The organism is Mitsuokella sp. oral taxon 131 str. W9106 (genome assembly GCF_000469545.1).
Classification (GTDB): Bacteria; Bacillota; Negativicutes; order Selenomonadales; family Selenomonadaceae; genus AWVT01.
Window position 1 is genome coordinate 236,243 of record NZ_KI273058.1, and the last position, 56,212, is coordinate 292,454.

Here is a 56,212-nt window from a genome sequence, read left to right on the forward strand (position 1 = left end):
GCTCGCAGGCGTGGCGATCCCCGCACGTCGCAAGGCAGGCTACGCGCTGCCGGCCGATCTGTCCGATTTGACCGAAGAAGGAAAGGCGGAGACAGAAGCGTTTTTGCGCAAGGACCTGCAGGACGCCGCCCCGCAGGCACGGAATGTGCAGGTCGATTTCGGCATGACGAAGAACCAAGTCCCGTACGTGCGCGTCTCGTTTGATATCGGCAGCGAAGGCGACGGCGGGACGGACAGCGAGAGCGTCAGCTATTTCATCCAGCACAACAAGGCGGTGCTTTCGTTTGATTACGTGTACCCGAAGGCGAAGGCGGAGCTCGTCCGCGCACTCGTGCAGAAGTCCGTGGACAGCATCGTGCTGGAGTGACTCGTACACGAAGGCTGTATTGGGCTATTGAGGCATTGAGGAGGAACCGGGATTGCGGCTGTATATCGCCGAGAAGCCGAGCATGGGACGTGAAATCGCGAAGTGCCTGAAAGGACCGGTCGTGCGACACGACGGCTATCTCGTGACGGGTGAGGGCACGGTGACGTGGCTCTTCGGCCATGTGCTCCGGCAGGCGGAGCCGGAGGAGTACGACGCGCGCTGGAAGTACTGGCGTACAGAAGACCTGCCGATCATCCCCCGGAAATGGCAGCTCGTCGTCGACGCAAAGGCGGCGAAGCAGTTCGCCATCGTGAAGGAGCTTATCGAGCAGGCGGACGAGATCGTCCACGCCGGCGACCCGGACCGCGAAGGGCAACTGCTCGTCGACGAGGTGCTCGACTACCTCGGCACGAAGAAGCCCGTGCGCCGCATCCTCCTCAATGCGCTCGATGCGCGCAGCATCAAGAAGGCGAATGCGAGCCTGCGTGACAACAGCGAGTTCTTCCATCTTAGGCAGTCGGCACTCGCGCGTGCGCGCGCGGACTGGCTCATCGGCATGAATCTCTCGCGCGCCTACACGCTCGCGGCGCGGCGGGCAGGACACGATAAGATCGTCCTTCCCATCGGACGCGTCAAGACGCCGACGCTCGCGCTCGTCGTGCGCCGCGAGCGCGAGATCGAAGGCTTTAAGCCCGTGCACTATTACACGATAAAGGGCACGTTCGCCCATGCGGGCGGTTCGTTCTTCGCACAGTGGAAGCCGAAGGATACGATGGCGGGGCTTGACAGCGAGAACCGTCTCGTTGACAAATCGCTTGCAGAAAAATGGCTCCAGGCATTCGAGGCGTTGCCGCATGAGGCGAAGATCACGGCGTATCAAAAGACGAAGCGAGAGGAGCCGGCACCGCTTCCGTTCTCGCTCTCATCGCTGCAGGTGCTCGCGGGCAAGCGGTTCGGCTACGCGCCGCAGCTCGTGCTCGATACGGCGCAGAAACTCTACGAGCACAAGCTCACGACGTACCCGCGTTCGGACTGCGAGTACCTGCCCGTGAATCAGCACGGCGATGCGAAGAAGATCCTCACGAATCTCGCGGCGTCAGGCGATGCGGAGCTCGCCGCATGGGTTCCTGCGGCGAATCCGGCGGCGAAGAGCCGCGCGTGGAATGACAAGAAGGTCTCAGCACACCATGCGATCATCCCGACGACGGTGCGCGCCGACGTCTGCAAGCTGACGGCGGAGGAGCGAAATCTCTACCGGCTCATCGCGCGCGGTTACCTCGCGCAGTTCTACCCCGTACACATCTACGACCAGACGAAGGTGGCGGTCACCTACAAGGACGAGCTCTTTGCTGCGAGCGGCCGCACGGAGCGCGATCCCGGCTGGAAGGCCATGTACAAGCCTGCGCGCAGGAAGGCGGAGCACGCAGAAGACGGTGAGGAGACGGAGGACGCGGGCATGCTGCCCGCGATGAAGAAGCTGGATATGGTCGGATGGACAGATGGCGCACTCGCCGCGCGCGAGACGAAGCCTCCCGTCCGATTCACGCCGGCGACACTTCTCGCCGGCATGAAGGAGATCCACAAGTACGTCAAGAGCCCTGAGGCGAAAAAGCAGCTCAAGGACGTCTACGGCATCGGCACGGAGGCGACGCGCGCAGGCATCATCGACGATCTCATCCGCCGCAAGTTCCTCGCGCTAAAGGGCAAGAAGAAACAGCTCGTCCCGACATCGGCGGCGTACCTTCTCGTCGACGCACTGCCCGACGAGATGACGTATCCGGACGCGACGGCGATTTGGGAGGACAAGCTTCACTCGATGGCCGACGGCGACGGCACGCTTGCGGATTTCCTCGCGGGACAGATCGCGTTCACGCGGGCGCTCTGCGCGAAGGCGGGCGCGGCGCGCATGTTGGTCACGGGAAAGAACGTCTGCCCGCGCTGCGAGCAGGGCGTCCTTCTGCAGCGCAAGGGAAAGAACGGCGTCTTTTGGGGCTGCTCGAACTATCCGAAGTGCCGCATGACGACGGGGGACCGGAACGGCGAACCCGATATGGAGGCAGCGCGCGCCCGCCTCGCGCAGGCGAGTGGAGGCACGATCTCAGCGCGTGCGCTCGCGCAGCGGATGGAAGCTGCGCCAGCGGGAGGACCTCGTCATACGCCGGGGACGCGACGCCCGTACGGCAGTGAAGAAGAGCCGGTCTGCTATCCGGCACAAGGGGCGCCGTCGGCTGCGGATGAGGCGGAATTCGCCTCGCTGTTCGGCGCGGCGGATTACGAGCGTGAGCTTGCCGCTGCGGCGGAGAGCTACGCGGACTTTGCACCGATGCGAAAGAGAGGGCAGGACGATGCGCCAAAGGCTTCGGCAAGCCCGCTCGAAAAGCTCGCGGCAGAGGAGGCGGCAGGCATCGCGCCTGACGAACCGCCTTCGGGCACGATCCCGTGCCCTGCCTGTGCAGACGGCCGCCTGCGGCGCGTCTTGGGGCGCAACGGCGCATTTTGGGGCTGCACGAATTATCCGCGCTGCACGGCGACGTTTGATGACGTGGATGGAACACCGCGCCTGAATTAGGCGCCTTGCAGCCGGCGATTCCTTGATATTCGCGGATTTCTGTAGATTTCTTTAGGGGGAACTATCGCGTGGACATATTGCCCATCGTATTTCAGCTCATCTTGGTCGCGTTCCTCATCTTCATGAATGGGTTTTTTGTCGCGGCGGAATTTTGCTGCGTGAAGATGCGTTCGTCGCGTCTTGAGACGCTGATCCATGAAGGGAGCAAGCGGGCGGCGTACGCCAAGAGCCTGACCGACCATCTCGACGAGGCGCTGTCGGTGACGCAGCTCGGCATCACGCTCGCTTCGCTCGGACTAGGCTGGGTCGGCGAGCCGTTCGTCGCGACGCTCATCCATCCGGGAGTCGAGGCGCTCGCGCTCGGCGAGGCAGCCACGCACACGATCGCGCTTGCCATCGCGTTCACGCTCATCACTTCAATGCACATCGTGCTCGGCGAGCTTACGCCGAAGTCGATGGCGATTCAGGACGTCGAGCGGATCATGCTCGCCGTCGCGCCGCCGATGCTCGTGTTCCAAAAGGTCATGTACCCATTCGTTTGGCTGCTCAACCACATCGCGAACTGGACGGCGCGCCAAATGGGCTTTGAGTCGCGCGGCGAGGGCGAGGATGCGCACACCGAAGAAGAAATACGGCTCTTGATGGAGGAGAGCCATAAGCAGGGTCTCATCGACGATACGGAGGTCGACTTCGTCGACAATGTCTTTGACTTCACGGAGCTGAATGTTCGCGAGATCATGACGCCGCGCACCGATATGATCTGCCTCTACCTTGAGGACAGTTCCGAGGAATGCCTGCAGACGATCCTAAGCGAGCAGATGACGCGCTATCCGATCTGCCGCGAGGACAAGGACCACATCATCGGATTCCTGCACGTCAAAGACATGATCCAGGCACTCGCCAAGGGCGACCGCCTGCGTCTTAGACGCCTCGCACGCAAGGCGCTCGTCGTGCCGGAGAGCATGGACGTCAGCGTGCTGTTAAAGACGATGCAGAAGAGCCGTTCGCAGATGGCTATCGTCGTGGACGAGTACGGCGGCACGTCCGGCATGGTGACGATCGAGGACATCGTCGAGGAGATCGTCGGCGATATCCAGGATGAGTTCGACGAGGAGCGCAATGCGGCAGAGTATCGCGGCGATCGCGTCTACTCCGTCGACGCGAAGATGCTGCTCGAAGAGCTCGAGGACACGCTTGAGATCTGCATCGAGGACGAGGACGTCGACAGTGTCGGCGGCTGGCTTTACGACCGCATCGGGCTTACGCCGCGCGTCGGGCAGATGGCGGCGTACGCGGGCAACCTCTTCTACGTCGAGGAGGTCGATGGCGTGCGCATCAAGCGCGTGCTCATTCATCTCGCACGCCCCCTGCAGGAGGAGCACGACGATATCGTTTGACCGGGGGGTTGGACTGCGTTTCAAGACTTGTACTAGGTTTTTGCGTGAGAAAACGCTATAATAAAGGGCAGGAACGGGTGCGGGAAAGCGCCTTACAAGAGAGCAAGGGAAAAGGGGACGGTATCATGACATTCGACAAGAAACAGTTTGAAGAGATCATCGATGCGTTTACGGTCACGAAGGAAGGGCTGCGCGAGGTTGCGGCAGACTTCCGCTATGACTTGCGGCAGGGACTGAAAGACCCGGCGCAGTCGTCCCTTCGCATGCTCAAGTCCTATATTGGGCTTCCGACGGGTGATGAGCAGGGCGAATACCTTGCACTCGACCTCGGCGGCACGAATGTCCGCGTCCTGCGCATCCGCTTGGACGGCGAAGGCCGGTTTAAGGTACTCAAAAAGGTAGCGAAGCCCCTGCGCAAGGAAGGCGCGTACGACTACATCGGAAAGGGATCGACGGCAACGCAGATGTTTGATTTCCTCGCCTCGCTCGTCGATGATGCGATCGACGGGGAACGTCAGGAAACATTCCTGCTCGGCCATACGTTCTCCTTCCCATCCGAGCAGAGCAATCTTTACAATGCAAGGCTGATTGTTTGGACGAAGGAGTTTGCGACGGCGGGCGTCGAGGGCGAGGTCGTCAACGATCTTTTGAAGGCGGCGCTCCATCGCCGCGGCATCGAAAATGTCGAGCCGACGGCTGTCATCAACGATACGGTCGCAGTGCTGCTCGCTGCCGCCTACGAGTACGGGGACACGTATATCGGCTCGATTTATGCGACGGGGCACAATACGTGCTATTTGGAACCCTATGCGGGGAAGGTGGAAAAGCCGATGATCCTGAACCTCGAGTCGGGTGGATTCATGAAGCTCGTGCCGAACCGTTTCGATGCCGCGCTGGATGCGGCGTCGGAAAAGCCAGGCGAACAGCGCTTGGAGAAAATGGCGTCGGGACGCTACATGGGCGAGCTTTTCGGCATGGCGCTCGCAGAGCTTTTGGGCGAGTCGAAGAACTATGGCTTTACGAGCATTGACATGAGCGCGATTCTCGTCGACGATACGGAACCCCTTGAAACGGCAAAAAAGATTGTCGCGAGCAAGACGGGCCATGTGCTCGGAGCGGACGACCTCGCGCTTGCAAAGCGGCTCGCCCGCGCGATTCTCGTGCGTTCGGCGCGCCTTGTGACGGCGAGCTATGTCGGCATCATCTGGCAGCTCGCTGGCGATGGCGGGATCCAAAAGCAGCATATCGCAATCGACGGGAGCGTCTACGCGAAAATGCCCGGCGCGAAGGAGTGCATCACCGCGACGCTTTCGGAGCTCCTCGGCGAGGATGCGGAGAAGATTGACACGACCCTTGCGCACGATGGCAGCGGCCTTGGCGCGGCGATTGCTGCCGCCATATCGACGAAGTGACATGGCGATGCAGCAGAATCTCAGCATGGGGCTTTCGCAGCATCTCGTCATGACGGCGCAGATGCAGCAAGCCGTGCAGATTCTTCAGCTTTCCTCGACGGAGCTCAGCGCGCTCGTTGAAAGGGAATTTTTGGAAAATCCTGCACTTGAACTGGATTATGCGGATGTGGGCGAGGCGCAGCAGCAGGAAATGCCGGATAATGCGCGCGCCTTTGCGGACTACCTCGGCGACGATGACTTGTCGCCGAGGTTTTCGCGGTTGGAGGAGAGGCGCCCGGATGTCGCGGATGAAGCGGGAAGATCGCTGGAGGAGGAGCTGCTGGAGCAGGCCCGCTTCGCCTTTGCGGACGAGTGTGACCGCGCGATCGCCGTATTCCTTGTCGGCTCGACGGACGAAAACGGCTATTTGACCGTTTCGGTCGAGGAAGCGGCGCGCGTTTCGCAGACTGACACGGCACACGTCCGGCGCGTGCTCCGCGTCTATCAGACCTTTGAGCCTGCGGGCGTCGGTGCGCGTGATCTCGCCGAGTGCCTGCGCATACAGGCGAAGGCGCAGGGGATTTACGAAGGGCTCGTCGCACATCTCATCGATGCGCACCTCGCGGCGCTTGCAGACGCGAAGATCCGCGAGATCGCCGCGGCAGAAGGATGTTCGCCGCAGGAGGTGCAGCAGGCAGCCGACATCGTGCGGCGCCTTGACCCGAAGCCTGGGCGCGCCTACGGCGGGCGCACGGCAGAGCGCATCGTGCCCGATATCGTCGTGCGCCGTACGAATGGCGGCGCAGGCTACGTGGTCGAGCTTACGGACGCGCGCGTGCCGCACCTTTGCATTGCGCAGGCGTACCGTGAGACGGATGGATTCGACGAGGCGACGCGCAGCTACATCCAAAAGCGGCTCAGTGCGGCTTCGTGGCTCATCACGAGCATTGAGCAGAGGCGCACGACGATTCGGCGTGTCGTCGAGGCGATCCTGCGCGCGCAGCAGGACTATCTCGCGCATGGCGAGGCGGCGCTCCGCCCGATGACGATGAAGCAGATTGCGGAGGCGACGGAGCTTCACGAATCGACGGTGAGCCGTGCCGTTGCGAACAAGTACATCGAGCTGCCACACGGCACGATGCCGCTGCGCCGCCTCTTTTCGGCAAATCTTTCGGCCTCTGCAAAAGAGGGAAAAGCGACGGATGCGGAGAACATGGGAAAAGGGCATACGGCGGCAGCGGCAAAGGCTGCCATACGCCAGGCAATCGAGACGGAGGATGCGCACCATCCGCTTTCCGACCAAAAGATCTGCACGCTCCTCACGGGGCAGGGATTTGCCGTCTCGAGGCGCACGGTCATGAAGTACCGCGAACAACTCGGTTATCCTTCGTCGACGCGACGCAGAAGGTACTGAGCCTTAGGGAAGCGCGGATTCGTTCAGCGTCTTGCCGTATCTCTTTTGCCCGCACTTCGGCGGAAAAGCTCTCACAGAGTGCCACGCTGTATTCGGAGCTCCGCATCGTTTGGACGAACGATCTATGCCAATCGGGAGTCTTTCAGTTGATCCGCGATTCCTTAGATGATTTTAGGAGGTACGTATGGAAGGACATCGAACCATGGAACCGCATACCCAACTGACGCGCGCAATCCGTACGGATCGCGCGATCATCATGGGTGATCCCGCCCGCGTCGATAAGGTCGCTGCATGCATGGAGAACGTGCGGGAGTGGGCGTTCAATCGCGAGTATAAGTCCGTTCTCGGCACGTACCGCGGCAAGCGCATTCTTGCGATGTCGACGGGCATCGGCGCGCCGTCGGCAGGCATCGCCGTGGAGGAGATGCACAATGTCGGCATTCGTTACGTCATCCGCGTCGGATCGGCAGGCGCGATGCAGCACGACATCGCATTCGGCGAGCTCGTGATCGCGGAGGGCGTAGTACGCGACGATGGTCTCTCGCGCAGGTACGTGCCGGAGACATACCCTGCCGTCCCCGCGTATTCGCTCATGCATCTCGCACATCGCTATGCGCCGAAGGCGCATTACGGCATCGTGCGCTCGCATGATGGCTTTTACACCGATGACAATGCAAAGGTCGAGGCGTATTGGCACAGTAAGGGAATCTTGGCAGACGATATGGAATCGGGCATTCTCATGGTCATCGGCAGACAGCGCAGGATGGAGACGCTTTCGATCCTCAATAATGTCGTCCTCTATCAGGGCGACCTCGCGGCGGGCGTCAACGATCTCGTGAACGAGGAGGGAGCCGTGCAGCAAGGCGAGCGCGATTCAATCGTGGCAGCACTTTCGATTTTAAGCGATGCAGGATTGGAGTGAAATACATGAATGGACATGGTTGGCTATACAGCCAGCTCTTTACGAATTGGAAACCCTTTGAAATGGCGTATGTGACGGTGCTCGTCCTCCTGCAGGTCGGCGTCTACGCGCTTGCGCCGGACAGCGCCGTCGGCATGGTATCCGGCATCGCGGGCGTCCTCTGCCTCGTCTACGGCATGAAGGGGCGACGCATCTCCTTTCTTTTCGGTCTCGTTCAATGCCTTGCCATGACATATATCGCGTGGATCAGCCATGCCTTTGGGTCGTTTGCGATGGATATCGTCTACGTCATCTCGCAGCCGATCGGTTTTTTCATGTGGGGCAGGCAGGCTGCGACGCACTCCTTCCAGCCCGGCACGCGCAACAAGATTTTTGCGGGCGCATTCATCGCATGGGGGATTGGTTGGTTCGTGCTTGCACGTGTCGGCGGGCAGCTCCCGTACTTCGATTCGATCAACTTCGTCATCAGCTTTATCGCGCAGATTCTTTACGTCTTGAAGTACAATGAAAACTGGTCGCTTTGGATATTTGTCAACATCGCAAATCTCGTCTACTGGTCGATTCTTTCCATCCAAACGGTGACGGGCGACAATACGATCGGCTCGCTTGGCGCGAACCTTTCACAGGTCGCACTGCAGGGCGCGCTGCTCTTCAACGCGGTCTATGCGCAGAAGGTATGGTCGAGTGGGGAAGCTGACAATGAGGGCGGCGCGCAATAAGGATTCCATTCCCAAAAGGAGGAATAGCCGTGAGAGGGATACGCGGTGCGATTACCGTACAAGAGGATACGCGTGAAGCGATATGGAACGCGGCACGCGCGATGATGGAGGCGGTTTTGGAGCGCAACGCGCTCGCCCCCGCAGCCATTGGCGCCGTGATCTTTTCGATGACGGAGGATCTTAGCGCGGCGTTTCCGACGGCAGGCGTGCGCCAGATTGAGGGATTTGATCTCGTGCCTCTCTTCGACGCACGGCAGTGTGCAGTCGAAGGAAGCCTCGAAAAGTGCATCCGCGTGCTCGTGCTTGCCGATACGGACAAGGCACAGGCGGAAATCCGCCACGTCTACATGGGGAAGGCGAAGGAACTCCGCCCGGATATCGCGCCCCCTAAAATAATTCCAAACTAGATGGGATCTTTCTTTTTACGCGCAAATGCCCGTACAGCTGGACATTTTGGCGTATTTTTTATAAAATAAACTGGATGTTGCACGGTTCTTCAAAAAGGAGAGATGTATTTTGAGCGCACTCGATACGAAATGCGTAAATGCCATTCGGGTCCTTTCGGCGGACGCCATCCAAAAGGCAAACTCCGGCCATCCCGGACTGCCGCTCGGCTCCGCCGCTATGGCGTACGAGCTTTGGGCGAATCACATGCACCACAATCCGAAAAATCCGAACTGGGTGAATCGCGATCGATTCATCCTTTCGGCGGGACATGGTTCCGCGATGCTCTACTCGCTGCTCCATCTCTTCGGCTACGGACTGACGATCGAGGATATGAAGCAGTTCCGCCAGGAGGACTCGCTGACACCGGGGCATCCCGAATACCGCCACACGGCAGGCGTTGAAGCGACGACGGGACCACTTGGCGCCGGACTTGGCATGGCGGTCGGCATGGCGATGGCGGAGGCGCATCTTGCGGCGCGCTTCAACCGCCCCGGATACGATATCGTCAATCACCACACGTTCGCGCTTTGCGGCGACGGCTGCCTCATGGAAGGCATTTCCTCCGAGGCGTTCTCGCTTGCCGGGACGCTAGGGCTCTCCAAGCTCATCGTGCTCTACGATTCGAACCAGATTTCAATCGAGGGCGATACGGATGTCGCGTTCACGGAAAACGTACAGGCGCGCATGCGCGCATTCGGTTTCCAGACGCTCTTGGTCGAGGATGGAAACGATCTCGCGGCAATCGGCAAGGCAATCGAGGAGGCAAAAGCGGACAAGGCGCATCCTTCCTTCATCACCGTCAGGACGCAGATCGGCTATGGCTGTCCCGCGAAGCAGGGAAAGGCGAGTGCGCACGGCGAGCCGCTCGGCGCAGAGAATGTCAAGGCACTCAAGGAAAATCTCGGATGGGAACACCCGGATATGTCGTTCTGCGTTCCGCAGGACGTCTACGATGCCTACAAGGCACTCGCGGAAAAGGGGGCGAGGGCAGAGGCGGAGTGGGAGAAGCTTTTCGCCGCCTACAGCGCGAAGTTCCCGAAGGAGCGTGCGCTTTGGGATGCGTGCCACACGCCTGTCGATGCGAAGAAGCTGCTTGCGGATGAATCCTACTGGGCGCACGACGATAAGGCGGCCGCGACGCGCGCGCTTTCCGGCACGCTCATCAATCGTCTCAAGGATCTCGTGCCGCAGCTCATCGGCGGCAGCGCCGACCTCGCACCTTCGACCAAGACGCTCATGAAGGACGAAGGCAACTTCAGCAAGCAGGACTACGCAGGGCGCAACCTTCATTTCGGCGTCCGCGAGCTCGCGATGGCGGCGATGGCGAACGGCCTTGCGCTCTACGGAGGTCTTCGCCCGTACATTGCGACGTTCTTCGTTTTCAGCGATTACACAAAGCCGATGCTTCGCCTCGCGGCGCTCATGGGACTGCCCGTGACGTACGTCTTTACGCACGACAGCATCGGCGTCGGCGAGGACGGCCCGACGCACGAGCCGATCGAGCAGCTCGCGATGTTGCGCGCAACGCCGAACATCAACGTGTTCCGCCCCGCGGACGCGACGGAGACGGCGGCAGGCTGGTACCTTGCCGTGACGAGCGGGAAGACGCCGACGGCGCTCGTGCTCACGCGGCAGAATCTCCCGCAGCTCGCCGGCTCGTCGAAGGATGCACTGAAGGGTGCCTACGTCGTCTCCGAGGCGAAGGATGCGATGCGGATGCAGGGCATCCTCATCGCGAGCGGCTCGGAAGTCTCGCTTGCGGTCGCGGCGCAGGAACTGCTCGCAAAGGACGGCGTCGACGTGCGCGTCGTCTCGATGCCGTGCATGGAACTCTTCGAAGCGCAGGATCCCGACTATAAGGAGCGCATCCTGCCGGGATCCGTGCGCGCCCGCGTCGCGGTCGAAGCGCTTTCGGGCTTTGGCTGGGGCGAATACGTCGGGCTTGACGGCGCGGCTGTCTGCATGAAGAGCTTCGGCGCGTCCGCACCGGCGGCAACGCTCTTCAAGAAGTTCGGCTTCACGGCGGAGCATGTCGCCGAGGTGATGAAGACGGTTTTGCGGCAATTGCGGTAAGCGGACGGAAGATTGTCATGAAAACTCGCGTGTTTTGGGCAAAAAACACGCGAGTTTTTCGTTTGATTGCATCTTTTGCATGGAAAGAGGAAAGAGGATACGCGCGGAGACGTGTACACAAAAAACTCGATGGAATAAGTGTTGACAGGCGTTTTTGCGAATGCTATATTATATAGGTGACTGACCCAAAGGCAAGGGAATCACGGCTCTAATGAAGTTCGTCAGATTGGCGTAGATTTTTCGCCGAAATGCGGGGGAAAAGATGCGGCAAGAAGGCGTGGCTGAATGGATCCGTGCTTTCCGAGATTTTCGTGATACAGGAGAGTGAAAGCAATGACACTGGATGCACTGAAAACGGCGGATCGCGTGATTGGCGTGAAGCAGGTCGGCAAGGCAGTGAAGCGCGGTGAGGCCACGCAGGTGTTCCTCGCAAGCGACGCCGATGCGCGCGTCGTGGAGCCTCTGCGGACGCTCTGCAGCGAGGCCGGCGTTCCCGTCGATGAGACGGCGGCGCTGAAAGAGCTTGGCGCCGCGTGCGGCATCGAAGTCGGTGCAGCGGCAGCGGCGCTCACAAAACCCATTCGTTAGAAAGGCGAGGCCTTGCCTCGGTTTTCATCCATACTAAATTCTCAATAGGAAGGAAGGAGGTGCATGTATGCCAACTATCAACCAGCTAGTTCGTAAGAGCAGAAAGAGCATGCAGGAGAAGTCCAAAGCACCAGCACTCAAGAATTGCCCGCAGAAGCGCGGCGTTTGCACACGTGTCTACACGTCGACGCCGAAGAAGCCGAACTCGGCGCTGCGCAAGGTCGCTCGCGTTCGTTTGACGAACAGCATAGAAGTTACCGCGTACATCCCGGGCATCGGCCATAATCTACAGGAGCACAGCGTCGTCCTCATCAGAGGCGGCCGTGTCAAGGACCTGCCAGGTGTTCGTTATCACATCATCCGCGGCTCGCTCGATACTGCCGGCGTGCAGGATCGTGGCCAGGGCCGGTCGAAGTATGGTGCGAAGCGCGCGAAGAAGAAGTGATCTTTTTCGTAAATCGAACAGGGAGGTAACACAATGCCAAGAAAAGGTTCCGTACCGAAGCGTGACGTACTGCCGGATCCGGTGTACCACAGCAAGACGGTTACGAAATTCATCAATAAGGTGATGCTCTCCGGCAAGAAGAGCGTTGCTGAGCGCGTCGTCTACGATGCATTCGAGACGATCCGCGCTAAGACGGGCAAGGATCCACTCGAGGTGTTCGAGACGGCTCTGAAGAATGTCATGCCGGTTCTTGAGGTCCGCGCACGCCGCGTCGGCGGTGCGAACTATCAAGTCCCGGTCGAGGTCCGCCCCGACCGCCGCATGACGCTCGGCATTCGCTGGCTCGTCAGCTACGCACGTCTTCGCGGGGAGAAGACGATGGATGAGCGCCTTTCGGGCGAGCTCATGGACGCTGCGAACAATACGGGCGCAGCAATCAAGAAGAAGGAAGATACGCACAAGATGGCCGAGGCCAACAAGGCATTCGCGCATTATCGTTGGTAATCTCCTCTAAGGCTATAAGGAGCGATAAAAGAAGTGGCAAGAGAGTATTCCCTTGAAAAGACGCGCAATATCGGCATCATGGCGCACATCGATGCCGGTAAGACGACGACCACGGAGCGTATCCTCTTCTACACAGGTGTCAACCACAAGATCGGCGAGGTGCATGACGGCGCCGCGACGATGGACTGGATGGTCCAGGAGCAGGAGCGCGGCATCACGATCACGTCGGCCGCGACGACCTGCCATTGGAAGGATCATCGCATCAACATCATTGATACGCCGGGTCACGTGGATTTCACGGTAGAAGTTGAGCGCTCCCTGCGCGTGCTCGACGGATCGGTTGCGGTCCTGACGGCGCGCGGCGGCGTTGAGCCGCAGACCGAGACGGTTTGGCGCCAGGCGGAAAAGTACAATGTTCCGCGCATGGCTTACGTCAATAAGATGGACATTACGGGCGCAGATTTCTACAATGTCATCGCGATGATGAAGGAACGTCTGAACGCGAACGCAGTCGCAATCCAACTGCCGATCGGCGCAGAGGATACGTTCCAGGGCATCGTCGACCTCGTCAAGATGGAAGCGATCGTCTACGAGGACGATCTCGGCAAGGTCGAGGACGAGGTCGCGATACCCGATGACATGAAGGATCAGGCGGAGGAGTATCGCGAGATCCTCATGGAAGCGCTTTCCGAGCTCGACGATGACTTCATGGAGAAGTACCTAGGCGGCGAGGATATTTCCGAAGAGGAAATCAAGCGCGTCATCAGGAGCGGCACGGTCGAGTGCAAGCTCACGCCGGTCACCTGCGGCACGTCGTACCGCAACAAGGGCGTCCAGCCCCTGCTCGATGCGATCGTCGATTACATGCCGGCACCGACGGATATTCCGCCGATCGCAGGCATCAATCCCGAAACGGGGGAGGAAGACCACCGTCCTTCGAGCGACGAGGCGCCGTTCTCGGCACTCGCGTTCAAGATCATGACGGATCCGTTCGTCGGCAAGCTCGCGTTCTTCCGCGTCTACTCCGGCATCCTCGAAGGCGGCTCTTACGTCTACAACTCGACGAAAGGCAAGAAGGAGCGCATCGGGCGCATCCTTCAGATGCATGCAAACAACCGCAAGGAAATCGATAAGGTTTACAGCGGGGATATCGCAGCGGCCGTAGGGCTCAAGGACACGACGACGGGCGATACGCTCTGCGACGAGGCACATCCGATCATCCTTGAGTCGATGGTCTTCCCGGATCCGGTCATCTCCGTTGCGGTCGAGCCGTCGACGAAGAACGATCAGGAAAAGATGGGCATCGCACTTCAGAAGCTCGCAGAAGAGGATCCGACGTTCCGCGTCCATACGGACCAGGAAACGGGGCAGACGATCATCAGCGGCATGGGCGAGCTCCATCTGCAGATCATCGTAGACCGCATGCTTCGCGAGTTCAAGGTCGACTGCAAGGTCGGCGAGCCGCAGGTCGCGTACCGCGAGACGATCCGCAAGACCGTCGAGGCGGAGGGCAAGTTCGTCCGCCAGTCCGGAGGACATGGCCAGTACGGACACTGCTGGCTGCGTCTTGAGCCGCAGGAGCCGGGCGAAGGCTTTGCCTTCGAGAACAAGGTCGTCGGCGGCGCGATTCCGAAGGAGTTCATCAAGCCGATCGAGGATGGCGTCAAGCAGGCGATGGAAGGCGGCGTGGTCGCCGGCTATCCGGTCGTCGATGTCAAAGTGACGGTCTTCGATGGCTCCTTCCACGAGGTTGACTCGTCGGAGGCCGCGTTCAAGATTGCCGGCTCGATGGCATTCAAGAACGGTGCAGAAAAGGCAGATCCGGTTCTTCTTGAGCCGTATGTCAAGGTGGAGGTCATCGTCCCGGAGGATTACATGGGCGATGTCATCGGCGATTTGAATTCTCGCCGCGGCCGTATCGATGGCATGGAACCGCGCAATGGCTCGCAGGTCATCAACGGTTTCGTGCCGCTCTCCGAGATGTTCGGCTACTCGACGGATCTGCGTTCCAAGACTCAGGGCCGAGGGAACTACAGCATGGAAGTCTCTTACTATGATGAAGTTCCTAAGAATATTGCTGACAAGATTGTCGCAAAGAACAAAGGTGAATAAGGGAGGAAATCACTACAATGGCTAAGGAAAAATTTGAGAGAACCAAGCCGCATGTCAACATCGGAACGATCGGTCACGTTGACCATGGCAAGACGACGCTCACGGCTGCCATCACGAAAGTCCTGTCCGAGACGGACGGCTGCAAGGCTTCGTTCGAGGATTACGCCGACATCGACAAGGCTCCGGAGGAGCGCGAGCGCGGCATCACGATCAACACGGCTCACGTCGAGTACGAGACGCCTTCGCGCCACTACGCACACGTCGACTGCCCGGGCCATGCGGACTATGTCAAGAACATGATCACCGGTGCAGCCCAAATGGACGGCGCGATCCTCGTCGTCTCGGCTGCCGACGGCCCGATGCCGCAGACGCGTGAGCACATCCTGCTTGCTCGCCAGGTCGGTGTCCCGGCTATCGTCGTCTTTCTCAACAAAGTGGATCAGGTCGACGATCCTGAGCTCCTCGAGCTCGTCGAGATGGAAGTCCGCGAGCTCCTTTCGAGCTACGACTTCCCCGGCGACGACATCCCCGTCATTACGGGTTCCGCACTCAAGGCGCTGGAGGGCGATGCGGAGCAGCAGAAGAACATTCTGAAGCTCATGGAGGCAGTCGACGAGTACATCCCGACGCCGAAGCGCGACACGGACAAGCCGTTCCTCATGCCGGTCGAGGACGTCTTCACGATCACGGGTCGCGGCACGGTCGCTACGGGCCGTGTCGAGCGTGGCCAGCTCAAGCTCAACGATACGGTCGAGATTGTCGGTCTCCAGGATAAGCCGCGACAGACGGTCGTCACGGGCATTGAGATGTTCCGCAAGATGCTCGATGAGGCAGTCGCAGGCGATAACATCGGCGCCCTCCTCCGCGGCATTGACCGCAAGGAAATCGAGCGCGGCCAGGTTCTCGCAAAGCCGGGCACGATCAATCCGCACACGAAATTCAAGGCGCAGGTTTACGTCCTGACGAAGGAAGAAGGCGGCCGTCATACGCCGTTCTTCACGAATTACCGCCCGCAGTTCTACTTCCGCACGACGGACGTCACGGGCGTCGTCAAGCTTCCCGAAGGCACGGAAATGGTCATGCCCGGCGATAACATCGAGATGGAAGTCGAGCTCATCACGCCGATCGCAATCGAGAAGGGTCTTCGCTTTGCTATCCGCGAGGGCGGCCACACGGTCGGCGCTGGACGCGTAACGGAAATCGAAGGTTAATTCATAATCCCCGACACAATAAGAGTGGCGCTCGCGCCGCTCTTATTTTAGGGGGAAGCATGGATCTGTGCCGCTGCTTCATGGTGCAGCGGCACAGATCCATGCTTCCCTTAAGACCGGGGCGAGATGATGCGTACCCCCCCCCCATGCGATGACGTGGCAGATGGCTCGGGGCATCTGAGGGAACTGCTACGGAGAAATGTTTGGGCCAAAGAGTTCGGACGATAAGGAGGAAATTCAAATTGTCAAAACAGCAGAAAATCAGAATCCGTTTGAAGGCTTATGATCATAAGTCCCTCGACCAGAGCGCAGTCAAGATTGTCGATACGGCAAAGAAGACGGGCGCAACGGTCTCGGGGCCGATTCCTCTCCCGACGGAAAAGAACATCTACACGATCCTGCGTTCCCCGCACGTCAACAAGGACAGCCGTGAGCAGTTTGAGATGCGCACGCACAAGCGCCTCATTGACATCCTGCATCCAACGCAGAAGACGGTCGATTCCCTGCTGCGGCTCGATCTGCCCGCAGGCGTGGACATCGAGATGAAGCTTTGATCCAAGGAGGTGGAATGAATGTCTAAAGTGATTTTAGGTAGAAAACTTGGCATGACCCAGATTTTCACGGAAGAGGGCAAGGTCGTTCCCGTGACGGTCGTCGAGTCTGGCAATAACGTCGTCATCCAGAACAAGACCGTGGAGACGGACGGCTACAATGCGGTACAGCTCGGCTTTGGTGAAGTCAAGGAACGCAGGGTGACAAAACCCCTGAAGGGACATTTCGCAAAGGCGGGTGTCACGCCTGTGAAGTTCATCCGTGAGATGCGCCTGCAGGATGCTTCTGAATACAAAGTCGGTGATACCATCGGCGTTACTATATTTGGTGCCGGCGATCTCGTCGATGTGACGGGCACGAGCAAGGGCAAGGGCTTTGCCGGCGGAATCAAGCGCCATAATTTCGCGCGCGGTCCCATGGGGCATGGCTCGAAATCGCACCGCGAGCCGGGCTCGACGGGTGCGATGATTTCAGGTCCTGGCGGACGTGTCCTAAAGGGCAAGAAGCTGCCGGGGCGCATGGGCGGCGAGCGCGTCACGGTACAGCGCCTCTCCGTCGTCCGCGTCGATGCGGATCGCAACCTCATCCTCATCAAGGGCGCCATCCCGGGTCCGAAGAAGAGTTTTGTTGTGATCAAGAGCACCGTCAAGCCGGGCAAAAACTGATTGGAAGGAGGCAACCTGAATTATGGCAAAAGTAGCAGTTTATGACATCGCGAACAACCAGGTTGGCGATATCGAATTGAATGACAGCGTCTTTGGCGTTGCGATGAATGAAGGCCTCGTCCATCAGGCCGTCGTCATGCAGCTCGCATCCCAGCGCCTCGGCACCCATGCGACGAAGACGCGCGGCCTTGTCCGCGGCGGCGGCCGTAAGCCTTGGAAGCAGAAAGGCACGGGGCGTGCGCGCGCAGGCTCGACGCGCAGCCCGCTATGGGTCGGCGGCGGCACGGTCTTTGGACCGCATCCCAGGAAGCACGGCTTTTCGATGCCGCGCAAGCAGCGCCGTCTTGCCCTCAAGTGCGCTCTTTCCGACAAGGTCAAGAGCGGCGATCTCATCGTCCTCGACAGCCTCGACTTCGCAGCGCCGAAGACGAAGCAGGTCGTAAAGCTTCTCGGCGACTTCGCGGTCTCTGGCAAGGCGCTTTTCATCACCGCAGAGGAGATGGAGAATGTCGAGCGCTCCGCGCGCAACATCCCCGGCGTCAAGGCAATCCATTCGCTCGGGCTCAATGTCTTTGACATCCTGAACCATGGCAAGCTCTTCATCACGAAGGATGCCGTCGCTCGTATCGAGGAGGTATTCGCATAATGGAAGCACGTGATATTCTGATCCGCCCGCTCATCACGGAGCGCACGACCCAGCTCATGGCTGAGGGGAAGTACGTATTCGTCGTAGCAAAGGCAGCAAACAAGATCGAGATCGCAAAGGCAGTCGCCGAGGTCTTCAAGGTCAAAGTCGATAAGGTCAACACGGTCAACGTGCTTGGCAAGACGAAGCGCATGGGACGCACGTCTGGCAAGCGTCCCGACTACAAGAAAGCAATCGTGAAGCTAGCGGCTGGTGAGAGCATCGAGTTCTTTGAAGCATAATGGAAAAGGAGGCATATAAACGTGGCAGTAAAGAGTTTCAAACCATATTCTGCAGGGCGTCGCTTCATGACGGTCGCGTCGTTTGACGAAATTACGGCCGATAAGCCGGAAAAGTCGCTGACGGAAAGACTGAAGAAGCATGGCGGGCGCAATCAGCAGGGACGTCTGACGGTTCGCCACCAGGGCGGCGGGCATAAGCGCCTCTACCGCATCATCGATTTCAAGCGCAGGAAGGACGGCATCCCCGCTCGCGTCGCGACAATCGAGTACGATCCGAACCGCAGCGCACGCATTGCCCTCCTGAACTATGTGGACGGCGAGAAGCGCTACATCCTTGCGCCGAACGGACTGAAGGTTGGCGACATGGTCGAGTCCGGCCCCGAGGCGGACATCAAGGTCGGCAACGCGCTCCCCTTGAAGCACATCCCCGTCGGCACGACGATCCATAATGTCGAGCTCAAGATCGGCAAGGGCGCACAGCTCGTAAGAAGCGCCGGTGCATCCGCACAGCTCATGGCAAAGGAAGGCGATTACGCACTCCTGCGCATGCCGTCGGGCGAGCTCCGCAAGGTGCACATCAACTGCCGTGCCACGATCGGCACGGTAGGAAACCTCGAGCACGAGAACATCACGATCGGCAAGGCCGGCCGCAACCGTTGGCTCGGCGTTCGCCCGGAAAACCGCGGCGTCGCAATGAACCCGAACGACCATCCGCATGGCGGTGGCGAAGGCCGCAGCCCTGTCGGCCGCAAGCATCCGGTCACGAAGTGGGGCAAGTGCGCCATGGGCGCCAAGACCCGCCGCAAGAAGGCATCCGACAAGCTCATCGTCAAGAGACGTACGAAATAATGAAGCAAGCAGGCTGCGCTGGGCAGCCTGACGGAAGGAGGATACACTTTGTCAAGATCTGTTAAGAAGGGCCCTTTCGTTGCGGAAAGCCTGATGAAGAAGATTACGGCACTCAACGAAGCAAATGATAAGAAGGTCATCAAGACCTGGTCGAGAAGTTCCACGATTTTCCCGGATTTTGTCGGTCATACGATTGCGGTGCACGACGGACGCAAGCACGTCCCCGTCTACGTGACGGAGGACATGGTCGGACACAAGCTCGGCGAGTTCGCGCCGACGCGTACGTTCAAAGGCCATTCCGGCGAAGAGCGCAAGACTTCGCTGCGATAATTTTGCGAAAGGAGAATCCTTGTGGAATCAAAAGCAACTGCTAAATACGTTCGCATCGCTCCGCGCAAAGTTCGTATCGTCATGGATCTTATCCGTGGCAAGAACATCGCAGACGCGTTCGCGATCCTGAAGTTCACGCCGAAGGCCGGCGCAGAAGTAGTCGAGAAGGTGCTCCGTTCGGCGGTCGCCAATGCGGAGAACAACTTCGACATGAACGTCGACAACCTCTACGTCAAGACGGCTTACACCGATCAGGGCCCGACGCTCAAGCGCATTCACCCGCGTTCCCGTGGGCAGGCGTTCAAGATTTTGAAGCGCACGTCCCATGTCACGGTCATCGTTGACGAGAAGCACTGAGAATAGGAGGGGAACGGTTTGGGTCAGAAAGTAAATCCGCATGGCATTCGTCTTGGCATCGTCAAGGACTGGGATGCGAAGTGGTACGCAGACAAAGATTTTGCAGATAACCTGCATGAAGATATCAAGATCCGTGATTACCTGAAGCAGAGCCTCATGACGGCCGGCGTGCCACGTATCGAGACGGAGCGCAGCCAGAAGCGCCTCAAGCTCACGATCCACACGGCTAAGCCAGGCATGGTGATCGGCCGCGGCGGTTCGGGCATCGAGCAGATCAAGGAAGGGCTCAAGAAGTATACGGACAAGAAGGTTGACATCAACATCGCGGAGGTCAAGCAGCCGGACATGGACGCGACGCTCGTCGCGGAGAACGTCGCGCAGCAACTGGAGCGCCGCATCGCCTTCCGCCGTGCGATGAAGCAGGCAGTCGCCCGCACGATGCGCCTCGGCGCAAAGGGCATCAAGATTGCCTGCAGCGGCCGCCTTGGCGGCGCCGAGATCGCACGCAAGGAGTTCTACCGAGAAGGAAGCATCCCGCTTCATACGCTCCGCGCAGACATCGACTACGGCACGGCAGAAGCACATACGACGTATGGCCGTATCGGCGTCAAGGTCTGGATCTTCAAGGGCGAAGTCCTTCCAGAAAAAAAACAGGCGAAGACCGCAGCCGAAGGGAGTGAGGCTTAAATGTTACTACCAAAGAGAGTCAAATACCGCAAGCAGTTCCGTGGCCGCATGAAAGGCAAGGCGAATCGAGGCAATACCGTGAGCCACGGGAAGTACGGCCTCATTGCACTTGAGCCTGCCTGGATCACGAACCGCCAGATCGAGGCGGCACGCATCGCGATGACGCGCTACATCAAGCGCGGCGGCCAGGTATGGATCAAGATCTTCCCCGACAAGCCGGTAACGGCAAAGCCGGCTGAGACGCGCATGGGTTCTGGCAAGGGTTCGCCTGAGTACTGGGTCGCCGTCGTCAAGCCGGGCCGCGTCCTCTTCGAGATGGATGGCGTCACGAAGGAAATCGCATTCGAGGCAATGCGTCTCGCGGGGCATAAGCTCCCGATCAAGACGAAGTTTGTCACGAAGGAAGAAAAGGCAGAGGGCGGTGAAGTAAATGAAGGTGAATGAGATTCGCGAGATGAGCAGCGCGGAGCTTGACCAGAAAGTTGCTTCGCTCAAAGAGGAACTCTTCGGTCTCCGCTTCCAGCTCGCCACAGGCCAGCTCGAAAATCCGATGCGTATCAAGGAAGTCAAGAAGTCGATTGCTCGCATCAAGACGATTCAGCGCGAGAACGAGCGCAACGCATAAACTGACGATTTGGCAGGCAGAAGGAAGGAGGCTCCCTGATGAGCGAAAGAAACGTACGGAAAGTAAGAATTGGCAAGGTCATCTCGGACAAAATGGATAAGACGGTCGTCGTTGCGATCGAGGAACTCAAGCAGCACAAGCTGTACAAGAAGCCCGTGAAGCGCACGGTCAAGTTCCACGCACATGATGAGAAGAATGACGCCCACGTCGGCGACAAGGTTTCCCTGATGGAGACGCGCCCGCTTTCAAAGACGAAGCGCTGGCGCGTGGTCGAAGTCATCGAGCGCGCGAAGTAATCCAAAACAATCGGAGAAGGAGGTCACGAAATGATCCAACAGCAAACCATCCTGAATGTTGGGGACAACACGGGCGCGAAGGAAATCATGTGCATTCGTGTTATGGGCGGCTCCTATCGCAAGTACGCCAACATCGGAGATATCATCGTCGCTGCTGTCAAGTCGGCAGCACCGGGCGGCACGGTCAAGAAGGGCGACGTTGTCAAGGCAGTCGTCGTCCGCACGGTCAAGGGACTGCGTCGCGGCGATGGCTCATACATCCGCTTTGACGAGAATGCAGCTGTCCTCATCAAGGACGACAAGACGCCGCGCGGCACGCGCATCTTTGGACCGGTTGCAAGAGAGCTTCGCGAGAAGGACTTCATGAAGATTGTCTCCTTGGCTCCTGAAGTGCTTTAAGAGGAGGTGCTATTTTGTCACTCGTTAAACTGAACGTCAAGAAAGGCGACACGGTCGTCGTCCTGTCCGGCAAGGACAAGGGCAAGGAGGGCAAGGTCATCGCGGCCATGCCGAAGAAAGGCAAGGTCGTCGTCGAGGGCGTGAACAAAGCAAAGCGCCACACGAAGCCGAACCAGAAGGCACCGCAGGGCGGCATCCTCGTAAAGGAAATGCCGATGCACGTCTGCAAGGTCCAGCTCGTATGCCCTGCCTGCAAGAAGGCAACGCGGGTTGCACATAAGAAAGTAAACGGCAAGTCGGTCCGCGCCTGCAAGAAGTGCGGCGAGGTCATCGACCAAACAAAATAAAAGGAAAGGAGGAAACTAGGTGGATAGATTACAGGAAAAGTACCAGAATGAAGTCACGAAAGCCATGACAGAGAAGTTCGGCTATAAGAACGTCATGCAGCTTCCGAAGATCGAGAAGATCATCATCAACATGGGCGTCGGCGAAGCTGTCGCGAATCCGAAGGCACTCGATGCTGCGGTCAGCGATCTTACGATCATCGCAGGGCAGAAGCCCATTTTGACGCGTGCGAAGAAGTCGATCGCCGCTTGGAAGCTTCGAGAGGGCATGCCGATCGGATGCAAGGTCACGCTGCGCGGCACGCGCATGTACCAATTCCTCGACAAGTTCATGAATGTCGCGCTCCCGCGCGTCCGTGACTTCCGCGGTCTCTCCGACAAGGCGTTTGATGGCCGCGGAAACTACGCGGTCGGTCTCAAGGAGCAGCTCATTTTCCCGGAGATCGAGTACGACAAGATCGACAAGATCCGCGGCATGAACATCGTAATCGTCACGACGGCAGAGAAGGATGAAGAAGCGCGCGAGCTCCTGAAACTCATGGGCATGCCGTTCAAAGCATAAAGGAGGCAAGAAACCTTGGCTAAGAAGTCTATGATCGAAAAGTGGAGCAAGGAACCGAAGTACCCCACGCGGGCGTACAACCGCTGCAGGATCTGCGGCCGTCCGCATGGCTATATGCGCAAGTTCGATATGTGCCGTATCTGCTTTCGTGAGCAGAGCTACAAGGGCGCCATCCCCGGCGTCACGAAGGCAAGCTGGTAATTCCGATTGATTGATTGAGAGGAGGATATCGATTCATGGCAATGACTGATCCTATTGCAGATATGCTGACCCGTTTGCGCAATGCAAACTCTGTATTCCACGAGACGGTAACCATTCCGGGCTCGAAGATGAAGGCCGCCATCGCTGAAGTTTTGAAGCAGGAAGGGTTCATCAAAGACTATACGTTCCAGGAAGACAACAGGCAAGGTGTCATCACGATTTCCCTGAAGTACGGTCCCGCACGGGAGCACGTCATCACCGGCATCAAGCGCATTTCGAAGCCTGGCCTTCGCCAGTATGCGAAGCATGACGGGCTTCCCCGCGTCCTTGGCGGTCTTGGCATCGCGATCATTTCCACGTCGAAGGGAATCATGAGCGACAAGGCAGCACGCAAGGCCGGTCTCGGCGGCGAAGTCGTCGCGTACGTTTGGTAAGAGGAACTGTAGTCAGGAGGTGTACAGATGTCAAGAATTGGAAATGCACCAGTTGATATCCCAGCCGGCGTGACGGTCACGGTCGGTGCGGATAACTTGGTGAAGGTGAAGGGTCCCAAAGGGGAGCTTTCCCGCCACATCAACCCGGAAATGAAAGTAACCGTCGATGGCGCCGTCCTTACGGTCGCGCGTCCGTCTGACGATAAACCCCATAGGGCGCTTCATGGTCTTTCCCGCTCGCTGATCCACAACATGGTCGTCGGCGTCACGGAAGGATTCTCGAAGGATCTCGAAATCAACGGTGTCGGTTACCGTGCCCAGAAACAAGGCAAGAACCTTAACCTCTCGCTCGGGTTTTCCCATCCTGTCATCGTCGAGCCGCCCGCAGGCATTGAGTTCGACGTTCCGTCTGCGACGGCCATTACGGTCAAGGGCATCGACAAGGAAAAGGTCGGCCAGATTGCTGCTGAGATCCGCGCATTCCGCAAGCCGGAGCCGTATAAGGGCAAGGGCATCAAGTACGCGGGCGAGCACATCCGCCGCAAGGAAGGCAAGGCCGGCGCAAAGGGCAAGAAATAAGATACGGATCCGAGAAAGGAGTGAATCCCTGTGCTACATAAAGTAGACAAGAACAAGGCGCGTCAGAAGCGCCACCTGCGCGTCCGCAAGCACGTTGCTGGCACGGCGGCGCGCCCTCGCCTTAACGTATACCGCAGCCTCGCGAACATCTACGCGCAGATCATCGATGATACGAATGGCGTGACGCTCGTTTCGGCAAGCACGCAGGACAAGGGCTTTGCAAACTACGGCGGCAACATCGAGGCCGCCAAGGCCATCGGTGCAGAAATCGCAAAGCGCGCGAAGGAAAAGGGCATCGAGGAAGTCGTCTTTGACCGCGGTGGTTATATCTACCACGGACGTGTCGCCGCACTCGCCGAAGCAGCCCGTGCAGCCGGGCTGAGGTTCTGAACTACGCCAAAGGAGGTAAATGAATGGCTAGAAATATGGACAACGAGACTCCAGAGTTCGAGGAGAAAGTTGTATACATAAACCGCGTTGCGAAGGTCGTCAAGGGCGGCCGTCGTTTCTCGTTCAGTGCCCTCGTGGTCGTTGGCAACAAGAAGGGCAAGGTCGGCGTCGGCCTCGGCAAGGCGGCAGAAGTTCCTGAGGCGATCCGCAAGGGCGTCGAGGATGCGAAGAAGAACCTCGTCGAAGTCGCACTCCGTGACGGCCGCACGATCCCGCATGAGATGGTCGGCATCTTCGGCGCGGGCCGCGTCATGCTCAAGCCTGCCGCAAAAGGCACCGGCGTCATCGCCGGCGGTCCGGCACGTGCCGTGCTTGAGCTCGCCGGCATCAGCGACATCCTCACGAAGTCGCTCGGCTCTGCGAACCCGAACAACATGGTCCGTGCGACGATGGAAGGCCTCAAGGCGCTCAAGCGTCCCGAGGCTGTTGCAGAACTCCGCGGCAAGACGGTCGCAGAGATTTACGGTTGATAGGAGGCTCCGAATATGGCAAAGGTAAAAGTCACGCTGAAGAGAAGCCTCATCGGCCGGCCCGAGACCCAGCGCAGAACGGTTCGTTCGCTCGGTCTTCGGAAGATCAACTCCGTCGTTGAGCTTCCCGACAACCCTGCAATCCGCGGCCAGCTCCACAAAGTCGAGCATCTGATTGCAGTTGAGACGATTGCAGAATAAGCAGGAGGCGTAAGAATGAAATTACATGAACTAAAGCCTGCTGAGGGCAGCCGCAAGGCCCGCAAACGCGTTGGCCGCGGGATCGGCTCCGGCAACGGCAAGACAGCAGGCCGCGGCATGAAGGGACAGAATTCCCGCAGCGGCGGCGGCGTACGCACGGGATTTGAAGGCGGTCAGATGCCGATCTACCGCCGTCTCCCGAAGCGCGGCTTCAAGAATGTTTGGGCAAAGCACTATGCGGAGGTCAATGTTTCCTCGCTGAACCGTTTTGATGACGGCGCCGTAGTCGATCCCGTTGCGCTCATCGAAACGGGCATCCTGAAGAACGTCAGGGACGGCATCCGCATCCTCGGCGACGGCGAGCTCACCAAGAAGGTCGAGATCATCGCAAATGGCTACACAAAGTCGGCTGTTGAGAAGATCAAGGCTGCTGGTGGCACGGCAAAGCGAATCAAATTCAACCCGGAAACCGGCAAGACGGAACTAGAGGTACTCTGATATGCTGGAAGCGTTTGGAAACATTTTTCGGATTCCAGAACTTCGGCAAAAGATTATCTTCACGCTCATTATGTTCGCGGTCTTCCGCATGGGAACCCATATCCCTGTGCCGGGAGTTGACCCGCAGGCTATCGCGCAGCTCTTCGCAAGCGGTAGCCTATTCGGTCTTCTCGACCTCTTCTCTGGCGGCGCGTTCTCCAAGTTCTCCATCTTCGCGATGTCGATCACTCCGTACATCAATGCCGCGATCATCATCCAGCTTCTGAATGTCGTCATACCTACGCTTGAGCAGTGGTCGAAGGAGGGGCAGGAAGGATATAAGAAGACGACACAGGTCACGCGCTATCTTACGGTAATCCTCGCTTTCCTGCAGGCGATCGGCATGTCCATCGGCTTAAAGAGCGCCATATTGAACCCGAACCCCATCAATATCCTGATCATCGCGATCACGTTGACGGCGGGCACGGTGTTTCTCATGTGGCTCGGTGAGCAGATCACCGCGCAAGGCGTCGGCAACGGCATCTCGCTGATCATTTTTGCCGGCATCGTCGCAGCACTGCCGAAGAACATCGGCACGATCTACCACTACGTACAGGCAGGCACGATCAGCTATTTCTCCGTCTTTCTGTTTGCGGTCATCGCCATTTTGATGGTCATGTTCGTCGTTTTCATTGAGACGGGGTTCCGCCGGGTGCCGATTTCCTACACGAAGCGCGTCGTCGGACAGAAGGCGTATGGCGGGCACACCAGCCACATTCCCCTCAAGGTGAATCAGGCCGGCGTCATCCCGATCATTTTCGCCTCTTCGGTGCTCATGTTCCCGCCGACGATCGCGCAGTTCATCGACAACGAGACCGTCAAGATGATCGCGAGCCACCTTCAGTGGGGCACGCCGCTGCAGACGACGCTCTACGTTGCCATGATCATCTTCTTCACTTATTTCTATACCGCCGTCACGGTCAAAATACCGGATATGGCGGACAATCTGAAGAAGTATGGCGGGTTTATCCCCGGCGTCCGTCCAGGGCAGCCGACGGCGGACTACCTCGATCATGTCCTCACGCGCATCACGCTCGCAGGCTCGGTGTTCCTCGCGTTCATCGCAGTCCTGCCGAACATGATCGCGGCGGGCACGCGCATCGAAGGCGTCTACTTCGGCGGGACGGCGCTGCTCATCGTAGTCGGCGTCGCGCTCCAGACGATGAAGCAGATCGAGTCGATGGTGGTCATGCGCCACTATGAAGGCTTTATGAAGTGAGATAAGGAGCTCGCCCCGAGGGCGCGCTCCCATGGTCGAAAAGAGGAAAATCGTATGAATATCCTGCTGATGGGCCCTCCTGGGGCCGGCAAGGGGACGCAGGCGGCAGAACTCGTGAAAGAGTTCCGCATTCCGCATATCTCCACAGGCGACATGTTCCGTGCCGCCGTCAAGGAAGGCACGCCGCTCGGCAAACAGGCGAAAGCCTGCATGGATGAGGGCAAGCTCGTTCCAGACGAAGTCACGATCGGCATCGTCCGCGAACGCCTCGCGAAAGACGATTGCAAGAACGGGTTCATTCTTGACGGCTTCCCGCGCACGGTAGAGCAGGCGGACGCACTGGGGACGATCCTTAAGGATCTCGGCCTGCCTGCAGCGAAGGCAATCCATATCAACGTGCCGAAGGGCGACCTCATTGCGCGTGCCGTCGGCCGCCGCATCTGCAAGAGCTGCGGCGCTACGTACCACACGAAGTTCAACCCGCCGAAGACGGAGGGCAAGTGCGACGAATGCGGCGGGGAACTATTCCAGCGTGCAGACGACACGGCGGAGACGATGGAAAAACGTCTCTCAGTCTACGAGGCTTCGACGAAGCCGCTCATCGACTACTATGAAAAGGCCGGCGCTTATGTGGCAGTCGACGGCAGGCAGGCGATCGACAAGGTCACGAAGGATCTTATCGCGACGCTGAAGGCCAAATGACAAGGAAGCGATTCCTGAGATAGTGGGCGGCCTAGCGGCCGCCTATTGTCATAATGAAGCCGATTCCGGGCAGACGCCCATATCCCATAAAGAGGAGAGAGAGCATGTCGAAGCAAGACGTTATTGAAGTAGAAGGCAAGGTCCTTGAGGCCTTGCCGAATGCGATGTTCCAAGTGGAGCTCGAGAATGGACACGTCGTTCTCGCGCACGTCTCTGGGAAGATTCGCATGAACTTCATCCGCATCCTGCCGGGCGACAAGGTCACGATCGAGCTTACGCCGTATGACCTCACGCGCGGACGCATCACCTACCGCTTCAAGTAAGCGGCCCATCGAGATCTGTCGCTTGCACGCCAAAAGTTTTTTGTTTCCCTCTAGGCAGGGCACAAAAAAAATGATATACTAAAAAAATGACAGACTGGTACAGGGGTGAAGTGCGCCTTCGGGCGCAACCCCGCCAAGGGAACACGGACGCAGTGAAGCCATCCCGCTTCCTCCGAAGCTGGATGACGGAATCGGTCTGTGATTCCGCGCAAAGGAGGCGAAAGAGAATGAAGGTAAAGCCGTCCGTAAAGCGGATTTGTGAGAAGTGCAAGATCATCAAGCGCAAAGGCCGTGTCATGGTCATCTGTGAAAACCCCAAGCATAAGCAAAGACAAGGATAACAAAGAATAAGGAGGTGCTTTTTTAATGGCACGTATTGCCGGTGTAGATTTGCCCCGTGACAAGAGAATTGAAATTGCTTTGACGTACGTTTATGGCATTGGCCTGAAGACTTCGCAGGATCTGCTGAAGGAGACTGGCATCAATCCCGATACGCGTACGCGAGACCTCACGGAGGACGAAGTTGTAAAGCTTCGTGATGCCATCGATAAGAACGTCCTCGTCGAAGGTGATCTTCGTCGTGAGCGCCAGATGAACATCAAAAGACTCGTTGATATCGGCTGCTACCGTGGACGTCGTCACCGTCTTGGCCTTCCTGTCCGTGGACAGAATACGAAGAATAATGCTCGCACGCGAAAAGGCCCGAAAAAGGCTGTAGCAGGCAAGAAAAAATAAAGGAGGGTTAACTGGTGGCAGTTAAGAAAGCAGTTCGCACGAAGAAAAAAGTTCGCAAGAACGTGGAATTTGGCGTCGCGCACATCAGCTCCACGTTCAACAACACGATTGTGACGCTCACCGATAAGAGCGGCAATGCACTTTCCTGGGCTAGCGCAGGCGGACTCGGTTTCCGTGGCTCGCGCAAGAGCACGCCGTTCGCTGCACAGATGGCAGCGGAGACGGCTGCAAAGGCAGCGATGGAGCATGGCCTCAAGCAGGTCGAGGTCTACGTCAAGGGTCCGGGCGCTGGTCGTGAGGCAGCGATCCGTTCCCTGCAGGCAACGGGGCTTGAAGTCAACATGATCAAAGACGTTACGCCAATCCCGCACAATGGATGCCGTCCGCCGAAGCGCAGAAGAGTCTAACAGGAGGTGCATTTCGAATATGGCAATTGATAGAGTACCAGCCCTCAAGCGCTGCCGTGCGCTCGGGCTCGAGCCGGCTGTAATCGGCCGCTCCAAAGAATCGAAGCGCAAGATCGTACGCACGAACCGAAAGGTTTCGGAGTACGGCTTGCAGCTCAAAGAGAAGCAGAAAGCAAAGTTCATCTACGGCGTGCTCGAAAAGCAGTTCCGTGGATACTACAATAAAGCAAAGAAGATGCAGGGCGTAACGGGTGAGAACCTCCTCGGGCTCTTGGAGCGCCGCCTTGACAACGTCGTGTTCCGCCTTGGCCTTGCCAACACGCGCCGCCAGGCACGTCAGCTCGTCCGTCACGGCCATTTCGCGGTCAACGGCAAGCGCGTCGACATTCCCTCGGCGCTCGTTTCAGAGGGCGACGTCATAACGGTCGCGGAGAAGAGCCAAGGCAGTGCATTCTTCAAGGAGCTGAAGGAGAGCAGCAATGCTCTTTCCGCTCCGGCATGGCTCCAGGCGGACCAGGCCAATCTCACGGGGACGGTAACGCGTTTCCCGAACCGCGAAGAGATTGATGTCCCGGTCAACGAGCAGGCTATCGTCGAGCTGTACTCCAAGTAATGAAGATGGATTACTCAGCACATCTTGTTATTGAGGGGGTACTTCCAAGATGATAGACATCGAGAAACCAAAGATTGAGATTGTGGAGATCAGCGAAGATGGCCGTTACGGCAAGTTCGTCTGCGAGCCGCTCGAACGCGGCTACGGCACGACGTTCGGCAACAGCCTGCGCCGCATGCTCCTCTCCTCCCTCGAAGGCGCGGCAATCACGTCCGTTCGGATTGAGGGCGTGCTCCATGAGTTCTCGACGATACCGGGCGTGCGGGATGATGTCACGAACATCGTCCTGAACCTCAAGCAGCTCTGCCTCAAGATGGTGGGGAGCGAGCCGCGCGTCATCCGCATTGAAGCGGAGGGGGAGAAAGAGGTCACGGGCGCTGACATTATCTGCGGCTCGGACGTGGAGGTCTTAAATCCGGATCTTCACATCGCTACGCTCAACGAGGACGGCAAGCTCGTCATCGAGATGACCGTTGAACGCGGGCGCGGCTACGTCCCGTCGGATCGCAACAAGAAGCCGGACGATACGATCGGAACCATTCCCATCGACTCGATCTTCTCGCCCGTACAGCGCGTCAACTACAACGTGCAGGATACGCGCGTCGGCAATGTCACGGACTATGACCGCCTGACACTTGAAGTATGGACAGATGGTTCTCTCCGTCCGGAAGAAGCGGTCAGCAAGGCTGCCGGAATCCTCGTCATGCATCTGAAGCTTTTCCAGAACATGGATGGGCTGCCGGAAGAGACGGAGGAAGTGGAGGCATCCTTCCCGGAAGAAGCAGAGGACGATTCTGGGAAGGTCATGGAAATGACCATCGAGGATCTCGATCTCTCCGTCCGTTCCTTCAACTGTTTGAAGCGCGCGAACATCAACACGGTCGCAGATCTTGCCGAGAAATCGGAAGATGACATGATGAAGGTACGCAATCTCGGACGCAAGTCCCTCGAAGAGGTCAAAAAGAAGCTTGAAGAACTCGGGCTTGCGCTCAAAGAAGTGAACAATGAATAGGAAAGAGGGAAATCCATGAGCCACAGAAAGTTAGGACGTAATGCAGCGGCACGCAAGGCGCTGTTCGCCAGCATTCTCACTTCCTTCTTCAGATATGGCCGCATCGAGACGACGGAAGCGAAGGCAAAGGAGCTCCGCAAGTTTGCCGACAAGCTCATCACGCTTGCAAAGCGTGGCGACCTTTCCGCACGTCGCATGGCGATCGCGAGGCTGTCTGATGAGGACGTGGTAAGGAAGCTCTTCGATGAAATCGGCAAGAAATACGCAGACCGCCAAGGCGGCTACACGCGTATTTTGAAGCTCGGCGTCCGCCGCGGCGACGCTGCTCCGATGGTCATCATCGAGCTCGTCTGATCGAAACGAAAAGAAAAGAGCCATCCGCTCACACGGATGGCTTTTTTGATCTTGAATTTACAATCTAAGTGCAACAGGAAGCAAAAAAGAAAACGTGACACATGGGAATCTGATACAATGATATTTGCGCAGAGGGGAACAAACGAGAACACGAACTGACAGAAAAGTGCATTCGAGAGAACGCCCGCATTGCACAGAATCAAGAGGAGTATCAGAAACACTGCGAGGGACTTGTGGCGAGATATGATGCCGCAAAAGCACGGTTTGACGAGGTGACGGACACGATCTCTGCAAGGAAGCGCAGTCGGAGCGATGGGGGCATTGTTCATCAAGTGCATCAAGGAACAGAGTGCGCCTGTGGCAGAGTTCGACAGCCAGCTTTGGGCGAGCATGGTAGAGAGCGTGACCGCGGGTAAGGGCATGACGGTGATGTTTCGGGATGGAACGGAAGTGAGCGTGTAGAGGATTCTCCTAGAATCTTAGCCCGAAGGAGAAGCCGCAGGTTGCGTCCGGTGTGTGGAAACCTTCGAGTTTTTCTATGGGCGCGGCAGCAAAAATATCGTAGGAAATATCGTTGACCGTTCCGCGAACGCCGAGCGCTGCACCTGCGAGCACATGCCCGTTGTAGAGATCGGCGCCGTAGCCGTAGACGGCGCCGACATCGAGGCCGAGATAAAGTTCCGCCTTTTGCTTCGGGAACTTCGTCACAAATTCATTTCTAAGATACCAGCCGTTCGTTCCCATCAGCGTGGTCTCGCCGTCGAAGCCGCGCACCGTATAGCGTCCGCCCATGCTGATCATATCCACGCCATAGAGCCTTTGCTCGTTCATCGTCCATTGCCCGTGAAGAGACGTGGTGAAGGTCGCAGGGCGATGACCGAACGTAAACGGATGGATGTAATCCACATCAAAGAGCCACAGGCGATAGTGCGTCTTTGGTGCATCAGGATACGTTTTCTCCTCCTGTGCGCCAAGCCATCCGAGTCCGAAGCGGTGCGCGATGCGGAAATAGAGCGTGTCCCGGTCGATGTAAAGCCGCTCCGCATAGCCGACCTCCAACGATGTCTGGTGCATCGCCTGGATGGGAAGCTCCACATCGTTGACAAAGCTATGGGAATTGCGCTTCTTCAGACGAATATCCATGCTCGTCTTCATGCTCGACGAACGATGCAGCACATAGTCCCAGGAAAACGTCGAGATATTCGTATCGCCCGCGCTGATGAAATCGTAGGGACGGCTCTCCACCGTCTGATGGTATTTCGAGCGCTGGTAAGAGACCGTAAACGTATGCGCCCCGTAGGGAATCGTATAGCTGATATTATGCCCGCGCGTACCTTTCGCATAGCCGTCCTGTGCGCCGTCGAGATTCATGCCGACGCGCAGGATATCGTTCCGCTGAAATATCTGGTCGACGCCGACATTGCCGTAAAGCTGCAGCTTTCCCGTATCCTTGAGACCGGAATCATCGAGGGAGATCGTGCCGTAGACATTCTTGCCGCGTGTCACCGTGAGCACTAGGTCCGTCATTTGCGGCTCCTGTGCCGGCAGGAGTTTCACGGTAATATCCTGCGAAGGCAGGCGCTTCGCCTGCTCAAGCCCTTGCTCGATATCGCGCACGTTCAAGACGTCGCCTTCGCGAAACGGGAAGAGGTTGTAGGTATAGAGCGTATCATTGCCCTCGGCAAAGCGCACGGCATGAATGCGGCCGATCTGCAAAACAAGTCGGAGCGTTCCTTCTGAGAGATTCTGCTCGGGGATGACGACGCGGCTTGTTGAAAAACCGCGCTGCATAAGCTCGTGGTTCATTTTGCCGACGGCTTCATTGATCTCCTTGAGAGCAAGCTCGCGTCCTTCGTAGTCATGGGCGATATGGCGCAGGAAATAGAACTTCCCCGATTCATTTTCAAGCATAACTTTGACGATGGGGAAACGAACCGTTTCATCGGCAGGGAGCGTTGAGGAAGAGAGAGGGGGCGTATCGACCTCCGTGCGTTCTTGATGCAGCCGCTCCTGCCGTGCCGCCTCCTGTGCTCGCGACTGGTCAAGCTGCTCCTGCTGCGAGAGCGGAGCAGCTTGGGCGGGAGAGACGGATAAGGGGAGGATGGCTGCTATGAGCAGGGGGGCGGATGGGAGTTTGAGTGTTATCAAATGGATTCACCACATTCTTTTAAAACTAAGTGATCATGATCAAGAGGCGTCAATTCTATTGCTTATCAACTACATGAGGGACAGCACGATTTCTTTTTGCCGATGCAAGCAGTCGTTCAAAGAAATCCGGATCATAATCTACCTTGGACCAACAGACGGGATCAATCTGGTTTTTCCAATAAAGCGGAATCATATTGCCTGTGCGTGTATCGTAGATGCCAGAGTCAAAATGCCGAACCCGCTCTTTACGGAAAAAATCCAGCGCCTAGAATCCAGGAAAATATGCATAATCCACCAAGGATGCTTCTGTGAACAGGATTCCGTTGGCCGCATTGCCGTGAACATCCCAACAGCTTGAACTCAAGAACCACGATCGATACAGTTCAAACAAAACTTCTCCCTGCAAATTGACAACAACAGCGTAATTCGGGTCACAGCTCCACAGCAAGATGCTTTTACCTTCTTCATACCATCCTTTTAGGAGATTTGCTGTTCCGACTGGCAAAGGAAACAAAGGTTCCTCGCCTTCATCGTTTACGAATACCAAAACAGAATCATCTTGTCGGATGCAGATGAGGCCATCCTTGTATTGCAGGGGAGCGCCATCCTTTTGACTGATATCGTCCCCAAAAGAACGCATGCTTATATCGTCATAGATTTCTTTTGCCTCTCCGCCTTCTTTGGGGATGGAATATACTTTATGCGGACAGCTATAATCCATAGAGATGAAGATGAGATAAAATTTATCGGGATACACATATAGGTTGGCAGGAAGCAGATCGTATACTGTGTTTGGCCATATAATAGGAATTTGTCGTAAATCTTCTTCAGTCAAACACATGATTGGGGGACTTGTAAAGAACTGTCCTCTTTTTTCTCTTTTGCTATCAGCTGAAAATACAGACCTTCCTCCGTGAGGGCGGCAAAGGACAACCAGTAATCTTTTGGCACTACATCAGAAATGTCAAAGATCGTTTCACTTTCCAAACGATTGGGATCTTTGATAACAAAGCGAGGAATCATGTTCGTATCCCTATAGCATCCGATGATGCTACCAGAGAATCTTGTTTGCGTTGCTTCATGCTGAAATAACGATCTTCCTATCCAAATGAAGAAACATGTACAGCTTAGGGTGATAAAAAACTTACATAATCGTCTATATCTTACCAAAAACGCATACATTAACTTGGCACCTCCTGATAACCCTTACTGATGCCAATCTGAACGGGATTATGACCTTCTGCGAGATAGTTCCGCTTCGTCCCGCTCGCCGCCGCACTTGCACCAGACCCCGCATTCCCACCGACCGCCTTAACTGCCGCAGCCCCTACAATCGCGCTGACGATCTGCGCGGTGCCGGGATCCTTGATCTTCTTGATCTCGCCGATGATCGCCTCATTGACTCCTGCGCCAATGGCACCAGAAGCAAACCCCGCGCCTGTGATCTGGCTCATGATGCCGCCGATGATGGCATGGACGGTGACTTTTCGGCCGCTTCCGTCGTCGGGGAGGTTATGGGCGAGGCGGAAGGCTTCTTCACCGAAGATGGCAGCCAGCTTTTGCCTCGCTTCTATTTTCTCCTTGTCGAAGATTTTCTCCAGTTCGTTAAGGCTGTGTACGGTGTCTCATCTTAATACTGAAATCTCCTGTATTTGATGTTCTTGTATTTCTACTTTTTCTTAGGCAGGAGAAAATTAGGTTGTGCTGTAAAAACATCTACACCTTCCTCTATAGAATCAAGCAGTAATTCTAAATCATTAAAGTATGCCTTTCGATAGGGAAATTTTGACCATGACAAAGAAACTTGCGTTGCAAATTTCGGCAGATGCCTTATATTTTTTGTATACCTATCATAAATAAATGGTCTATAAAACTCAGGGCTTTCCTCTCGCACCAGATCTATAATAGATGAATCATTTTCCCAGAAATGAACACCTCCACTCCCTCTGGGGATCATAGTCACTAAAACTCCTCTTCCTGAATACCCATCTGATATCCATATATGATCAGAAATTCTCATTGTCCCAAAAGTATCTAATGTGATTAATTCTCCCCTCTCTTCAGCTAAGATTAGTTCGTCATCTGACATCACCCCCTCTAAATACTGATCCTTTTTCAATGTAAAAAGGTGTTCTACGCTATTGTCCGTTAAATATAATACCTCTTTGGACTTGGTTTGTATTAGTATACCATGTTTATATGGACTCATAAAAAAATATTGTCGCGGATAGTGATATCTATTCATCTCTTGTCCCTTTTTATCATAAAAGAAGATGGTTTGCTGTGTGTCAAGAATAATATTTTCTTCGGTAACAACCATGGACACACCAAGTTGCATTGTCAAAGTTATCGGAAGAATGACAATCCCGTCGGTATTTAATTTCACAATTCGTATCTCTTTTTGATTTGTTATCAGTAGAAAAACTGCTCCTTCTTGATCCATGGCGGCATTTAAGAGCCTACAATTTTGGAATAAACGTATATTATCTAAAGAAATACATGTATATTCATCTACATAATTCGGATTAAAAAAACAAATGCTTTTCTCCCCTCCTACAGAAAGTGAACCAACAATCACCCCGTCGTAAGTTGCACGCGCACATATCTCATGGTAAATAAACCGCGAAGTAAAAATCAGCAAGACTGTGCACAATACGATGCATATTGATCTTTTCATCGGATAATCTCACTAACCAATCCCATTCCATTAAAAAATTCATAGTCGGTAGCCAATTTGTTCCCTGTCATATTAGGTTCATGAGATTCAACTAACCAAGACCAACTTTCTCTTGCAATATCAGTCTGGTTTTGTAACCCGAATCCGATTGCATCAATTGTCGTTGTCACACAATTATTGTCCCATAAGTGGTAGTCGTTCACTCCTGTAGGAGCTTGATAGTAATACGAAACAACCTTATCCTTTGACAACCTAATTTCTTTATCGGTACGAACATATCCTCCGAAGTAGTGATCAATCGCATAGTTATACGAATATACGACATCGTTTGCATTCACATATGTCGGATTAAGCATATAAATGGTTTTCTCTGCGTTATATGGATTGAAATTATTGTCTATAACATACACTCCTCCTCCAGTATAATTTGCTGGGCCATGTCCACTTAAACTTGGAAATAAACGTCCAACATTATCGCCATATCGACCATAATTTCCCTCTTCATAATGCCCATCAGAGTACAATACAACTAATGAAGCATGCCCAATCACATCTGATTCTATCGCTATTCCAACCTGTACAGGATAACTATCTGGATGGTTCTCTCCAAAATGGTTCCACTTCGTCCCACTCGCCGCCGAAGCCGCACCAGCCGCTGCATTGCCACCGACCACCTTAGCTGCCGCAGCCCCTACAATCGCGCTGACAATCTGCGCGGTGCCGGGATCCTTGATCTTCTTGATCTCGCCGATGATCGCCTCATTGACTCCTGCGCCAATGGCACCAGAAGCAAACCCCGCGCCTGTGATCTGGCTCATGATGCCGCCGATGATGGCATGGACGGTGACTTTTCGGCCGCTTCCGTCGTCGGGGAGGTTATGGGCGAGGCGGAAGGCTTCTTCACCGAAGGCTTTGGCCAGTTCCTGTTGCTCTTCGATTTTTTGCTTGTCAAAGATGTGCCCAAGCTCGTTCAAAGCGTTGTTCGTATCACGATTGAGGGCAGAGATGTCCTGCGTGGGATTCTTGCGAATGTCGATTGTTTCCGGTGCAACGGCAGAAGTTGTCCTGCCGTTCGCATCGCCCTTGGCAGGCATGGAAAGGTTGGGGGAGAGGCCTATGGTATTATAGACCTTGTTCTTCTCTTGTCGGTTCATCTTGTCATAGCTGCCGTAGTGGTGATACTCGGCGCCTATGCTTTTCGAGCTGTAGTCCGCACCGTTCTCCAAACCGCTGAAAGAGAACGTCCCTGTCGAGAGGCGGTTCTTTCCCGCATCCGCTTCGCTTGCCATGACCGCGCCCTTGAGGTCGGTGTTCTTTTTGACGTAGATGTCGAAGCCGCCTTTTCCAGCGAAGATACCGGACTGGCCTCTGGCGCTTCTATAGTGGGAGTCGATCGTTCCTCTGTCCGCTGAAAGGCCGAACGTGGGCTTGGAGAATTTTCCCGCGCGAATATTCCACGAGAGATCGAAGCCCGCCAATGTGTTTTTCTCCTCGTAGGTTTCTTTTTCCTGCAAGGTCTCGATGTTGAGATTGCCGCCGATCTTTGCCGTGACCTTGTCGCCCTGCACCGTGCTGCCGAGGATGTTCATATCCTTGCCGCTTTCGATCTGCAGGGCGTTTTTGGCAGCGATCTCCGTCGGGGTGTAGGTCGAGGCATTTTCCTTGCTGTTTCCCTGTGCTTTGCTTGCACTTAGGCTGAGGCCTGAGAGTCCTTGCTGGCTGAAGGAGACGCCGATGCCGGCGGAGCTTGCTTTGTTCTCGCTCGTCGTGCGATTGCTGTTTTCTCCAGCGAGAAGCTCTATGTTTTGCTTTGCTGCAAGGGCGACGTTCTTTCCTTCGACTTTGGATCCTTGCATGGCAAGATCGCGCTCTGTTGCGGTGAGGTCTGCTTTTTCCCCTGCAGCGATTTTGCTGCCTGCATATTCCCTTGTGACGCTCTCGGTGCGGCTGTAGGATTTGCTCGTGCCAAGGCTGAGGTTCAAGGAGAAGCCTGCGTTATCTTTCAGCGGGGTTTGTCTCTTGCCGAAGTTTTCGTGGATGAGGCGGCCGGCTTTCCATGCGTAGACGGCTTTCAGGCGGTCGTCCTGCACTTCGCCCATGCGCTGCAAAGGTGCGGCGATCTCCTGTCCGAAGCTCAAGAGTCCATGTCCGAGGCTGACGGTCAGTCCCGTCGTTCGGCTCTCCTGCGTCAAGGCGTCGCGGTAGATGTTTTCCCTGCCGTCGATCTGCGTCTCCTTTGCCGTGATGCTCGCATTTTTTCTTGCGAGGATGCTGGCCGATGTGAGGTGTGCGGTATCCCCCGCAGCGATCTTGACGTCGCCTGCAAAGCCTGCGATGTTCGTTCCCATCTGTGTAAGCGCGGAGCTGTCGCGCTCGCTCTTGACCTGCTGCGTGCCGATGGTGAAGCCGAGACCGCCGGAGGAGAAGATGCCGGAGGTCTTTTCTTCCTTGAAGCTGTCCGTATGGGCGTAGTTCTCTTCCGATGCCGCAGTGAAGTTTCTTCCTGCGGCGACATTCGTGGTATTGTCCGCGAGGACGTTTGCCGCCTGCAGCGTCACGTCCTGTTTGGCGGCGAGGTTTACATCTTTTCCTATGACCAGCGTGCCGCGTGCCTCGTCCGCCGCATTGTCGATGCGGATCGTTGTCCGAGTGCTCGACAGGAAGCCGCTTGCCGTATGGCGATGACCGTAGTGATCTTCGGCAGTTTCGCGTCCTGCGGTGAGGGCGATGTCCTTTCCGGCGGCGAGGGACGTCGTGCCTTCCGTGCTGGCGATGGCAGCGGCTCTTGCTTTCAGATCGTTTCCGGCAGTCATGGAGATATTGCCGTCGGCGCGAATCTCCGCGTCGAGTTCCGTGCCGCGCTTGGTGCGCAGATAGTTTTCCGCATCCTCCGTCATATCTTTCTGGCTTTGGAGCTTCTTTGTGTCAAGCGTGATGTTTTCTCCCGCCGAGAGGAGGACGCTGCCGTTCTTGCCGAGCGCGGAGAGCGTTGCGCCGACAAGCTCGATGTTCTTTCCTGCGCTGGCGACGAGGACGCCATCCGCACCCTTGACGGCAATGCCTGCCGTCGTGTTCAGTACATCTTGGTTCGCCAGATGCTCGCTCGTGCTCTTTGCCGCAATATTTCCCTTGGCCTCCAACACGACAGACTTCTTGCCGAGAACCGAGCCTTGGATGCGGATGTCCTTGTCTGACTGGAAAGCGATGTTTTTGCCGAAGACAAGCCCTGAGCTTTCCAGATCTCCCGTTTTGGCGATGATGTTCTCCCCGTAGAGCGTGCCTGCATTCTTGAGGGCTTCCTTGGTCTCGACGACGATGTTCTTCGCCGAGACGAGGCTGCCGCCGTCGGTGAGCTTGAGACTGCTCGTATTCTTGGTATAGAGGACGGGGTAGACGGCACGTTCTTTTTGACCGTTGACCTCGACCTCGCGCTCTTCGAGCCAGATCATATCCGAGGTGAGGGAAGCGACTTGTTCCTTGGAGAGGGCGACGCCCGGGGCGAGGTTCATCTCTTTGGCATAGGAAATGCCCGCATCCATCAATGCTTTGAATGCGGTTTCATCGTCGGTATAGCCTTCCAAATGGCGTTTTCCCGTCTGCCTTAGAATCTGATCGACAAGAAGCTGCTGCTCGTAGAAGCCGTCGCCGATGCGCTTGGGAATCTTGTCTTGATCCCATTGCATTTGGCGGTACATGTAGTCCGAGGAGAGGAATTTCCGCTTGTTGGTAAAGGCGGGATCCGTTTCTACGAGATACTTCGCCGTGGATTCCGGATGGACGTGGTAGAGAGAACTGACGAAGAGGGATTCCATCTTCGTACTGTCGTCGGATTTGGATGCGTTCGTGTGGGAGAGTCCGAAAGGGGAAAGCGCGTTTTGCGCGCGCTGTCTCTGTGCATCTTGGATGTTCGCCTTTTCGACGGACGCAGCATTGCCGCCCTCGTAGGTCTGCACGCCGATGGGGGAGGGATTGCTCTTGGTGATTTCGGGCGTCATAAAGACGACGCCATGATATTTCCGTACTTTTCCTCTATGGAGCCAGTTCCTTCTTTCGGTATAACTGCCCTGTGTCGTTCCGAAGGTGACGGCAAGTTCCTGCTGTTTTTTTGCGTCTTCTTTGACCGCCCCCGTTGCATGGAGCGTTCCTCCTGCAACGATGTTGCTGTCCTCGTTTTCAACGGCGCTGTTCAAAAGGATGTTCGCGCCTGCACGGATACTGCCGGGGAGAGAGGAGGTAACATGCTCCTTCGAAAGGAGCGAATGACTGCGAATGACAGTGAAGTGGATGATCTTCTGCCCTGCCGCCGTGCCGATCTTTTGATTGTACGCTTTTGCCTCTGCATTATACGCCGTAATCTTTTCGTTGAGTTTTGCAAGAATCTTTTTGTATGCTTCGTCCCATGTACGGCGTGCAGGATCGTCTGCAGCGGGGCGGTCCGTGCTCATGGAGGCGATGCCGAATTGTTTGAAGATCGGATCGTCGTAAGCGTATGTCGGCGCAAGGGTGCCGATCAGTTTGTCCGGAATGGGCTTCTCGCCTGCGGCACGTTCTTCCTCCGAGATTTGCTCGATGGGCTTGTACTCCGCAGGTTCAAGAATCGCCTTTGGCGCGACATAACTGTGGTATGCGCCGTAGCCGCTGTTGATCTCGCGAAATTCTTCTGCGGGAAATGCCTGCCCTTGTTCGATATGGCCGCCCTCATCAATGCGAAGCTTCACGGGATTGTCTTTCGTCTCTGTGATGACGCGCTTGGCGGAGAAGGCGGCGTTTTCGTTCTTCGTCAAAGGCGCGGCAATGGAAATGCTGCCCTGCGCCTCGACGCGTGCGCCGCGATTGGCGACTTCTTCTTTTGCCGCAAGCGACAGATCGCCGCCCGAGTAGAGCAGGGCATTCCCGCTGTTTTGGATGGAGTTTGCTTGAAGAGCGAGAGCTTCCCGTGCGGCGATGACGCCTGAGGGAAGGGCGGCGAGCTCGGCTTTGACGGCATCTACAACCTTTTGCTGTGCGTCGTAGGCGGATTCGGCGCTTTGGAGTTCGCGTTGTAGACGGCAATGTCCGCCTGGGAGGTGAACTTTGTGACGTCGACGCGATGCGCGGCTTCGAGGAGCTCGGCCTTTTCCTTGAGCAGGTGCATCTCTTCGGTCAGACGCGCTTCAAGATTGGCGTTCTTTTCGTTTCGGATATGCGAAGCTTGCACATGGAGCGTATTGCCGTAGATTCTGCCCGTGGCGTCGTTCTTGAGATTCGAGGCGGTGATAGCGGCTTCTTCGTCGGCTTGCATGAGGCCACGATTTTCCATATCTGCCGTATGAATGGCGAGGCTTTTTCCGGAGATTTCTCCCGTGGCCGTTTGCGTAAGGTTTCCTGTCGTTGCAAGGGAAAGCATGCCGGCGGCTTCCAGCTTTCGCTGATTGTAGACGTTTCCCCGGAGATTTGCCGTGAGGTTTCTTCCCGCATGGAGATTGCCGAAGTTTTCAGTAGCAGCTTCATTGGAAAGGCCACCGGTATGGAGCGTGAGGCGCATATCCCGGTTGGCAGAGAGATTGCCGGCAAGGGGCATGGTGTTCGCTTCGATGGACAGGACTCTACCGCTTTGGACGGCACTGTTTTCAACGGTCAGGACATTTTGAGAAACGAGGGAAATATCCCCGTTGCTCGCGATGCGGCTGTTTTGCGTGTGCATGTTTTCAGCGGATACGACGATGTCTTTGCCGCTGAGGAGTTGGGCGTTGTTGTTGTCAAATTCTTTTGCCGTAACAGTGAGCGTGCCGGCATCGTTTGTTTTGCCCGAGGGAGCGATGGCGGCGGCGAGCGTGCCGGTATTGGCGATGGCTGAGGCATGGATTGCCGTATCTGCTCCGCCGATGATCTTGTCGCTGTTTTGCAAGGAGGAAGCCGTCAAGGTCGTGTCTTCCTTGCTGTAAACAGCGCCGCTGTTTTCTATCTCGTCTGCATGAATGTGGGTCGAGCCGTCCGTGTAGAGGTTGCCCGAGGTCTTGAGATTGCCGTTGACGTCGAGGGAGGTGGCTTCCGTGCTTGTGATCTGTCCTGCGAGGTTGACGCCGAGGCCTTTTTCCGTGCCGACAAGCTCGATGCGGTTCGCGTACATGCCGCCGATGGCGGCGAGATCGAGGGCGTACGCCAGCGTGTTTTCCCTGCCTTTTATGGGCGTGCTCGTTCCATCTGCATAGCGGATTTCGTTGGCTCCGGCAGCAAGTCTGGCGTTTTTCGCCCAGAGTCCGGCATTGATTTCAATGGCGCGGGCATAGATTTCAGCGGAATCTGTGCTTTGGGCATTGAGACCGTTTCCTGTGATGGAGAGCTTGCCTCCTTCCACACGAATGGAGGCGAGATTGCCCGATGCATCCATCTCGGTGCGCCCGGTCGCAAGCGTCACCCTCGCCGTATTCAAAAAGCCGGCGCCGTCTGCCAGAATCCCGTTGGGATTGGCGATGACGATGCCGGCCTTGTTTCCTGCGACCTCCAAAAAGCCGCGCAATTCAGACGGGTTGGCGCTTGTGACTTCGTTGACGATGATCCGCGCCGTGCCTGTGGCGAGATACGGATTCCCCTGCACGTATCCCGCAAGTTCGGTGGAGGCAAGGCCGTAGCTGTTGTTGAGAATGGCGCCGCGTTCGGGAACATTGAAGAATTCATAGCGGTTGGCAGACACGCCGCCTGCCGTGGGCGTTGTGATCTGAACGAGGGGATTGCCGCTCGCCGTCTCTGTTACAAGGGGGCGTTCCTTGATCGGCGCATTGCTATCTGGGAGGATTTCCGTCGCAAAAGCAAGCGCAGGCTGTAAAGAGAATGCGCCCAAGGTAAGCCAGCTCGTGATCTTTCTTGCCAGTTCCTTCTTTTTCACGCGATAAGAGCCTCCTTAAATGATGTAAAACACGAAATGAATAAAATCATGATAGCATGTTTTAATGACTTTTCCAAGAGAGCAAAATGGGGAAGGAAAAGGATAAATGTAGACTTATGGTCTATGGAGTCCATTAGCGGATGTTCAGCTCTTTGATAGGAATTATCCGATATCTGGGCCTCATTGACCAATTTTTAGATTTCCGTGTCCAGTTTTTTTGGCTAGGGTGTGCAAAATCTCGACCTAGGGGGTGCATCGTTAGATTGTATCAAAATCAGGGGTAAGACGGAATCGCTCATGCACTTCATGGCGTACAAAGCGCGTTCCGATGTGTACGCCATCGCCCATACACACTCGAAATTTGCGACGTCATTTTCGATGGCGAATTGTCAAGTCAAGTGCAACTTTTTCTTATAGAAAACTTCCATAATAGGGCGTACGATAGCCGAGGCATTTACGCGGACGCTTGCTTAGCTCATCAAAAACCTCCTGGATGCGCTCCTCTGAAAGATCCATAAGATCCTGCCCTTTCGGAAAATATTCCCGCAGCAAGCCGTTCGTGTTCTCGTTTGTTCCCCTCTGCCAAGGCCGATGGGGCGGAGGAAAATAAAACGGTTCCATCAGACGCTCAAGGTGCATCAGGATGGGACAGCAGCGTATCTTCCTGGATTAAAATCTGCAGGATATAACAGATTTCATCATCGTTGATGGAGGTGTCGAAGTGGCTTGCCAAGATATCGCCTGCAGCGCGGGCAGAGTCGAACAGTGTCTGATGACACTGGATAAAATGGCGGATATCGTCAAAATAGATGGCATCTTGATGCAGGCATCGGTCAAGCATGCAGCCGAGGTGTACGTAGAAATTGACTTCTTTTTCCGTATCGGCGAATTTGACCTGCAGGCTTTGGGCGAACTCTTGGATATACTTCAGCGCGACTCTCGGATTGACGTAGGTCACGTAGCGATCGAGAAGCGCGCGCGCCTGTGCTTCAGCAGTAGGAGGCGGCAAGGATCTTTCTTTGCATGGCGCAGGAATGAAGTCGATGCTGCTGTCGATACGCTGCAAAAAGGTACGCTGGAACTGTTCATCCAGCAACGTTCTGATCGAATAATATGGAATATCGAGTTGCGGATCCATGTTGCCAATGACGGCGAGAAAATGATAGCGTTTGGAAAGCGTTTCATAACGGCGTTTTATCTCGATGTAATGCTCGACGAGAATATCGATCTTGCCTTGCCGATCTTCTCCGAGGAGACCGAGGAGCAGCTTTTGCACCATAGGGGCTGCTCCTTTGCCTGTCATACAGAGCGCGAGGATGGCGGGGCGGCGCTTTTCGGAAGGAAGGCTTTCGAGGCGTATGGCGGTTTGGTAAATGGCGTCAAGATCGTTTGTTTTGTAGAGAACTTTTCGCAGAAGTTCCAGCGTAAGCGGCATGGATATATTCGGTATAACACGTGCCTCGATCCCGCATTCGCGCTGCAGGCGCCGTCCGAATTCGGTCAGTGAGCCCATGTCAACGAGGAGGAGAACGCCTTGCCCTTGATGCAGTGAGAGTGCCATGCTGCGAAACTTTTGATACGTTTCGTCGACACTGACAGAAAGGGGCATATTGATTGCCTTCATCCACGTCGTATCGAGCAGCGTGTTCGCTACCTGTGCCATGCTCGACGCCGTCGTCTCGCCATGGCAGCATATCATGATGGCAATGCGCTCCTGCGCCTTGCTTTCCGCCTTGTTATTGGCGAGCAGGACGGCGAGAAAGCCGCATTCGTAGTCGCGGATCTCCACATGGAAGCGTTGACGAAGACGCTTGATCATTTCCTCCGCAATTTGAAATTCGCGGGAATATTTCTGCTTGATTTCGGCAATGGGGGGGATGGGCAGTTCCGGCATCTGATTGCTTCGCGACAAAAGTGCCTGCACGTGGAAACAGAAGCCGAAGATGAATTTTTCATGGAACTGTACGTTCAAATGGTGACGGGCAAAGTCGATGAGAGAAACGGAAATATCGACGGTTTCGGCAGGAATGACCTTGTAGAGCGTGCGAAGATCCGCATCCGACCCGCGGATGCTTTTCGTCAGACTGCGGAAGTACGCTTCAATATCTTTTTGGAGCGTGTCGTGTATGATGTCGGCGCGAAGCCCCTGGCTGCGCAGGGTCAGTAATTTGTCCTGCAAGTTGTTGTAAAGATTCGTAGGCGGATCGAAAAGCGGAAGTGCAGAGGTCTGATTTGGAGAGATGATGATGGTTTCCGTGAACATCGAAAGATAGCGTTTCGTTTCCTTGTCAAGGTGAGCGAGGTGAAAGAGACGGTCTTTGATATCGCTCGTCAGGCTTGCGAAATCGACGTGAAGCGGCTGTCCATCCTGAATGCTTTGAAGAAAAGCATTGGCGCAAAGCAGCTTGATCTCGGAGCGAAGCTGCCCGACATTGCCCTTGTCAAATGGATAGACGGCAAGCGCCTTCATCGTCTCGGGGGCAATGAGAAGCGGCTGTTTCAGATTGACTGCTTCGATGCGAAAGAAGTATTCCAAAAGTTCGACGCGTTCGCTGATCGATTTTTGGGCGAGATTTGGCAGTTGGATGATGACGGGGATGCGCCGCATGAATGTTGCAAGCAGATTGTTTTCGGGATCCTCTGTCGTAGCGCAGACGATGAGGACTTCCGTCTTGCGCGGCTTTCCGCTTTCACCCAGTCGTGCAAAAATGCCGTGATCCATGAGGTAGAAGAGCATTTCCTGCCCTTCGGGCGGCAGGCGGTGAACTTCATCCAGGAAAAGGATGCCTCCGTTTGCTTTTTCAACGAGGCCTGCCTTTTCCGTATTTGCTCCCGTGAATGCATTCTTTGCATGACCGAAGAGCTGCGAAATCAAAAGCTGTGGATTGGTGTAGTAATCGGCACAGTTAAACGAAACAAAGGGATAATCCTGTGCCTGCTTTTGACGCACATGCGCACCGAATGCATGCATGGTTGCAGCGAACGTCGTCTTGCCGACGCCGCTCTCGCCGAGCAGCAGCGTGTGCAGGCCTTTGGGCGGATAGACGATGGCCGCTTTTGCTTGCCCGACTTGATGTTTCAGACTTCCGTCATTGCCGATCAGGTGCAGGAAAGGATCCTCTTCTTTGTGACGGCTCGCGTCCTGCAGATCGGCGAGCGTGTAGGAAGAAGCGAGCGGCAGATTGCATTCGCACGCAAATTGCGCGAGAATCTTATGTGGGACGAATCTGACTGGCCGCGTACGGATCTTGACGAGAAAGCCATCGCGGACGAGCTTGTTTAAAAGCGTGCTCGCATTGTTTCGGACAATGCCGAGCGCACGCTCGATTTCTTCCGCCGTAATGCCAGGAACTACGTCGTTGCGGAGCATGTCCCAGAAGGTATCGTACACGATATGGCTTTGGATGAACTGCAATAGGATCTCCGCTTTTTTCATGAAAATCCCTCATTTCGCTGTTTTTCTTTATCATATCATGAACTGCATAAAAATCGCATAAATACGATAAATTTTTATATAAAATCTATGCACTTTTTAGCTTACATGCCAAAAAGTGCATAGATTTTCATTTTTGAAAAAGAAAGATTGGGAATGCATGAAGCAAATTTCAATTTATTTCATGCGAATTATACTTGAATAAACCGTGTTTGATCGTGTTCATTCGAAGGGGCAACATGATTCCTTGCGATTATGCACAAAATTGGCATGCATCTTGCATTATACTATGTGCAAAGGAGGGAAGAGAATGGAATCCATGTTGCATGATGAATTGATTTTTATGAAGTACCCGGCGAAGGAACGGGAAGTGCTGCTGAAAGAGCTGACGGGCATTCTGAAGGATAGGGGATATGTCAAGGACAGCTACTCGGAAGCCCTTTTGACGCGTGAGCGCAAGTACCCGACAGGGCTGAATACGCCAGGCGTTCCACTCGCTATGCCGCATGCAGAAGCCCAGCATGTGAACAAGCCTGCGATCCTCGTCGCACGGCTGACCGAGCCAGTCCAGTTCAAGGAAATGGGAAACAGCGGCAGGGATGTAATGGCGAAATTCGTGTTCATGCTGGCGGTGCGTGACCCGGAAGGCCATCTCGCGATGCTCAGCAAGTTCATGTCTATTTTCTCACAGGAGAACCAGCTCAAGGAGCTCTACGCGATAGAAGATAAGCAAGCGCTTCGCGAAGAGCTTGAGAAGATTTTGGCATAAGAAAGGAAGGATTGGGATGAAGAAGATTTATGTGGCATGTGGCTCTGGCGTTGCAACGTCGCAGACCGTTGCGTCGAAGATCAGCAGCATGTGTGAGGACGAGTCGCTTGACGTATCGGTCGAAGCAGTCGATATCAAGTCTCTCGAAAGCATCATCGACGCGTGCGATATCTACGTTTCCATCGTATCGAATGAGGCGAATACGTTTGACAAGCCGACGGTGAGCGGCATTCCGTTCCTCACGGGGGTAGGGCTTGATACAGAGTGGGAGAAGCTGAAGGAGTTCATCGAGGCATGAACGCAAAAAGGCCCTCGCATTGGGGTGTGAGGGCTGGTCAGATGACCGTTGGCAGCCTCGCTGAAACCGTCGGCAGCCAACTGCATTATACCATAGTTTCGGATGAAAATGAAAATGAAAGAAAATAACAGAATTGAGAGAGGTGTATCAAATGCTGGATGCAGTCCATTACATCTTAGGTCTTGGCGCAGCGATTTTCCTGCCTGCCGTCATGATTGTCCTCGGCCTATGCATGGGCATGTCGCTGAAGAAGGCAATCCTTGCGGGCGTAACGCTCGGCATCGCTTTTACCGGCATGAACGTGGTCTTGGGGTTCATGTTCGATGCGATCAGTCCTGCCGCGAAGGCTCTCGTGGAGAACACTGGGCTTGCGCTCACTGCCGTTGACGTCGGTTGGTCGCCGATTGCGGCGATCGCATGGGCCTGGCCGTATGCGCTCCTGCTCTTCCCGCTGCAAATCGGCATCAATCTGCTCATGCTTGCCCTGAAGTGGACGAATTGCCTGAACGTCGATCTGTGGAACGTATGGGGCAAGATTTTCGTCGCGGCAATGGTCATGGGATTGACGGGAAGTCTCATTTTGGGACTGATCGCGGCAGCGATTCAGATCATTTTCGAGCTCATCAGCGGCGACCTGATCCAAAAGCAGCTTTACCAAATCTGTAAGATTCCGGGGGTCACATGCACTCACCCGATGATGCTGCAGGGGCCGTTGCTCGCGCTTGTCAATCGCGCACTCGATTTTGTTCCGGGACTTGGCTCTGTCAACATGGATGCCAAGGCACTCAAAAACAAGATTGGCATTTTCGGTGAGAACAGCGTCATGGGCTTCCTCATCGGCGCACTCATCGCCGTTATGGGCGGCTATGATCTTAAGGGAATCCTAACGACGGCAATTCAAGTATCGACGGCACTCGTCCTCTTTCCCATGGTTGCAAAACTTTTCATGCAGGCGCTTGCACCGATTGCAGATGCGGCGGGTACATTCATGAAGAAACGTTTCCAAGGGCGCGCATTCTACATTGGGCTCGACTGGCCGTTTCTCGCAGGTTCGTCAGAAATCTGGGTTGCCGCGATCATACTCGTACCGTTTGAGCTGATTCTCGCCATTGTTCTCAGCAAGCTCGACATGAACAATGTCATTCCGCTTGCGTCCGTCATCAACATCGTCGTTACGGTCCCCGCACTCGTCGTCACGCGCGGCAACCTCATCCGCATGATTATCCTCTGTATTCTTGTGACGCCGATTTACCTTGTCGTCGCAACGAGCTTTGCGCCGATCCTAACGGATATGGCGGCATCTACCGGCACGCTGCAGGTTGGATCAGGCCAGTTCATCACATGGATACAGCTCGAAGCACCGGAATTCCGCTGGGCGCTCGCGCATGCATTTAACGGAGAAATTGCCGGTATCGGCATTCTCGTCGTATTCTTTGTGCTCTTTGCTTGGTACTACAAGCGTATGCGTGCCGTGAATCGGGGGATCGACGAGATGGACAAGAAGTAAATCCTATATGAGAGCGATCGTTTTATATGATATAGGAGGATGGTTTTATGTTGGAAGAACTCAAACAGCAGGTTGTAACATACGCGTTGACGGCAGATCGGTCAGGGCTTTGCAAGCATCGTTCAGGCAATTTCAGTGTGCGTGACGAGGAGACGGGACTCGTCTGCATCACGCCGACAGGCATGGATCGTGAGGAGCTCACGTATCATGACATCATCGTCATGGATATGGACGCAAAGGTTGTTGAGGCTGAGACTGGACATCGCCCGACGAGCGAATCGCTCATGCATCTCATGGCGTACAAAGCGCGTTCCGATGTGCACGCTGTCGCCCATACACACTCGAAATTTGCAACGTCATTTTCGATCTTGAAAAAGCCCATTCCCGCCATTGTCTACGAAATCGCGAATCTCGGCTGCAAGGAAGGATACATTCCCGTTGCAGCGTACGGGCGTCCCGGAACGCCGGCACTCGCGGAGAGCATCGTAGAACCGCTTTCCATTTCAGACGTCGCACTCATGGAAAGCCACGGCGTCATCGCGGTCGATGCCGACTTGAAGGAAGCGCTTCTCAAAGCGAGCTACGTCGAGGAGCTTGCGGAGGTTTACTATCGGACGCTCACGGTGCTCGGCGGAAAGGAGCCGCATGCGCTTGAAAATGCAGAGCTGCAGAAGTGGGCATACCCGAAGGAAATCCAGCTCTTGCCGGGCGAGACAAAGTAAGGAGGAAGCGATATGAAAAAGCTGATCAATAAGCCGGCGGATTTTGCACGCGAAACGATTGAAGGAATTCTCGCGGCGCATGGGGATGAGCTGAAAGTGCTCGATGGAAGCTGGCACCGCGTCGTCCGCGCAGATGCGAAACAGGCAGGCAAGGTCGCCATTGCGACGGGCGGCGGGTCGGGGCACCTCCCGCTCTTCCTTGGCTACGTCGGCAAGGGGCTTGCCGATGGCGTCACGGTCGGCAATGTATTCGCTTCGCCGAGTGCGGAGGATATGTATGAGGTGGACAAGGCGATCCATGCGGGCGCGGGCGTTCTGCATCTCTTTGGCAACTACGGTGGTGACGTCATGAATTTCGGCATGGCGAAAGACCTCTGTGAGATGGACGACATCGAGGTCACCGAAGTGCTCGGCACGGATGACGTGGCGTCCGCACCAAAGGGCGAAGAAGCGAAGCGCCGCGGCGTTGCGGGACTGCTGTTTGCGTACAAGACGGCAGGCGCCGCCGCCGAGCAGATGATGCCGCTCCAGGAAGTCACGCGCATTGCGCAGAAGACGTGCGATAATACGCGTACAATGGGCATTGCCTTGACGCCGTGCATCGTGCCGGAGGCGGGAAAAGCGACGTTTTCCATTGGCGATGCGGAAATGGAAATCGGCATGGGCATTCACGGTGAGCCCGGTATCGAACGGACGGATTTGAAACCAATGGATGAAGTCGTAGACGTGATGCTCGGCAAGATCTTCTCCGATATGGATTTCGGCAGAAAAGTAGCCGTCCTCGTGAACGGGCTCGGGGCAACGCCGCTCGAAGAGCTCTACATCGCATATCGCCGCATCTATGAAGTGCTCGGCAAGAAGGGGATCTCCATTCATCGCAGGTATATCGGCGAGTATGCGGGGTCTCTCGAGATGGCCGGCATGTCGATTTCGCTGCTGAATCTCGATGATGAGCTCACGAAGCTGGTGGATGCACCATGCTGTTCCCCGTTCTTTGAGCAGACGCATTGAGGAGGCCTTTTGGATGGAAACGATTCGGAAAGAAGAGCTTACGAAAATCTTTGACGCGGTGCTCGCCTCCATGGAGGCGGCAAAAGAAGAGCTTATCGAACTCGACGGTGCGATGGGCGATGGCGATCTGGGACTCACGATGTGCAGTGGGTTTCAGGTGGTCACGGAAGAAATCCGGAAGCTGGACGAGACGGACATCGGCAAGCTTTTGCTGAAACTCGGCATGAAGATGAATGCGGCGGTCCCCTCGACCATGGGCACGCTCGTATCCACGTGCTTCGTCAAGGCAGCGCCAAAGGCAAAGGGCAAGACGGAAGTCAAGCTTGCCGATTTCATCGCAATGGGAAAAGGAGCCATAGCAGGCGTCATGGAGCGCGGCAAGACAAAAGTCGGCGACAAGACGATGCTCGACGCGCTCGCACCGGCTGTCGATGCGCTCGAAGCGGCAAGCGTGGCAGGAAAGTCTATGAAAGACGCGTGGCAGGATGCGTTTGAGGCGGCGAAGGAAGGCGTGGAAAAGACGAAAACCATGCAGTCCGTTCATGGCCGTGCGGCTTACTACCGGGAAAAGTCAGTCGGGCGTCAAGACCCCGGTGCGACGGCGATTATGTATATCGTTCGCGGCATTGCAGAAGGAGTCCGATAAGGATTCCACTTGGTCTTGCAGCGCAAAAAGCCCTTCCGTTTTCTACAGTATGGCCTGACTGCCATGGATTTTGCATGTGGCATTCAATCGAGGAAAACGGGAGGGCTTTTTGTCGTGGATGAAATGGCTTACTTGATTTGGTTCAGGCGATCGGCAATCACCGATGCCGCTTCATCGCCGTCCATAGAGGTCATGATGGGCTGTGCGCCGAGCATGACCGTATTGCCGTCTGCGGTAGCCTCGCTCCTGTTGTGGCCGTTGTGGTAGGCGGCTGCGAGGTTGCCCTGCACGAAGTAAGCGCGCTCGGCGGAGCTCATGCCGCCTCCTGCAGCGGGCGTGACGAGCTTCTTTCCGTTGACGAGGACGATGCCGTCCTTCACGTCGACGTGACCGCCGCTGTAGTCCTTGACGGACTTTGCATACTTGTCACGGCGCGCACTGTTCGACGGGTGATCGGATGGATTGAGGATCTCGCTTGCGAGGTTTTCCTTGTTGTCTCCAGAGTGGTCTATGAAGCGCTGCCAAACGGCTGCCGCCGCGCCCGGGTTGTAGCCTGCAGCCGTGATGTACTGGAGCGCGAGACCGTCGGCTTCCCATTCATCTGCCTTGCCGATGACGACCTGATTGACGTGCTTGACGGTCATGTCGAGCGCGATGTTGCGGATGGCGCTCGCATCCGTCATGTCGGCGGCGATGTTTGCGAGAATCGCCGTATTGATGCGCTTGTGCGCTGCCTTTGCAACGTGGTTTTTCATGCCGTGCCCCATCTCGTGGCCGATGACGACCGCGATTTCATCTTCGTTTTGGAGGTAGTTGAAAAGGCCACGGTTGATTGACATGACGTGACCGAGCGAGCAGAACGCATTGAAGGAGTCGTCCTGATTGATGAACCAAAGGAACGGCTTGTCCCAAACGGATGGATCGGATGCTGCGATGCCCTGTGTCAGGCGCGTCATGACGCTCTCGCAAAGTCCCTGATACGGCGAATTGTATTCGACGCCGTATTCTTCCTTGTATTTCTGAAAGAGCGCCTGACGGCCTTCCTCGGTATCGTTGAGCTCTCGGATCGCTTGGCTCGCCTGCTCGTGTGCCCGGGCACCGGCGATGACCGTTCCCACGATGCTGCCGAGACTGCCCGCATTTGCCGTCGGCGCCGGCTGCATGGCAAAGCTTCCGCCGAGTGCGATGGCACTTGCCAGGACACCGGCCATCACCTGCCTTCTTCGCTTCTGTTTTGTCATAGAAGACCCCCCTCAAGCAAGATCAAAAAGAACGTTGCTTGCTTCATTCCATAGTTGCCCTTAAGCCATAGTTGTCCTTAAGGAATCCTTGTTACGAATCCTGTTCCACTTGCTCTTTCCAGTGGCTTTTCTCAGCAGGCGTGTCATTGGCGCGCTCCGATACGAACGTGCTGAGCGCGTCGAAGTTCGCGAGGACGCCGCGTCCCGTGTTCTTGTACTTCACGGCATTTTCCTTGTTGATGCCGATGGAACCCGCTTCCTTTGCGGCGTCGATGTTCGCGCCGAGGTAGACGAATTCCCAGCCCTGCTTTTCCTGACGGTCCGAAATCATTTCCTTGACCTTGGCTTTCGTGAACTCGCTGCTCGCGTTTTCCATGCCGTCCGTGATGATGACGAAGAGTACCTTCGTGTCCTTGTCTTTCTGCGCGACGTCTTCGTACTTGTCGACCTTTAGGATCGTGCTTCCGACCGCGTCGAGCAGCGCCGTCGAGCCGCCGACTTCGTACTCCTTGTCCGTCATCGGCGGGATCGCCTGGATGCGCTGGCGGTCATAGAGAAGCTTGCAGTCATTGCTGAACAGAACCGTCGTGACGTGGATGTCGGCATCGAGCTTCTTTTCCTTTTCGATCATCGAGTTGAACCCGCCGATCGTGTCGGATTCGAGACCTGACATCGAGCCGCTCTTGTCGAGGACGAGAACAAGCTCTACGCGCTTCGGCGCCGATGCTGTGTCGGTCGGCACCGCTTTATCCGCAGGAACGTAGGTCGCAGGCTCCGTCAGGGAAGGAACGTCGATGCCCGGTGCAGCAAACGCGCTCGGCACGAGCAGCATGAGCGCCAGGAATGTGCAGCCGAGCAGGGAAAGCCAAAATCGTTTCATGGGGAAAACCTCCTTGTCGTAGGTAGATAGAAAAGATCGGGATCATTTGTATTATAGCCCATTTCAGCGGGAAAAACATAATGGTTCAATTACAAAAGTTGATTTGTGCAATCAGTTTAGAAAAAAACGGGAAAAAGAACGCGTGGAATGGCATGCGGGAAATTGCGCGCAGGCAGACTTCGTAGTATAATAACGTTGGTCTATCGAAAGATTGGTGAATTGGAATGATTCACGAAAGGCGTCGAATGGAAGAGGGGAAGGTATTTGCGGGAATTGCTTCGAGAGATGCACAGATGGATGGACGGCTACATGAAGTCTTTTCATACGGACGATGCAGAGGTCATGGAGGGCATCCGCATCAAGGAAGAGCATACGGGGCGCGTGACGGCGATTTGCGTGCAGCTCGCCAAACACCTCGGGCTTTCAGCGCACGACTGCGCGCTCGCTGAGATCTTGGGACTCTTTCACGACGTCGGACGGTTTCGCCAGTACAGCATCTACAGGACATTCCATGATGCTGCATCGGAAGATCATGCGAAACTTGGGCTGAGCGTGCTTGCCGAGCTGCCTTTTTGGGGAAGGCTCGAAAAGGAAGATGCCGATCTCGTGCGCTTTGCGATCGCACGCCACAACAAAAAGGAGATCGGCGCGGCGCCGAGCGCGCGCGCGCTTGCCTTCGCGAAGCTCCTGCGCGATGCGGACAAGCTTGATATATACCGCGTGCTCGCACCGTTTTTGACCCCGGCTGGCGAAAGCAAGGCACCAAAATTCATCCAGGCGACGGCAAGCCAGCGCATCAGTCCGCATTTTATCGAGATATTCCGCGCGGGCGGACAGGCGGACTACCGGGAGCTCAAGACGTACGGTGACCGGAAGCTCGTGCGCCTGCTGTGGGTTTACGACATCTATTTCAGTTGGACGCTGCGCGAAATCGTGAAGCGAGGCTACGTCGACCGCATCGTTCGTTACCTGCCGGAGCAGGAAGGCGTCGAAGAGGGAATCGCACGGCTGAAATCCTATATCGAAAAGAAATGCGCTGAAGAAGACAAATGGGACGCATGATTATGCGAGTTTTATAGGATGGGAGAGTAAGAGATGGAAGAGCATACGACGGGAAACTTTATCCAGAACATCATCGACGAGGACCGCGCGGCAGGCCGCTGTCCCGATGGCATACATACGCGCTTTCCGCCTGAGCCGAATGGGTACCTCCATATCGGGCACGCGAAGTCGATTTGCCTAAACTTCGGGCTGGCGGAGCGAAATGGCGGCCTGTGCAATCTGCGGTTCGACGACACGAACCCGACGAAGGAGGATACGGAGTACGTCGACTCGATCCAAGCGGATATCCGTTGGCTTGGCTTTAGCTGGAAGAAGCACATGTTCTATGCGTCGGATTACTTCGACAAGCTCTATGCCTATGCGCAGGCACTCATTGCGAAAGGGCTTGCCTACGTCGACGACCTCTCGGCGGAAGAGATTCGGACGCACCGCGGCACGCTTACCGAGCCGGGCAAGGATAGCCCGTACCGCACGCGTTCCGTCACCGAGAATCTCGACCTCTTCGCGCGGATGAAGGCGGGGGAGTTCGTCGACGGCGAGAAAGTGCTCCGCGCGAAGATCGACATGGCGTCCCCGAACCTCGTCATGCGCGACACCGTCATTTACCGCATCGCACATACGCATCATCACCGCACGGGCGGCGCGTGGTGCATCTATCCGATGTACGACTTTGCGCATCCTCTCTCCGATGCCATTGAAGGCATTACGCACAGCATCTGCACGCTCGAATTTGAGGAGCACCGTCCGTTTTACGATTGGCTCCTGGAATCGCTCGGCTTCGATGCGAACACGCGCCCGCATCAGATCGAGTTTGCGCGCCTCAACCTCACGAACACGGTCACGAGCAAGCGCAAGCTGCGCCAACTCGTCGAAGAACACTACGTCAGCGGATGGGACGACCCGCGCATGCCGACGATTTCGGGACTTCGGCGCCGCGGCTACACGGCTGCTGCAATTCGGAGATTCTGCGAGGAGATCGGCGTCGCAAAAGCGAACAGCCTCGTCGACATCGCGATGCTCGAACACTGTGTACGCGACGACCTCAATGAGAATGCCGACCGTGTCATGGCAGTCCTGCGCCCCGTCAAGGTCGTCATCACGAACTATCCCGAAGACAAAGAGGAATGGCTGCTCGCCGACAACAACCCGACGCGCGGCGGACACCGCTTCCTGCCGTTCTCCCGTGAGCTTTACATCGAGCAGGAAGACTTCATGGAAGAGCCGCCCGCAAAGTATTTCCGCCTGAAGCCGGGCGGGGAGGTACGCCTAAAGCACGCCTACATCATCAAGTGCGAGGAAGTCGTAAAAGATGCGGCTGGGCGTGTCGCGGAGCTTCGCTGCACGGCGGATCTTGACTCGAAGACGGGCGGCGCGACGGCAGGCCGCAAGATCAAGGGCACGATTCACTGGGTCGCGGCGAAACGCGCACTGCCTGCTGAGGTGCGTCTCTACGACTGCTTGTTTGAGACGGATGAGAACGGCAACGTGCCGGACGACTTTCTCGCTGCACTCAACAGGAACTCGCTCGAGACGATTGAAAACGCATGGATTGAGCCGAGCGTAAGGCTCACGGCAGCAGGCAAATCCTATCAGTTCCTGCGCATGGGCTACTTCGTCGTCGATCCCGATACGCGCCCCGATCACCTCGTATTCAATCGCGTCGTCGGCCTGCGCGACAGTTGGGCGAAGGCGAAGAAATAAGGAGACAGGTCATGCCAAGGATACCGAAGAATTTATCCGACAAGGATATGGTGCGCGGCTTTGTTGAGGAAGAGACACTCGCCGACCACTTTGCGCGCGTCGAAAAGGAAGAGAAGAAAGAGAGGAAAGAGGAGGCGGCGGCCGAGCCGCCGCTCAATCTCGCACGCGCCGGGTTCACGCCGGTGCTCATGGACGATTTGGGGCGTGCGCTCATGCAGCTCAAAATGGAGCTGTTCCGTGAAGGCGTGAAAAACTACACGTTC

At 56.1% G+C, this 56,212-nt stretch carries 65 protein-coding genes and 1 pseudogene (2 of these 66 cut by a window edge); 56 read left to right on the forward strand and 10 right to left on the reverse strand.

The genetic code is table 11. From position 1 onward, the window contains the following. The 45 genes from HMPREF1985_RS05470 to HMPREF1985_RS11315 form a co-directional block, all read left to right on the forward strand. Positions 1–367, forward strand: the final stretch of a protein-coding gene (locus HMPREF1985_RS05470; protein ID WP_021771515.1) for a hypothetical protein. 665 nt of this gene lie to the left of the window's left edge; the window shows 367 of its 1,032 coding nt (coding positions 666–1,032); its start codon lies off the left edge, out of view; its stop codon occupies positions 365–367. A 52-nt stretch (positions 368–419) separates the two neighbouring features. After that, positions 420–2,936: a DNA topoisomerase 3 gene (locus HMPREF1985_RS05475; protein WP_021771516.1), complete on the forward strand. Its 2,517-nt coding sequence runs from the start codon at positions 420–422 to the stop codon at positions 2,934–2,936. A gap of 68 nt (positions 2,937–3,004) precedes the next feature. Beyond that, positions 3,005–4,333 carry a hemolysin family protein gene (locus HMPREF1985_RS05480; RefSeq protein WP_021771517.1) on the forward strand — a complete coding sequence of 443 codons (1,329 nt, stop codon included), beginning with the start codon at positions 3,005–3,007 and terminating at the stop codon, positions 4,331–4,333. 125 nt (positions 4,334–4,458) lie between these two features. Further along, entirely contained in the window at positions 4,459–5,745 is a 1,287-nt protein-coding gene (locus HMPREF1985_RS05485; RefSeq protein ID WP_040637166.1) for a hexokinase, read from the forward strand. Next, positions 5,675–7,138, forward strand: coding sequence for an RNA polymerase factor sigma-54 (gene rpoN / locus HMPREF1985_RS05490; protein ID WP_231385166.1), 1,464 nt, complete (start codon positions 5,675–5,677; stop codon positions 7,136–7,138). The genes HMPREF1985_RS05485 and rpoN overlap by 71 nt, the downstream gene beginning before the upstream one ends. 184 nt (positions 7,139–7,322) lie before the next feature. After that, positions 7,323–8,060, forward strand: a complete 738-nt coding sequence (locus HMPREF1985_RS05495; protein WP_155943521.1) for a nucleoside phosphorylase — start codon at positions 7,323–7,325, stop codon at positions 8,058–8,060. Positions 8,061–8,065: 5 nt separating this feature from the next. After that, the gene (gene pnuC, locus HMPREF1985_RS05500) at positions 8,066–8,779 is read left to right on the forward strand and encodes a nicotinamide riboside transporter PnuC (RefSeq protein WP_040637167.1); all 714 of its coding nucleotides are present in this window, start codon (positions 8,066–8,068) and stop codon (positions 8,777–8,779) included. 29 nt (positions 8,780–8,808) lie between these two features. Continuing rightward, the gene (gene aroH / locus HMPREF1985_RS05505) at positions 8,809–9,186 is read left to right on the forward strand and encodes a chorismate mutase (protein WP_021771522.1); all 378 of its coding nucleotides are present in this window, start codon (positions 8,809–8,811) and stop codon (positions 9,184–9,186) included. Positions 9,187–9,295: 109 nt separating this feature from the next. Further along, complete coding sequence (gene tkt / locus HMPREF1985_RS05510; RefSeq protein WP_021771523.1) at positions 9,296–11,299, forward strand: transketolase; 2,004 nt, start codon at positions 9,296–9,298, stop codon at positions 11,297–11,299. A 333-nt stretch (positions 11,300–11,632) separates the two neighbouring features. After that, positions 11,633–11,887, forward strand: a complete 255-nt coding sequence (locus HMPREF1985_RS05515) for a ribosomal L7Ae/L30e/S12e/Gadd45 family protein (RefSeq protein WP_021771526.1) — start codon at positions 11,633–11,635, stop codon at positions 11,885–11,887. Positions 11,888–11,954: 67 nt separating this feature from the next. Then, positions 11,955–12,332 carry a 30S ribosomal protein S12 gene (rpsL, locus tag HMPREF1985_RS05520; protein WP_021771527.1) on the forward strand — a complete coding sequence of 126 codons (378 nt, stop codon included), beginning with the start codon at positions 11,955–11,957 and terminating at the stop codon, positions 12,330–12,332. Between the two features lie 33 nt (positions 12,333–12,365). Then, positions 12,366–12,836 (forward strand): 30S ribosomal protein S7, encoded by a 471-nt coding sequence (gene rpsG, locus HMPREF1985_RS05525; RefSeq protein ID WP_021771528.1) that lies wholly within the window; start codon positions 12,366–12,368, stop codon positions 12,834–12,836. A 33-nt stretch (positions 12,837–12,869) separates the two neighbouring features. Continuing rightward, positions 12,870–14,948, forward strand: coding sequence for an elongation factor G (fusA, locus tag HMPREF1985_RS05530; protein WP_021771529.1), 2,079 nt, complete (start codon positions 12,870–12,872; stop codon positions 14,946–14,948). 17 nt (positions 14,949–14,965) lie between these two features. Continuing rightward, entirely contained in the window at positions 14,966–16,159 is a 1,194-nt protein-coding gene (gene tuf, locus HMPREF1985_RS05535; protein WP_021771530.1) for an elongation factor Tu, read from the forward strand. Between the two features lie 242 nt (positions 16,160–16,401). Further along, positions 16,402–16,713: a 30S ribosomal protein S10 gene (gene rpsJ / locus HMPREF1985_RS05540; RefSeq protein ID WP_040637171.1), complete on the forward strand. Its 312-nt coding sequence runs from the start codon at positions 16,402–16,404 to the stop codon at positions 16,711–16,713. Between the two features lie 18 nt (positions 16,714–16,731). After that, positions 16,732–17,376, forward strand: a complete 645-nt coding sequence (rplC, locus tag HMPREF1985_RS05545; protein ID WP_021771532.1) for a 50S ribosomal protein L3 — start codon at positions 16,732–16,734, stop codon at positions 17,374–17,376. Positions 17,377–17,398: 22 nt separating this feature from the next. After that, positions 17,399–18,022: a 50S ribosomal protein L4 gene (gene rplD / locus HMPREF1985_RS05550; protein WP_021771533.1), complete on the forward strand. Its 624-nt coding sequence runs from the start codon at positions 17,399–17,401 to the stop codon at positions 18,020–18,022. Beyond that, on the forward strand, positions 18,022–18,303 hold the full coding sequence (rplW, locus tag HMPREF1985_RS05555; protein WP_021771534.1) for a 50S ribosomal protein L23: 282 nt from the start codon (positions 18,022–18,024) through the stop codon (positions 18,301–18,303). The genes rplD and rplW overlap by 1 nt, the downstream gene beginning before the upstream one ends. Before the next feature lie 21 nt (positions 18,304–18,324). Beyond that, on the forward strand, positions 18,325–19,152 hold the full coding sequence (gene rplB / locus HMPREF1985_RS05560; protein ID WP_040637181.1) for a 50S ribosomal protein L2: 828 nt from the start codon (positions 18,325–18,327) through the stop codon (positions 19,150–19,152). A 48-nt stretch (positions 19,153–19,200) separates the two neighbouring features. Next, entirely contained in the window at positions 19,201–19,482 is a 282-nt protein-coding gene (rpsS, locus tag HMPREF1985_RS05565) for a 30S ribosomal protein S19 (protein WP_040637183.1), read from the forward strand. Between the two features lie 21 nt (positions 19,483–19,503). Then, positions 19,504–19,839: a 50S ribosomal protein L22 gene (rplV, locus tag HMPREF1985_RS05570; protein WP_040637185.1), complete on the forward strand. Its 336-nt coding sequence runs from the start codon at positions 19,504–19,506 to the stop codon at positions 19,837–19,839. 18 nt (positions 19,840–19,857) lie between these two features. Further along, a complete protein-coding gene (rpsC, locus tag HMPREF1985_RS05575; protein WP_021771538.1) occupies positions 19,858–20,526 on the forward strand; it encodes a 30S ribosomal protein S3 in 669 nt (222 codons plus the stop codon). Continuing rightward, the gene (rplP, locus tag HMPREF1985_RS05580) at positions 20,527–20,970 is read left to right on the forward strand and encodes a 50S ribosomal protein L16 (RefSeq protein WP_021771539.1); all 444 of its coding nucleotides are present in this window, start codon (positions 20,527–20,529) and stop codon (positions 20,968–20,970) included. It begins immediately after the preceding gene. Next, positions 20,957–21,151: a 50S ribosomal protein L29 gene (gene rpmC / locus HMPREF1985_RS05585; RefSeq protein ID WP_021771540.1), complete on the forward strand. Its 195-nt coding sequence runs from the start codon at positions 20,957–20,959 to the stop codon at positions 21,149–21,151. Before rplP ends, rpmC begins: the two co-directional genes overlap by 14 nt. 38 nt (positions 21,152–21,189) lie before the next feature. After that, positions 21,190–21,447: a 30S ribosomal protein S17 gene (gene rpsQ, locus HMPREF1985_RS05590; protein ID WP_021771541.1), complete on the forward strand. Its 258-nt coding sequence runs from the start codon at positions 21,190–21,192 to the stop codon at positions 21,445–21,447. 30 nt (positions 21,448–21,477) lie between these two features. Beyond that, positions 21,478–21,846, forward strand: a complete 369-nt coding sequence (rplN, locus tag HMPREF1985_RS05595) for a 50S ribosomal protein L14 (protein ID WP_021771542.1) — start codon at positions 21,478–21,480, stop codon at positions 21,844–21,846. A 14-nt stretch (positions 21,847–21,860) separates the two neighbouring features. Continuing rightward, a complete protein-coding gene (gene rplX / locus HMPREF1985_RS05600) occupies positions 21,861–22,193 on the forward strand; it encodes a 50S ribosomal protein L24 (RefSeq protein WP_021771543.1) in 333 nt (110 codons plus the stop codon). Between the two features lie 19 nt (positions 22,194–22,212). After that, positions 22,213–22,752 (forward strand): 50S ribosomal protein L5, encoded by a 540-nt coding sequence (gene rplE, locus HMPREF1985_RS05605; RefSeq protein ID WP_021771544.1) that lies wholly within the window; start codon positions 22,213–22,215, stop codon positions 22,750–22,752. Positions 22,753–22,767: 15 nt separating this feature from the next. Next, positions 22,768–22,953, forward strand: coding sequence for a type Z 30S ribosomal protein S14 (locus tag HMPREF1985_RS05610; RefSeq protein ID WP_040637189.1), 186 nt, complete (start codon positions 22,768–22,770; stop codon positions 22,951–22,953). 35 nt (positions 22,954–22,988) lie between these two features. Next, a complete protein-coding gene (gene rpsH, locus HMPREF1985_RS05615; protein ID WP_021771546.1) occupies positions 22,989–23,387 on the forward strand; it encodes a 30S ribosomal protein S8 in 399 nt (132 codons plus the stop codon). A gap of 27 nt (positions 23,388–23,414) precedes the next feature. Further along, complete coding sequence (gene rplF / locus HMPREF1985_RS05620; protein WP_021771547.1) at positions 23,415–23,966, forward strand: 50S ribosomal protein L6; 552 nt, start codon at positions 23,415–23,417, stop codon at positions 23,964–23,966. A 30-nt stretch (positions 23,967–23,996) separates the two neighbouring features. Beyond that, positions 23,997–24,356 (forward strand): 50S ribosomal protein L18, encoded by a 360-nt coding sequence (rplR, locus tag HMPREF1985_RS05625; protein ID WP_021771548.1) that lies wholly within the window; start codon positions 23,997–23,999, stop codon positions 24,354–24,356. 23 nt (positions 24,357–24,379) lie between these two features. Continuing rightward, on the forward strand, positions 24,380–24,886 hold the full coding sequence (rpsE, locus tag HMPREF1985_RS05630; protein ID WP_021771549.1) for a 30S ribosomal protein S5: 507 nt from the start codon (positions 24,380–24,382) through the stop codon (positions 24,884–24,886). A gap of 15 nt (positions 24,887–24,901) precedes the next feature. After that, entirely contained in the window at positions 24,902–25,087 is a 186-nt protein-coding gene (gene rpmD / locus HMPREF1985_RS05635) for a 50S ribosomal protein L30 (protein WP_021771550.1), read from the forward strand. A gap of 15 nt (positions 25,088–25,102) precedes the next feature. After that, positions 25,103–25,585, forward strand: coding sequence for a 50S ribosomal protein L15 (gene rplO, locus HMPREF1985_RS05640; protein ID WP_021771551.1), 483 nt, complete (start codon positions 25,103–25,105; stop codon positions 25,583–25,585). 1 nt (position 25,586) lies between these two features. Continuing rightward, complete coding sequence (secY, locus tag HMPREF1985_RS05645; RefSeq protein ID WP_021771552.1) at positions 25,587–26,843, forward strand: preprotein translocase subunit SecY; 1,257 nt, start codon at positions 25,587–25,589, stop codon at positions 26,841–26,843. Between the two features lie 54 nt (positions 26,844–26,897). After that, positions 26,898–27,545, forward strand: coding sequence for an adenylate kinase (locus HMPREF1985_RS05650; protein ID WP_021771553.1), 648 nt, complete (start codon positions 26,898–26,900; stop codon positions 27,543–27,545). A 104-nt stretch (positions 27,546–27,649) separates the two neighbouring features. Next, entirely contained in the window at positions 27,650–27,868 is a 219-nt protein-coding gene (gene infA / locus HMPREF1985_RS05655; RefSeq protein ID WP_009645081.1) for a translation initiation factor IF-1, read from the forward strand. Between the two features lie 227 nt (positions 27,869–28,095). Next, entirely contained in the window at positions 28,096–28,209 is a 114-nt protein-coding gene (gene rpmJ / locus HMPREF1985_RS05660) for a 50S ribosomal protein L36 (protein ID WP_005842139.1), read from the forward strand. 25 nt (positions 28,210–28,234) lie between these two features. Further along, a complete protein-coding gene (rpsM, locus tag HMPREF1985_RS05665) occupies positions 28,235–28,603 on the forward strand; it encodes a 30S ribosomal protein S13 (RefSeq protein ID WP_021771556.1) in 369 nt (122 codons plus the stop codon). Between the two features lie 14 nt (positions 28,604–28,617). Beyond that, positions 28,618–29,010 (forward strand): 30S ribosomal protein S11, encoded by a 393-nt coding sequence (gene rpsK / locus HMPREF1985_RS05670; protein ID WP_021771557.1) that lies wholly within the window; start codon positions 28,618–28,620, stop codon positions 29,008–29,010. Positions 29,011–29,029: 19 nt separating this feature from the next. Continuing rightward, positions 29,030–29,623, forward strand: coding sequence for a 30S ribosomal protein S4 (gene rpsD, locus HMPREF1985_RS05675; RefSeq protein WP_021771558.1), 594 nt, complete (start codon positions 29,030–29,032; stop codon positions 29,621–29,623). 49 nt (positions 29,624–29,672) lie between these two features. Beyond that, positions 29,673–30,635, forward strand: a complete 963-nt coding sequence (locus HMPREF1985_RS05680; protein ID WP_021771559.1) for a DNA-directed RNA polymerase subunit alpha — start codon at positions 29,673–29,675, stop codon at positions 30,633–30,635. Positions 30,636–30,650: 15 nt separating this feature from the next. Next, entirely contained in the window at positions 30,651–30,989 is a 339-nt protein-coding gene (gene rplQ, locus HMPREF1985_RS05685; protein ID WP_021771560.1) for a 50S ribosomal protein L17, read from the forward strand. A 312-nt stretch (positions 30,990–31,301) separates the two neighbouring features. Next, positions 31,302–31,451: a hypothetical protein gene (locus tag HMPREF1985_RS11315; RefSeq protein WP_021771561.1), complete on the forward strand. Its 150-nt coding sequence runs from the start codon at positions 31,302–31,304 to the stop codon at positions 31,449–31,451. Between the two features lie 9 nt (positions 31,452–31,460). Here the strand turns inward: HMPREF1985_RS11315 and HMPREF1985_RS05690 are convergent, their stop codons facing one another. The 5 genes from HMPREF1985_RS05690 to HMPREF1985_RS05710 all read right to left on the reverse strand — a co-directional run bounded on the left by HMPREF1985_RS05690 (position 31,461) and on the right by HMPREF1985_RS05710 (position 40,532). Beyond that, positions 31,461–33,137 (reverse strand): ShlB/FhaC/HecB family hemolysin secretion/activation protein, encoded by a 1,677-nt coding sequence (locus tag HMPREF1985_RS05690; RefSeq protein WP_021771562.1) that lies wholly within the window; start codon positions 33,135–33,137, stop codon positions 31,461–31,463. A 265-nt stretch (positions 33,138–33,402) separates the two neighbouring features. Further along, entirely contained in the window at positions 33,403–33,978 is a 576-nt protein-coding gene (locus HMPREF1985_RS11580; RefSeq protein ID WP_021771564.1) for a hypothetical protein, read from the reverse strand. A gap of 340 nt (positions 33,979–34,318) precedes the next feature. Next, positions 34,319–34,591, reverse strand: a complete 273-nt coding sequence (locus tag HMPREF1985_RS11585) for a hypothetical protein (protein ID WP_021771566.1) — start codon at positions 34,589–34,591, stop codon at positions 34,319–34,321. Between the two features lie 215 nt (positions 34,592–34,806). Beyond that, positions 34,807–35,814, reverse strand: a complete 1,008-nt coding sequence (locus tag HMPREF1985_RS05705) for a hypothetical protein (RefSeq protein WP_155943523.1) — start codon at positions 35,812–35,814, stop codon at positions 34,807–34,809. Continuing rightward, on the reverse strand, positions 35,811–40,532 hold the full coding sequence (locus HMPREF1985_RS05710) for a hemagglutinin repeat-containing protein (protein WP_196805327.1): 4,722 nt from the start codon (positions 40,530–40,532) through the stop codon (positions 35,811–35,813). Before HMPREF1985_RS05710 ends, HMPREF1985_RS05705 begins: the two co-directional genes overlap by 4 nt. Between HMPREF1985_RS05710 and HMPREF1985_RS11425 the strand changes: the two genes are divergently transcribed. Further along, complete coding sequence (locus HMPREF1985_RS11425) at positions 40,494–40,769, forward strand: hypothetical protein (protein WP_196805329.1); 276 nt, start codon at positions 40,494–40,496, stop codon at positions 40,767–40,769. The genes HMPREF1985_RS05710 and HMPREF1985_RS11425 overlap by 39 nt on opposite strands. A gap of 32 nt (positions 40,770–40,801) precedes the next feature. Here HMPREF1985_RS11425 and HMPREF1985_RS05715 read toward each other — a convergent pair whose 3' ends face one another. Next, positions 40,802–42,679: a filamentous hemagglutinin N-terminal domain-containing protein gene (locus tag HMPREF1985_RS05715; RefSeq protein ID WP_021771570.1), complete on the reverse strand. Its 1,878-nt coding sequence runs from the start codon at positions 42,677–42,679 to the stop codon at positions 40,802–40,804. Between the two features lie 228 nt (positions 42,680–42,907). Here HMPREF1985_RS05715 and HMPREF1985_RS11800 point away from each other — a divergent pair, with 228 nt between their 5' ends. Continuing rightward, the gene (locus tag HMPREF1985_RS11800; protein WP_369758552.1) at positions 42,908–43,096 is read left to right on the forward strand and encodes a class II aldolase/adducin family protein; all 189 of its coding nucleotides are present in this window, start codon (positions 42,908–42,910) and stop codon (positions 43,094–43,096) included. Here the strand turns inward: HMPREF1985_RS11800 and HMPREF1985_RS05720 are convergent. Then, positions 43,069–43,288: pseudogene (locus tag HMPREF1985_RS05720) on the reverse strand (transposase); the annotation flags it as partial. The gene HMPREF1985_RS11800 and the pseudogene HMPREF1985_RS05720 sit on opposite strands and share 28 nt — an antisense overlap. Positions 43,289–43,307: 19 nt before the next feature. Beyond that, positions 43,308–46,115 carry a sigma 54-interacting transcriptional regulator gene (locus tag HMPREF1985_RS05725; protein WP_021771574.1) on the reverse strand — a complete coding sequence of 936 codons (2,808 nt, stop codon included), beginning with the start codon at positions 46,113–46,115 and terminating at the stop codon, positions 43,308–43,310. Between the two features lie 307 nt (positions 46,116–46,422). Here HMPREF1985_RS05725 and HMPREF1985_RS05730 point away from each other — a divergent pair, with 307 nt between their 5' ends. From HMPREF1985_RS05730 to dhaL, 6 genes are all read left to right on the forward strand, one after another. Next, positions 46,423–46,881, forward strand: a complete 459-nt coding sequence (locus tag HMPREF1985_RS05730) for a PTS sugar transporter subunit IIA (RefSeq protein ID WP_040637199.1) — start codon at positions 46,423–46,425, stop codon at positions 46,879–46,881. Between the two features lie 16 nt (positions 46,882–46,897). Further along, positions 46,898–47,179, forward strand: coding sequence for a PTS sugar transporter subunit IIB (locus HMPREF1985_RS05735; protein ID WP_021771576.1), 282 nt, complete (start codon positions 46,898–46,900; stop codon positions 47,177–47,179). Between the two features lie 151 nt (positions 47,180–47,330). Further along, a complete protein-coding gene (locus HMPREF1985_RS05740; RefSeq protein ID WP_021771578.1) occupies positions 47,331–48,686 on the forward strand; it encodes a PTS galactitol transporter subunit IIC in 1,356 nt (451 codons plus the stop codon). A gap of 47 nt (positions 48,687–48,733) precedes the next feature. Next, complete coding sequence (locus HMPREF1985_RS05745) at positions 48,734–49,408, forward strand: class II aldolase/adducin family protein (RefSeq protein WP_021771579.1); 675 nt, start codon at positions 48,734–48,736, stop codon at positions 49,406–49,408. A gap of 12 nt (positions 49,409–49,420) precedes the next feature. Next, the gene (locus HMPREF1985_RS05750; RefSeq protein ID WP_021771580.1) at positions 49,421–50,419 is read left to right on the forward strand and encodes a dihydroxyacetone kinase subunit DhaK; all 999 of its coding nucleotides are present in this window, start codon (positions 49,421–49,423) and stop codon (positions 50,417–50,419) included. Between the two features lie 13 nt (positions 50,420–50,432). Further along, on the forward strand, positions 50,433–51,065 hold the full coding sequence (gene dhaL / locus HMPREF1985_RS05755) for a dihydroxyacetone kinase subunit DhaL (protein WP_021771581.1): 633 nt from the start codon (positions 50,433–50,435) through the stop codon (positions 51,063–51,065). Positions 51,066–51,193: 128 nt separating this feature from the next. On the opposite strand, the gene HMPREF1985_RS05760 is transcribed toward dhaL, so the two are convergent. After that, positions 51,194–52,306 (reverse strand): M48 family metallopeptidase, encoded by a 1,113-nt coding sequence (locus HMPREF1985_RS05760; RefSeq protein ID WP_021771582.1) that lies wholly within the window; start codon positions 52,304–52,306, stop codon positions 51,194–51,196. Positions 52,307–52,397: 91 nt separating this feature from the next. Continuing rightward, positions 52,398–53,186, reverse strand: coding sequence for a vWA domain-containing protein (locus HMPREF1985_RS05765; RefSeq protein ID WP_021771583.1), 789 nt, complete (start codon positions 53,184–53,186; stop codon positions 52,398–52,400). Between the two features lie 264 nt (positions 53,187–53,450). Here HMPREF1985_RS05765 and HMPREF1985_RS05770 point away from each other — a divergent pair, with 264 nt between their 5' ends. The 3 genes in view from HMPREF1985_RS05770 to HMPREF1985_RS05780 are tightly spaced (at most 33 nt apart) and all read left to right on the forward strand, a layout consistent with a single transcriptional unit that may run on beyond the window. Continuing rightward, the gene (locus HMPREF1985_RS05770) at positions 53,451–54,248 is read left to right on the forward strand and encodes an HD domain-containing protein (RefSeq protein ID WP_040637201.1); all 798 of its coding nucleotides are present in this window, start codon (positions 53,451–53,453) and stop codon (positions 54,246–54,248) included. 33 nt (positions 54,249–54,281) lie between these two features. After that, the gene (locus HMPREF1985_RS05775; protein WP_021771586.1) at positions 54,282–55,949 is read left to right on the forward strand and encodes a glutamine--tRNA ligase/YqeY domain fusion protein; all 1,668 of its coding nucleotides are present in this window, start codon (positions 54,282–54,284) and stop codon (positions 55,947–55,949) included. Positions 55,950–55,960: 11 nt separating this feature from the next. Then, positions 55,961–56,212 carry the 5' portion of a hypothetical protein gene (locus tag HMPREF1985_RS05780; protein ID WP_021771587.1) on the forward strand. Its footprint extends 54 nt past the window's final position, so the window shows 252 of its 306 coding nt (coding positions 1–252); its start codon is at positions 55,961–55,963; its stop codon lies off the right edge, out of view.

Coding starts and splice junctions, on each gene's coding strand:
- HMPREF1985_RS05740 (WP_021771578.1), top strand. CDS start 47,331: ATGCTGGATGCAGTCCATTACATCTTAGGTCTTGGCGCAGCGATTTTC.
- rplN (WP_021771542.1), top strand. CDS start 21,478: ATGATCCAACAGCAAACCATCCTGAATGTTGGGGACAACACGGGCGCG.
- infA (WP_009645081.1), top strand. CDS start 27,650: ATGTCGAAGCAAGACGTTATTGAAGTAGAAGGCAAGGTCCTTGAGGCC.
- rpsE (WP_021771549.1), top strand. CDS start 24,380: ATGGCTAGAAATATGGACAACGAGACTCCAGAGTTCGAGGAGAAAGTT.
- HMPREF1985_RS05495 (WP_155943521.1), top strand. CDS start 7,323: ATGGAAGGACATCGAACCATGGAACCGCATACCCAACTGACGCGCGCA.
- HMPREF1985_RS05680 (WP_021771559.1), top strand. CDS start 29,673: ATGATAGACATCGAGAAACCAAAGATTGAGATTGTGGAGATCAGCGAA.
- rplW (WP_021771534.1), top strand. CDS start 18,022: ATGGAAGCACGTGATATTCTGATCCGCCCGCTCATCACGGAGCGCACG.
- rpsM (WP_021771556.1), top strand. CDS start 28,235: ATGGCACGTATTGCCGGTGTAGATTTGCCCCGTGACAAGAGAATTGAA.
- HMPREF1985_RS05750 (WP_021771580.1), top strand. CDS start 49,421: ATGAAAAAGCTGATCAATAAGCCGGCGGATTTTGCACGCGAAACGATT.
- rpsG (WP_021771528.1), top strand. CDS start 12,366: ATGCCAAGAAAAGGTTCCGTACCGAAGCGTGACGTACTGCCGGATCCG.
- rpsQ (WP_021771541.1), top strand. CDS start 21,190: ATGAGCGAAAGAAACGTACGGAAAGTAAGAATTGGCAAGGTCATCTCG.
- rplC (WP_021771532.1), top strand. CDS start 16,732: ATGTCTAAAGTGATTTTAGGTAGAAAACTTGGCATGACCCAGATTTTC.
- rplD (WP_021771533.1), top strand. CDS start 17,399: ATGGCAAAAGTAGCAGTTTATGACATCGCGAACAACCAGGTTGGCGAT.
- HMPREF1985_RS05775 (WP_021771586.1), top strand. CDS start 54,282: ATGGAAGAGCATACGACGGGAAACTTTATCCAGAACATCATCGACGAG.
- HMPREF1985_RS05765 (WP_021771583.1), bottom strand. CDS start 53,186: ATGAAACGATTTTGGCTTTCCCTGCTCGGCTGCACATTCCTGGCGCTC.
- HMPREF1985_RS05725 (WP_021771574.1), bottom strand. CDS start 46,115: ATGAAAAAAGCGGAGATCCTATTGCAGTTCATCCAAAGCCATATCGTG.
- pnuC (WP_040637167.1), top strand. CDS start 8,066: ATGAATGGACATGGTTGGCTATACAGCCAGCTCTTTACGAATTGGAAA.
- tuf (WP_021771530.1), top strand. CDS start 14,966: ATGGCTAAGGAAAAATTTGAGAGAACCAAGCCGCATGTCAACATCGGA.
- HMPREF1985_RS05650 (WP_021771553.1), top strand. CDS start 26,898: ATGAATATCCTGCTGATGGGCCCTCCTGGGGCCGGCAAGGGGACGCAG.
- rpsD (WP_021771558.1), top strand. CDS start 29,030: ATGGCAATTGATAGAGTACCAGCCCTCAAGCGCTGCCGTGCGCTCGGG.
- HMPREF1985_RS11580 (WP_021771564.1), bottom strand. CDS start 33,978: ATGTGTTTGACTGAAGAAGATTTACGACAAATTCCTATTATATGGCCA.
- rpsL (WP_021771527.1), top strand. CDS start 11,955: ATGCCAACTATCAACCAGCTAGTTCGTAAGAGCAGAAAGAGCATGCAG.
- HMPREF1985_RS05760 (WP_021771582.1), bottom strand. CDS start 52,306: ATGACAAAACAGAAGCGAAGAAGGCAGGTGATGGCCGGTGTCCTGGCA.
- rpmC (WP_021771540.1), top strand. CDS start 20,957: ATGAAGGTGAATGAGATTCGCGAGATGAGCAGCGCGGAGCTTGACCAG.
- HMPREF1985_RS05485 (WP_040637166.1), top strand. CDS start 4,459: ATGACATTCGACAAGAAACAGTTTGAAGAGATCATCGATGCGTTTACG.
- rplF (WP_021771547.1), top strand. CDS start 23,415: ATGTCAAGAATTGGAAATGCACCAGTTGATATCCCAGCCGGCGTGACG.
- rpsH (WP_021771546.1), top strand. CDS start 22,989: ATGGCAATGACTGATCCTATTGCAGATATGCTGACCCGTTTGCGCAAT.
- HMPREF1985_RS11585 (WP_021771566.1), bottom strand. CDS start 34,591: ATGAGCCAGATCACAGGCGCGGGGTTTGCTTCTGGTGCCATTGGCGCA.
- HMPREF1985_RS05730 (WP_040637199.1), top strand. CDS start 46,423: ATGGAATCCATGTTGCATGATGAATTGATTTTTATGAAGTACCCGGCG.
- rpmJ (WP_005842139.1), top strand. CDS start 28,096: ATGAAGGTAAAGCCGTCCGTAAAGCGGATTTGTGAGAAGTGCAAGATC.
- HMPREF1985_RS05745 (WP_021771579.1), top strand. CDS start 48,734: ATGTTGGAAGAACTCAAACAGCAGGTTGTAACATACGCGTTGACGGCA.
- secY (WP_021771552.1), top strand. CDS start 25,587: ATGCTGGAAGCGTTTGGAAACATTTTTCGGATTCCAGAACTTCGGCAA.
- rpmD (WP_021771550.1), top strand. CDS start 24,902: ATGGCAAAGGTAAAAGTCACGCTGAAGAGAAGCCTCATCGGCCGGCCC.
- HMPREF1985_RS05515 (WP_021771526.1), top strand. CDS start 11,633: ATGACACTGGATGCACTGAAAACGGCGGATCGCGTGATTGGCGTGAAG.
- HMPREF1985_RS11315 (WP_021771561.1), top strand. CDS start 31,302: ATGGGGGCATTGTTCATCAAGTGCATCAAGGAACAGAGTGCGCCTGTG.
- HMPREF1985_RS05705 (WP_155943523.1), bottom strand. CDS start 35,814: ATGAAAAGATCAATATGCATCGTATTGTGCACAGTCTTGCTGATTTTT.
- rplP (WP_021771539.1), top strand. CDS start 20,527: ATGTTACTACCAAAGAGAGTCAAATACCGCAAGCAGTTCCGTGGCCGC.
- HMPREF1985_RS05735 (WP_021771576.1), top strand. CDS start 46,898: ATGAAGAAGATTTATGTGGCATGTGGCTCTGGCGTTGCAACGTCGCAG.
- rplQ (WP_021771560.1), top strand. CDS start 30,651: ATGAGCCACAGAAAGTTAGGACGTAATGCAGCGGCACGCAAGGCGCTG.
- rplO (WP_021771551.1), top strand. CDS start 25,103: ATGAAATTACATGAACTAAAGCCTGCTGAGGGCAGCCGCAAGGCCCGC.
- dhaL (WP_021771581.1), top strand. CDS start 50,433: ATGGAAACGATTCGGAAAGAAGAGCTTACGAAAATCTTTGACGCGGTG.